The following is a 55,805-nucleotide window of genomic DNA, read 5'->3' as shown; positions in this document are numbered from 1 at the left end:
ACCACCACAATGCCAATCGGCACGTTGATAAAGAAGATCCAGCCCCAGTGATAGTTATCGCTGATCCAGCCGCCGAGGATCGGGCCACAGATTGGCGCGACGATCACCGTCATCGCCCACAGCGACAGCGCAATGCTGCGTTTGGCAGGCGGATAGTTACTCAGCAGCAGGCTTTGCGAGAGCGGGATCAGCGGGCCGGCCACAATGCCCTGCAGAATACGGAAAAAGATCAGCATCTCCAGGCTTTCTGACATGCCACACGCCCAGGAGGCGAGCGCAAACAGGATTGTCGCCCAGGTAAAGAGCTTCACTTCACCGATGCGTTTTGCCAGCCAGCCGGTAATCGGAATCGAGATGGCGTTAGCCACCCCGAACGAGGTGATGACCCAGGTGCCCTGTGAGTTAGAGGCGCCCAGGTTACCGGCAATGGTCGGGATCGCCACGTTGGCGATGGTTGAGTCGAGCACCTGCATGAATGTCGCCAGCGACAGGGCGATAGTCATCAAAACAAGGGGCGCGCCCTCAAGCGGTTTTTGTGCCATAACAGTCTCCGGCGGATCAGCCCGCGTTGGCACGAACGATAGCGGTAATCATCTGGTTGACCGGTGCGAGGTCGATAGCCAGCGCATTGCTCTCATACGCCGCCTGCGGACGTACGGCACCCGCCAGCACGGCGCCCTCTTTGTTCTGCGTATCAATTTTCACCAGGGTCGAAAGGCCGATGCGCAGCGGATGCGCCGCCACTTCATCCGGGTTCAGCTCAATACGCACCGGCAGGCGCTGTACGACTTTGATCCAGTTACCGGTGGCGTTTTGCGCGGGCAGCAGCGAGAAGGCGCTGCCGGTACCCATATCGAGACCCGCAACCCTGCCGTGATAAACCACGTCATCGCCATAGATATCGCTGACCACGGTTGCAGACTGACCGATACGTACGCCGGCAAGCTGCGTCTCTTTGAAGTTGGCATCTACCCACAGGTTGGTGGCGGGCACCACCGCCAGAAGCGGGGTGGTAGTGGAGATTTGCGAGCCGACCTGCACGCTGCGGCGTGAAACATAGCCATCAATCGGGCTGCGAATATCGGTACGCTGCAGATTAAGCCAGGCATCGCGCAGGGCAGCAGCGCTTTGCTGTACCGCAGGCTGATTTTCCAGACCGGTATTCAGGATCATCGCCTGGTTGGCATTATATTGCTGCACAGCCACGTCAAGCTGCGCTTTGGCGGTCGCCACGGCGTCGCGCGCGTGCTGCAGCTCTTCGCGGCCAATCAGATTAGAGGCACCCAGCGGTTCGCGGCGCTTCAGGTCGGCTTCTGCCTGCTCCAGTGCCGTCTGCTGCAGCTTGATCGTGGCCTGATACTGCCTGCCGTTGATCATCAGCTGGTGCGTCTGGCGGACGCTGGTGGCCAGCGCAGTTTGCGCTTTTTCAAAAGCCTGCTGCGCATCGGTTTTGTCCAGTGAGACCAGCACGTCACCTTTTTTGACGCGATCGGTATCATCAAACCACACTTTATTAACGCTGCCGGAAACCTGCGCCATCACCTGCACCTGATTGCCAGCCACATAGGCATCATCAGTCTCCTGAAAATGCCGCAGTACCAGATACCAGTAAGTCAGATAGCCAATGCCGGCCACAATAAACACGACAGCCAGCAGGATCAGCGCAAGTTTACGCTTCTTCTTCTTGTTTGCAGGCTGTTGCGGGCTTTGAGCTTCCGCTGTCGCACTCATGTCATTCTCCACGTTTGCCATAAGTCGGGATGTGCTGATCCATCAACACGGTAACCCGAATCGAAAAAGCCAGCGCAAAAGGCGCTGGCCAGATAAAGGAAAATTAAAATAGCGATTTCGGCAGGGGGTTGTGTCGCACTTCTTGCTATTAGCGAGAGAGTGAGGCGATAACCTGATCTTCGTCCATTTTATCAAGACGGTTAAGCAGCTTGCGCGTGATGGCTTCCAGCTGCTCCTGCTCGGTTGCGCTCAGTGACGACCAGAGATACTGCAGGCTCTGGTGCTGTGGCGGCAGCAGCTGACGCAGGAACTCGTTGCCTTTTTCAGTCAGGTGCAGATGCAGGCAGCGGCGATCGTTGTCGCTTTCACGGCGTTCGATCCAGCCGCGCTTTTCCAGTTCATCCGCAATGCGCGTGGCGTTGGTGCGTGAGGAACCCAGCGCCGAGCTCAGTTCTGATGGCTGAATGCTCTGGTTTTCCTGTGCATCCAGCGTGATCAGCGCCATAAATAAGGTTTCGTTAATTCCCTGCGCCTTGAGCATTTTGTTGCGATTATCCAGCAGCTTGCCCTGCATATGCATACACAGGCGGGTCAGGATAATTTCCTGCAGCGGAAAATCTTTATGGCGATTTGCCCGGACGTTCAGCATCTGCTCAATGGGAGTAAACGAACTTTCCATCTAAAAAAACCTCTTGATTGCAACGTAGAAATATCACATTCAGCGCGCTAACCGCTTCGCTGTGGAATAATTTCGAGAGTAAAAATAACTTCAGTGAATAAGTACACTGCTAACGATATCAAACTCACCTGTTAATGGACAGCGCAGCTTACCGATTTGCGCTGTTTTTCTTGCTCAGGCAGGCTCTGCGCGGGCATTACGCCACCAGATTGCCAGATTAAGCAGCGTTGCCAGGGCGCCAGCCGCACAGACGCCATACCAGCCAAACAGATGAAACGCATTTGCCGAGATAACCGAGCCCAGCGCACCCCCGGTAAAATAGCTGGTCATATAGCCGGAGGTCAGGCGATTGCGCGCTTCAGGCAGGGTGCGATAAATCACGCTTTGATTGGTGATGTGCACCCCCTGAACCGCCAGATCCAGCAGCACAATACCGGCAATCAGCGCCAGCAGGCTGCTGCTGCCCAGAGCGGTAACGCCCCAGGAGATCAGCATGATCACCAGCCCGGCGCTGGTGGTGAGTTTTGCTTTGCCGCGGTCGGCCAGTCCGCCTGCCTGACGCGCCGCCAGCGCGCCTGCGGCACCGGCCAGACCCAGCAGGCCAATCTCGCCCTCGCTGAAATTCCACGGCGGCGCGGCCAGCAAAAAAGCCATTGAAGTCCAGAGCATGCTGAAGTTTGCAAAACTCAGGCAGCCGGTAAGTGCCCGGGTACGTAATACCCGATCGGCGCTGAACAGGGAGAAAATAGAGCGCAACAGCTGCAGGTAGTTAAGCGGCACGCGCTGCTGGTAACGCGGCAAATAGCGCCACAGCGCCAGCGCCATCAGGATCATCAGCACGCTGGCGCACCAGTAAACGCTGCGCCATCCTGCAACCTGAGCCAGCGCGCCGGCCACGGTACGGGCCAGTAAAATGCCCAGCAGCAGACCACTCATGACCGTGCCTACCACTTTGCCACGCTTTTCCGGAGCAGCGAGCGTTGCGGCCAGCGGTACCAGCAGCTGTGCGACCACTGAGAAGAGACCGGTTATCACGGTACCCAGCAGCATCAGCGTCAGCGAAGAGGAGAGGGCGGTCAGCATCATGCCGCCCGCCGCCAGCAGGCTCATTGAGACAATCAGGGCACGGCGTTCCAGCATATCGCCCAGCGGCACCAGCAGCAGCAATCCACAGGCGTAGCCTAGCTGCGCCGTAGTCACGATAAAGCCTGCGACGCTGACTGAGAGGCCAAACTGATGCGCGATTGTGTTGAGCAGCGGCTGCACGTAGTAGTTACTGGCCACTGCCAGCCCTGTCGCCACTGACATCAGCGTTACTAATGGGGCACTGAGACGTGCCGGGGATGAACTCATGAGCTGACACACAAAGAAATAATCATATACGGGTAATAGTAACCGAAAAAATTATTTCATTGTTGTGATAATTGACAGGACATACCAGTCCCCTTCAGCGCACGCTGCGCTGACATTTAGCGTGCAGAAAGAGAAGGAGGGCAGCACCACGGGAGTTCTCCCGTGGCGTATAAAACTGGCAGTGCAGCGTACCGTTAAAAATTCCAGTCCTCATCTTCCGTTTCCACAGCTTTACCCATCACATAGGAGGAGCCGGAGCCGGAGAAGAAGTCGTGGTTTTCATCTGCATTGGGCGACAATGCCGCCAGTATCGCCGGGTTAACTGCGGCTATCTCTGCCGGAAACAGGGCTTCATAGCCCAGATTCATCAGCGCCTTGTTAGCGTTGTAGTGCAGAAAAGCTTTTACTTCATCAGCCCAGCCCGACTCCCTATACAGCGTATCGGTATAAGCCAGTTCATTTTCATACAGCTCCAGCAGCAGATCGACAGCGAACTGCTGTAGCGCCTCTCGCCGCGCGTCATCGGCGTGCTGCAGCGCCTGCTGATATTTATAGCCGATGTAGTAGCCATGAACCGCCTCATCGCGGATGATCAGGCGGATCAGATCGGCGGTGTTGGTCAGCTTGCCGCGGCTTGACCAGTACATCGGCAGCCAGAAGCCCGAGTAAAACAGAAACGACTCCAGAAAGACGCTGGCGATCTTTTTCTTCAGCGGATCGTCCGCCTGATAGTGCGCCAGAATGATCTGCGCCTTATTCTGCAGCGCGGCGTTCTCTTCACTCCAGCGGTAGGCAGCGTCCACGTCTGCCGTATTGCATAGCGTGGAGAAAACCGAGCTGTAGGAGCGGGCGTGTACCGCCTCCATAAAGCTGATATTTGACAGCACCGCTTCTTCATGCGGCGTGGCGGCATCCGGCATCAGGCCCGGTGCGCCCACCACATTCTGAATCGTATCGAGCAGCGTCAGCCCGGTAAACACGCGGATAGTCAGCTGCTGCTGCGCCGGTTCCAGCGCCTGCCACGCGGGCAGATCGTTTGACAGCGGTACTTTTTCCGGCAGCCAGAAGTTACTGGTCAAACGGTTCCAGACCTCAAGATCTTTATCATCCTGCAGGCGATTCCAGTTGATTGCCTGAATGGCATTACGTTTCATCATAATTTTACAGGGCGCAGGAGACGCAGCCCTCAACCTCCGTGCCTTGCAGCGCCATCTGACGCAGACGAATGTAATAGAGCGTTTTGATGCCTTTTTTCCAGGCGTAAATCTGCGCCCTGTTGATATCGCGCGTGGTGACGTCATCGCGGAAAAACAGCGTCAGTGACAATCCCTGATCGACATGCTGCGTCGCTTCGGCATAGGTATCAATAATCGCCTCAGGACCGATCTGGTAGGCATCCTGATAGAACGCCTGGTTTTCATTGGTCATAAACGGTGCCGGATAATAGACGCGCCCGGTCTTGCCCTCTTTACGGATCTCAATGCGCGACACAATCGGATGAATACTCGAGGTGGCGTGATTGATGTAGGAGATAGAACCGGTTGGCGGGATCGCCTGCAGATTCTGGTTAAACAGCCCGTGCTGCATTATCGCCGACCGCAGCGCCTGCCAGTCAGCCTGCGTCGGCAGGACAAGTCCGGCATCGTGGAACAGCTGCGCAATACGGGCGGTGCGCGGCTGCCAGCTGTGCGTAATATATTTATCGAAGTAGCGCCCGCTGGCGTAGTGCGACTGTTCAAATCCGTCAAAGCTGCGCTGCCGCTCGCGGGCCAGCTGGTTTGAGGTACGCAGTGCGTGGAACGTGACGCAGTAAAAGTAGAGGTTGGTGAAATCAAGCGCCTCGTCTGAACCGTAGGCGATGCCTTCCCGCGCCAGGTAGCCGTGCAGATTCATCTGCCCGAGACCAATGGCGTGTGAACGGCGGTTACCTTCGGCGACGGACGGCACCGAGCCGATCTCGCTCATCTCTGACACCGCGGTAAGCGCCCGCACGGCCACCGCTACGGTGCGGGGAAGGTCGCGGGAGTCCATGGCGTGCGCGATATTCAGCGATCCGAGATTACAGGAGATATCTTTGCCCGTGCGCCGGTAGCTGAGATCCTCATTCAGTTCGCTGGCGCTGTTCACCTGCAAAATCTCCGAGCAGAGGTTACTCATGTTAATGCGGCCGGCAATCGGATTACTGCGGTTAACGCTATCTTCATACATGATGTAGGGATAGCCCGATTCAAACTGGATCTCTGCCAGCGTCTGGAAAAAGTCGCGCGGTTTGATATAGGTTTTGCGGATACGATCGTCAGCCAGCATCGCATCATAGTGCTCGCTGATGCTGATATCGCTGAACGCTTTGCCATAGATGCGCTCAACGTCATACGGCGAAAACAGCGCCATCTCCCGGTTCTCTTTTGCCAGCTGAAAGGTGATATCCGGGATCACCACGCCCAGCGAAAGCGTTTTAATGCGGATTTTTTCATCCGCGTTTTCACGTTTGGTATCAAGGAAGCGCAGAATATCGGGATGATGCGCATTCAGCCAGACAGCACCGGCACCCTGGCGGGCGCCCAGCTGGTTAGCGTAGGAGAACGCATCCTCCAGCATCTTCATGACGGGGATCACGCCGGATGACTGGTTTTCAATGCGCTTGATGGGGGCTCCCGCTTCGCGCAGGTTAGAGAGCAGAAACGCCACGCCGCCCCCGCGTTTAGAGAGCTGCAGGGCAGAGTTCACCGCCCGGCCAATTGACTCCATGTTATCTTCGATACGCAGCAGGAAGCAGGAGACCAGCTCACCGCGCTGCTGTTTGCCGCAGTTCAGAAACGTGGGCGTGGCGGGCTGGAAACGGCCGCTCAGGATCTCCGTCAGCAGCGCCCGCGCCTGCTGCTCATCACCGCGTGCCAGCGTCAGTGCCACCATACAGGCGCGCTGGGTGAAGGTCTCCAGGTAGCGTTTGCCATCAAAGGTTTTCAGCGTATAGCTGGTGTAAAACTTCCAGGCGCCGAGGAAGGTGTGAAAGCGGTGCTTCTGCGCATCCGCGTCATCATGCAGCGCGCAGAGAAAGCGGAAATCATACTGATTCAGCACGCTGGCTTCGTAGTAGCCTTCATCCACCAGATAGCGCAGCCGCTCAGCGGCAGAGCTGAAGGTGAGCGTGTTGGGCTGAACATGCTGCAGGAAAAACTGCCGCACCGCTTCACGATCTTTCTCAAACTGAATATGGCCTGCTGCGTCATACAGATTCAGCATCGCGTTCAGCGCATGGTAATCGAGCTGCGTGCTGTTCAGGGTGTCTGCTGTTGCCAAAATTGGGTTACTCCTGCTTTAACCTGCGCAATGTCTTCCGGCGTCCCCATCATTTCAAAGCGATAGAGGCAGGGCACCTGACATTTACGCGCAATGATGTCGCCCGCCAGGCAGAAACCGCTGCCGAAATTGCGGTTGCCGGCGGCAATAACGCCACGGATGCCGCGACGATTCGCGCTGTCGTTAAGAAACTGAATCACCTGGCGTGGTACGGCACCCTGCACACCGCCGCCGCCATAGCTTGGCACCACCAGAATATAGGGGTGGTCAACCTGCAGCCGCTGGTCAGCCTCTGCAGGAATGCGGCGCGCCGGCAGCGCCAGGCGGGTAATAAACCTGTGGGTGTTTTCAGATCGGCTGGAAAAATAGACCAGCGAATACACGGGGCTATTCACTTACCGCTGCTGGCTGGCGCAGCGCAGCAATTTTGTCCGGACGGAAGCCGCTCCAGCTGTCGTCCGGCGTTATCACAACCGGTACCTGGCGGTAGCCCAGCGTTCTGAGCTCTCCAGTCGCCTCCGGCTGTATATCAAGATTGATGAGCTGGTAAGCGATACCACGACGATCCAGCGCATGTTTAGTGGTGTCACACTGGACACAGTTGCTTTTAGTGTAAATAATAATGCTCATGATTCGCATTTCCTTTTAGTCACAGGAAGATAGCGGCTACTGCCAGACGCAACGGGTCATATTTCAATATGTAGTACCTTATTTGACTATCAAATACTAGATGTAGCGATTGCGGTGGTCAACCCGCTAACTGAAGGGGTATTGCTCCGATAGTGGCACAAACCAGGCAGGCAGCGCTTTTCGCAGCGGAAAAAATTTTTCGGGTAAAAAACGGCAAAAAAAAAGCCCTGCGTCAGCAGGGCCTTGTGAGATTTCATAGGTCAGATTAGCGGCGGGATACCAGCAGCGCACCCAGAACCAGACCAACGGCAGCGCCTACTCCGACACCGTGCCATGGCTTGTCGCGCACATAGGCATCAACCTGATAGCCTGCATCACGCGCCGCCTGGGAAACTGAATTGTTGCCGTTCATTTTCGCACGGGTCTGTTTCAGCAGTTTTTGCGCCTTATCGCGTGCGCTGTCGACTTCATCTTTGGCATCGCTGCCGTAAGATTTGAGCAACGCTTCCAGCGAATCAGCCAGATCGTTTACATCCTGATTGATATCAATGTCATCATTTTTAGTCGTTCGATTAAACATTTTTCGCTCCCTTTGATTTAAAACGTAATACTAAGTGTAGACGATACGTGATTAAACGCAGCGCTATGCCAGGCTTTAGGGAAAATCCGAATGTCTGTACCATAGGTCTGTTGTAAGGTTGCGGAGCTGTGAGAAGAGAGGAGCAAGCATGTATTTACGTCCGGATGAGGTTGCGCGCGTACTGGAGAAAGCAGGATTCGAAATGGATGTTCTGACGCCAAAAACCTATGGTTACCGCCGTGGTGAGAACTACGTCTATGTTAACCGTGAGGCGCGTCTGGGACGCACAGCGCTGGTGATACATCCTACGCTGAAAGAGAAAAGCCAGCACTTTGCTGAGCCCGCCTCAGAGATGAAAACCTGCGATCACTACACGCAATTCCCTCTCTACCTGATGGGTGATTCACAGGAGCATTACGGTATTCCCCACGGTTTCAGTTCCCGTGTTGCGCTGGAGCGCTATCTGCAGGGCGTGTTTGGCGCCTGATTTTTTGCCCCGTTAACGCGGGGCTCTCCCGATCTGTACGATTCCCTGTTTCCGCCACGTTGCAAAACGCAGCGCGGATGCGTATAACTCTGTATCCATATAGAAGTTTAGACGTCCATATGGATTATCAGCATGCAAAGCGCGAATACCCCTCCGCAGGAAAGTTTTAAACGCACGATGAAAGTGCGGCATCTGGTGATGCTGTCGCTGGGCGGCGTCATTGGCACCGGCCTGTTTTTTAACACCGGCTACATCATTTCAACAACCGGTGCCGCGGGCACACTGCTGGCCTATCTCATTGGCGCGCTGGTGGTCTGGCTGGTAATGGCCTGCCTGGGCGAGCTGGCGGTAGCGATGCCGGAAACCGGTGCGTTTCACGTTTACGCCGCGCGCTACCTGAGCCCGGCCACGGGCTACACCGTCGCCTGGCTCTACTGGCTCACCTGGACCGTGGCGCTGGGGTCCAGCCTGACCGCGGCCGGTTTCTGTATGCAGTACTGGTTCCCGGCCGTGCCGGTCTGGCTCTGGTGTCTGGTATTTTGTCTGGCCATCTATCTGCTGAATATTATCTCTACGCGCTTTTTTGCCGAAGGCGAGTTCTGGTTCTCGATCATTAAAGTGGTCACCATCATCGCTTTTATTGTGTTGGGCGGCGCCGCGATGTTTGGCTTTATCCCGCTGAAAGATGGCTCTGCCGCGCCGGGCCTGCATAACCTCACGGCGTCGGGCTGGCTGCCGCACGGCACGCTGCCTATTCTGATGACAATGGTGGCGGTAAACTTTGCGTTTTCCGGGACTGAACTGATCGGAATTGCAGCAGGTGAGACTGAGGAGCCGCAGAAAGCGCTGCCGCTGGCTATCCGTACAACCGTGGCCCGCCTGATTATCTTCTTTGTCGGCACGGTATTTGTGCTGGCGGCCCTGATCCCGATGGACCAGGCGGGCATAGTTAAAAGCCCGTTTGTGCTGGTGTTTGAAAAAATCGGTATTCCCTGGTCAGCTGACATCTTCAACTTCGTGATTCTTACGGCGATCCTCTCTGCTGCTAACTCCGGCCTCTATGCCTCCGGACGCATGCTCTGGTCGCTGGCAAATGAAAACACGCTGCCGCGCTGTTTTGCGCGCGTGAACCGGCGTGGTATTCCGGTTCTGGCGATCACCATCAGCATGCTGGGCGGCCTGCTGGCGCTCTTTTCCAGCGTAATCGCGCCGGATACGGTATTTGTGGCGCTGTCGGCCATCTCCGGTTTTGCCGTGGTGGCCGTCTGGCTCAGCATCTGCGCCTCACACTACGTTTTCCGCCGGCGCTACGTGCAGGCCGGAAACGATATCAGGCAGCTCGCGTACCGCGCGCCGTTCTACCCGGTGGTGCCGGTACTGGGATTTGTGCTCTGTCTGGTAGCGTGCGTGGGTCTGGCGTTTGATCCGTCACAGCGCATCGCGCTCTGGTGCGGTATTCCGTTTGTACTGCTCTGTTATGCTGCTTACTATGTTACCCGGCGACGTAAACCCCTTAAGACGCAGGAGAGCAACCATGCCGCGTAACCCGATTGCTGAAGCACTCACTCAAACCCGTCCGCTGATCCTGGATGGCGCGCTGGCCACCGAGCTGGAGGCACGCGGCTGCGATCTTGCAGACTCCCTCTGGTCAGCAAAAGTGCTGATGGAGCAGCCGGAACTGATTTATGCCGTGCACCGCGACTACTTTGCTGCCGGCGCACAGGTGGCGATCACCGCCAGCTATCAGGCAACGCCGCGCGGTTTTGCCGCACGCGGCCTGGATAGCGGCAAGGCGGGTGAGCTGATCCGCCTGAGCGTGACGCTGGCGCAGCGTGCACGCGATGATTACCGTGCTGCTTCCGGCACCACGGCTCCGCTGCTGATCGCCGGTTCAGTAGGGCCCTGGGGCGCCTACCTGGCAAACGGTGCCGAGTATCGCGGCGACTACGCGCTGCCGCCGGAAGAGATGAAAGATTTCCACCGGCCGCGCGTGGCGGCGCTGCTGGAGGCGGGCGTCGACCTGCTGGCATGCGAAACGCTGCCGTCGTTTGGCGAAGCGCAGGCGCTGATCGCGCTGCTGGCTGAATTCCCGCAAAGCAGCGCATGGTTTTCGTTTACGCTGCGTGACGCAGAGCATATCAGCGACGGCACGCCGCTTGAGAGCGTAATGAAGGTGATTGACGCAGCACCGCAGGTTGTTGCGGTGGGCATTAACTGTGTGGCGCTGGAGAGCGTTACGCCGGCGCTGCGGACCCTGCAGGCGCTGACGCAGAAGCCGCTGCTGGTCTACCCCAACTCAGGCGAACAGTATGATGCAGACAGCAAAAGCTGGCACTCCGCCCCGTCTGGCTGCACGCTGCAGGAGAAGTTCAGCGAATGGCAGCAAGCGGGTGCGCAACTGATTGGCGGCTGCTGCCGGACGTCGCCTGAGGATATCCGGGCAATTGCTGCCTGTTGTCAACGCTGAATAAGCACAAAAAAAGCACACTGATAGCGCGATTGTCGTCAGTGAAAAGCCAGAGAGCACGGTTTACACTGTGCTCTCTGACTCTGATGCGGATCTGCTATGAACCTGCGACACACTCTTCCCGCCTGCGCGCTGCTGCTAAGCGGCTGCGCCACTATCGTCGGTACAGACACGCAGCCGGTAAAAATTGACTCTATCCCGCAAGGCGCCCGCTTTACGGTACAGGATGAGACCGGACGCGCGGTAGCGCAGGGCTACACGCCCCAGACCGTAGACCTGGCAAAATCAAACGGCAGCTACTTTGGTAAAAAACATTATCAGGTCATGCTGGAGAGCCCCGGCTATGTCCCGCTGACGCTGCCGATTGAGGCAAGTGCCAATCTCTGGTACGTGCTGGGAAATATTCCGCTGCTCGGCTTCCCGGGCTGGCTGGTGGTCGATCCGTTCTATGGCGGGATGTATACCCTGAAACCGGATCATCCGCAGCCGGTACTGAACGTGGTAGGCGCGCGCGGCCGCTGATCTCTGCGTAATCATTCCCCTGCGAAGGTGCAGGTGCCGGAGGGGGCGCATTCATGCGCCCCTGGCCAGTTCCCGGCAACGCCGGCCAGGGCGCCATTAATGGCGCCCCTACGAAGGGTTCAGATGCCGTAGGGGGCGCATTAATGGCGCCCCTACGAAGGGTTCAGATGCCGTAGGGGGCGCATTAATGGCGCCCCTACAGAATGTTCAGGTGCCTCAGGATTACCGTAGAGGGCGCATTCATGCGCCCCTGGCCAGTTCCCGGCAACGCCGGCCAGGGCGCCATTAATGGCGCCCCTGCGAAGGGTTCAGATGCCGTAGGGGGCGCATTCATGCGCCCCTGGCCAGTTCCTGGCAACGTCAGCCAGGGCGCCATTAATGGCGCCCCTGCGAAGGGTTCAGATGCCGTAGGGGGGCGCATTCATGCGCCCCTGGCCAATTCCTGGCAACGTCAGCCAGGGCGTTATTAATGGCGCCCCTGCAAAATGTTCAGATGCCTGCGGTTCGCTGCTTACTGGGCGGTGGGCTTGACCATGGCGTTGCCGGGCTTATGCTGCGCCAGATACTGCTGCTGAAAAATGCACATGCGGATGGTGTTACGGTATTCACCATTGATAAAAAATTCATGCTTCAGCACGCCTTCAACTTCAAAGCCGAGCTTACTGTAGATATGAATCGCCTTCTCATTCTCCTGATCAACAATCAGATAGAGCTTGTAGAGATTCAGCACGGAAAAACCGTAATCCATGGCCAGCCGGGCCGCCTTGCTGGCTAAACCCTTGCCCTGATGGCCTGGCGCGATGATGATCTGAAACTCAGCGCGACGGTGCACATGGTTAATCTCCACCAGCTCAACCAGTCCCGCTTTTTCCTCTTCATATTCGACCACAAAGCGCCGCTCGGTCTGATCGTGAATATGCTTGTCATAGAGATCGGAAAGCTCAACAAACGCCTCATAAGGCTCTTCAAACCAGTAGCGCATCACGCTGGCATTATTATCCAGCTGATGAACAAAATGCAGATCTTCCCGCTCCAGAGGGCGTAATTTCACCGTCACAGGCTGCTCCTTGCGTTAAGAGATTCAGAAAGCGGCCGCCGGATACCGGAGGCCGCATAAGCGAAAGGCTAACTGACAATGCGTCCCTGCGCCATATGCGCCGCGCGATCGCACATATGATCGATAACATCCGGATCGTGGCTGACCAGCACCATGGTCAGTCCGTCGTTCTGCTTGAGATCGTTCAGCAGGTTGAGGATCTCCGCCTGCACCGACATATCCAGCGCTGATGTTGGTTCATCCAGCAGCAGAATTTTAGGTTCCAGCAGCAGTGCGCGTACAATCGCCACGCGCTGGCGCTGTCCGCCCGAAAGCTGATGCGGATAGCGATCCGCCAGCGCCGGATCGAGACCGACATGACGAAAACCTGCGTCGATGCGCTCATTGATATTGTCGCGCTTCAGCAGCTTCAGGGGCTCCGCCAGCGTGCGGCGCAGACGATGACGCGGATGCAGCGAGGCATAGGGGTCCTGAAACACCATCTGCACATCGCGCCGCAGCTGGCCGGTAAAGGCTTTACCGGGCTGCACCGCCGTCTGCGCCAGCGTCATCTCGCCCTGCCAGTGCGGGTTCAGCCCGGCCAGCACCCACAGCAGCGAGGATTTACCGCAGCCGGAGGGACCGACCAGGCCAAAACATTCACCGGCAGCGACCTGCAGCGAGACGTCATGCACTACGGTACGCAGCTCATAGCCGTGCTTATGGGCAACGCTCAGGTTTGATAACTCAATCATTCTCTCTCTCCAGCGCAGCGCGATCCAGCACCGGCAGACGTTCGCCGTGCGTCGCCTTACCGGGACGACAGGCCCACAGCGTGCGGGTATAAGGGTGAGTGGCATGAGAGAGCTGTGAGGCCGGCAGCGTATCAAGCAGCCGGCCCTTATACATCACCATTACCCGTTCACAATGTTCTGAGACCTGCTGCAGATCGTGACTGATCAGCAGCAGCCCCATATTACGCTGCTCAACCAGACGGCGGATCAGCGCCAGCACCTGGTCGCGCATGGCGTGATCGAGCGCGGAGGTCGGCTCGTCGGCAATCAGCAGTTCCGGATCGGTGATCAGCGCAATCGCCAGCATCACGCGCTGGCCCATGCCGCCGGAGAGCTGATGCGGGTAGCGCTTTATCAGCTGACGCGGTTCGGGCAGGCCAACGGCTGCCAGCATCTCATACACTTTCTCGCGGCGTTCAGCGCGGCTCAGCTTACGATGCAAAATCAGCGGCTCTTCTACCTGCCAGCCAATAGTACGCGTCGGGTTAAGCGCATATTTCGGGTCCTGCATCACCATCGCCACTTTGCCGCCGCGCAGCGTGATCCAGTCACGCTCCTGCAGACGCTGAGCATCAGCGCCGGCAATCTGCAGACGTTCAGCCTGCAGCTGCAGGGAAGGGGAGAGCAGGCCCATCAGCGAGCGTGCGGTGAGTGATTTGCCGGAGCCGGATTCACCGACCAGCGCCACGCGTTCGCGGCCAATCTGAAAGCTGATGTTATCCACCAGCAGTGCTTCGCCGCTGCGGATGCTCAGCCCGCGGGCATCAATCAATAACTCATTTTGCATGGCGGGTATCCAGTCGATCGCGCAGGCCGTCGCCTGTCAGGTTAAACGCCAGGCTGGCGAACAAAATCGCAGCGCCGGGCGCCGCAGCTACCCACCACTGATCGAAAATCACTTTACTGCCTTCGGCAACCATTGAGCCCCATTCGGCGGTAGGAGGCTGTACGCCCATACCGAGGAAACCGAGACCCGCAGCAGAAAGAATAATACCGCCGAGGCTGAGTGCAGCACGCACGACGGCAGTTGGCAGGCAGAGCGGCAGAATATGGCCGAACATCAGCCGCAGGCCGGTGATCCCCTGCATGCGCGCGGCGGCAAGATAGTCGCTGCGGCGCAGCGCCAGCGTCTCTGCACGCGCCTGGCGGGCAAACGGCGGCCAGCTGGTCAGCGCCAGCGCCAGCGCGCCATTCATCAGGCCCGGACCGAGCATGGCGACCAGCGCCAGCGCAATCACCAGATTCGGTAACGACAGGAAGATATCCGTAATGCGCATCAGCACGCGCTCGGTCCAGCCGCCGACATAACCGGCGGTAATACCAATCAGTAATCCCACCGGGATCGTCAGTACCAGAATCAGCGACACCAGCAGCAGCGTCGGGCGCGCACCGTAAATCACGCGCGACAGCAGGTCGCGGCCAAAGCCGTCGGTGCCAAACCAGTGCAGGGCGGAGGGCGGCAGCAGGCGCTGGTTAATGGTCTGCACATTCGGATCGAACGGGGCCAGCCACGGTGCCAGCAGCGCCATCGCAATCAGAATCACCACCAGCGTCAGGCCGATGGAGAGGGAAGTCACGCGCGCCCGACGACGACGCGGACGCACGCTTTCCAGTTCGTGAAGTTGTTGAGTCATCGGGTTCTCGGATCGGTTAACCAGGTCAGGGCATCAGCCACGGCGTTGAGCAGAATAAAGCAGCCGCCAATCAGCAGCGTGGCGCCGAGGATAGCCGGCACATCCGCTGAAAACAGGGCATTGGTCATGTAACGGCCTACGCCCGGCCAGGCGAAGACGGTTTCTGTCAGCACCGAGCCTTCCAGCAGCGTGGCATACGAGAGCGCAATCACGGTGATCAGCGTACCGGTGACGTTGGGCAGAATATGACGCAGCAGGATGCGCGTACGGCCTGCGCCTTTTGCACGTGCCAGCACCACATACTCTTTGCTGCTCTCTTCAAGCAGCGCCGCACGCAGCAGGCGGGTGATGCCCGCCATCGCCAGCAGGCCGAGAATTACCACCGGCAGCCAGAGATGCGCAATCGCATTACGGAACATCTCCGGATCGCCGGAGAGCCAGCTGTCGATCAGCACAAAGCCGGTTTTGGGCTCCAGCGTGTAGACCCAGATATCATCCAGCTGACCCGGTCCGGCGGACCAGTGCAGCACCGCGTAGAACAGCAGCAGACCCAGCAGCCCGAGCCAGAACACCGGCACCGAATAACCCAGCAGCGAAATAAAGCGCGCCACGTTGTCGATAACACTGCCTGGCTTCCACGCGGCCAGCAGCGCCAGCGCCACGCCAAACACGGCGGCAAAGATCATTGCGCAGGTGGCCAGCTCAATCGTAGCCGGAAAGGTACGCAGCAGATCGGCGCTCACCGGCTGATTCGTCAGATGAGAAAGACCTAAATCGCCGCGCGCCAGATGACTGATATAGCGCCAGAACTGCACCAGCACCGGCTGGTCAAGTCCGAGATCGTGCCGCACCTGCGCATAGGTTGCTTCGCTGGCGTGATCGCCGGCAATCTGCTGCACCGGATCAACCGGCGAAAGGTGCGACAGCATAAAGGTAAACGCCAGCAGCCCGAGCAGCGTCACCAGCAGCGAAAGCAGGCTGGTGACAAGGCGGCTGCCGCGCTGCCAGAGTGACCGGGCGAACCCGGTCTGTGAAGCAGATACGGACATTATTTAGAGACCTGCGCGTAATACACCATATCGGGGTTGATGCCCTGCACATAGCCTTTCAGATTGTCGCGCAGCGCAACCAGATTACGCGCCTGCAGGCCAATCACGTACGGGGAGTTTTTCAGCACTTCGCGCTGCATCGCCTGGTACAGCTCTGCGCGTTTGTTGCTGTCCGCTTCCGCCGTGGCAGCCAGCGTCTGCTTGCTCAGCTCCGGAATGTGCCAGTCAGAGCGGTAGGCGATGGTTTTGCTGCCATCTTCCGGATTATAGGCAAAGGAGGCGGCGTTGGTGTTGGGATCGAAATAATCGGCACCCCAGGCGTTCAGCGTCGCCTCAAACTGATGCGCTTTAACCCGCGTTGAGACTTCAGAGCTGAGGCCCGGCTGAACCTCAACTTTTACCCCGCCCTTCGCAAAGCTGCCCTGCAGCGCCTGAGCGATATCAAGATAAGGCGGCTGATTGCTGGTGGAGAGCGTAAAGCTCACATTCGTCAGGCCCGCTTTCTTCAGAATCGCTTTGGCTTTTTCCGGATCGTAGCTGTATGGCGTTTCATTCAGGGCGCCTAAAAAGCCTTTAGGCAGGAAGGTCTGGTGCACTTCAAACTGACCTTTCAGCAGGTTGTCGGCAATGCCTTTATAATCGAACAGATAGCGCGCCGCTTCCCACAGCGCCGGGTTTTTCAGCACCGGATCTTTGCCGACGTTAAACTGAATGTAATAGAGCGACGCCATCGGGATCGCATCGGTTTTGACCCCCGCTTTGCCTTTCAGCGCGGCAATCTGGTCGGCGCCCAGGTTACGTGCGATATCCACATCGCCCTGTTCCAGCAGCAGACGGCGCGCCGCAGGTTCCGGTACGTTTTTGATCAGAATATTTTTCAGCTTCGGCGCACCGGCGGGTGAAGAGGGGTTTGCCGACAGCAGAACCGCTTCATGCAGTACTACCTTGCGGATCTGATACGGGCCGCTGCCGGCAGAGTGGGTTCCCAGCCATGCATGACCGAAATCGCCGTTTTTCGCATTAGCCTGCGCTGTTTTTTCATCAATGATTGAAGAGACCGGCGCCGAGAGCAGGCTCAGCACATAGGCCGGGCTGACGTTAGCGTTCCAGCTGATCTGAACGTGCTGGTCATCCACCTTTTTCAGGAAGCTATCAACGTTATCTTTATTCCAGCCGAGCTGCGTCAGAATAAAAGAGGGGTCGAGATTCAGTTTAACCACGCGACCCAGTGAGAAGATCACATCTTCCGGGCGCAGTGGATTGCCGCTGGCAAAGGTCGCATCTTTACGCAGCTCAAACGTCAGGCTGCGGTTATCGCTGCCTGGCTGCCATGAGGTCGCCAGCGTCGGTTTCAGGTCGGTCGGGTTTTGCGGATCGGACTGGACCAGGCGCTGATAGATATTGGTGAATGACTGTACCGTGGTGAGTTCAAAACCCTGCGCCGGATCGAAGCTGTCAGCATCATCGGTAGACTGTGCAATTACCAGCGTATCTTTGGGTGTGGCAGCGTGCGCAGAGAAGGCGGCCGCCAGCGACAGCGCCAGCAGTGAGGGAATAATTGTTTTCATGTTGTTTCCTTGCCTTAAAAAAGTAACGCGAGTTTACGAGAGCGTACCAGTGAAGAATAGTCTATTTATGGCTATGCATATGCTTTTAGGTTCTAAGACCGGCGGTTCTGTTATAAGGGTTATGGCCGATAATAACCAGCATAGTACGCATCAGATACGCTTTTTCAGAAATGTTTCAGCCCCGGATTTTGTGCGGACTTACCGGGTCACAACCGCAAACCATTAATAACGTGCTCAACCAAACGGCAACAGAATTTAGATAAACCGCTCATGCGTTATATTCAGCTTTACTTCACTTGTTGCACAAATATAATAACGGCAACTAACTATCTGGAGGATCTTGTTGAACAGTCAACCTTATCGATGGCGATACAGGGCAAGCTGACGCACCGATCCTTTTGCTGCTGCTTGCCTCTCAGGCGGGCGGCACGTTCTGTTCTCTGCAGAATGCTCCCGAAAACGCAATGCTGATGGCGAACATAGATTCGCGGGAGTAATTTATGCCTCTGATTTACAAAGCGCTATTTCCACCACCCCGATGCGCACGCTGATCCTCAGCGTGCACCCGTCTGCTGTGCGTTAACCCTGACTTCGCATTCTCAGTCAGGCGTTGCGCCATACACATTTAATCACTCACTTTTATTCGGTGCAGGATCGTGACGTCTTTTATTAATTAAAGACGCGTAATATTTTCGCCCGATAATAGCGGGTTCAGCGTGCTGATTATTTATCAGGCTCTCTCTGTTTATATGCGCCAGGCGCAGGATAGCGCTTGCCTGAATAACACCATCGGGGTGTCACATGAACAATATGAAATATAAGCTGCAACGGGATAACCGGAAAAAGGATCTGCGGTCGCCGTTTTACCGCATTGAGCAGGAAACCGGCTTTACTGCAGATGAAACGCTGGTACGGCTGTGCAGTCAGGCTTCGGGCCTGACCGAAGAAGAAGCTGCGGCACGCCTGCGCCGCTATGGCCCTAACGATGCCCGGCATATTGACGCGCCACCGGCGCTGCTGCAGCTGCTGCAGGCGTTCAGTAATCCATTTATCTATGTGCTGATGGCGCTGGCCGCGGTGAGTTTTTTTACTGATTACTGGATCCCGCGGCGGCAGGGCGGGGAGACCGACCTGACCGGGATCGCGATTATCATCACTATGGTAACGCTGAGCGGATTACTGCGTTTCTGGCAGGAGTTTCGCACCAGTAAAGCAGCCCAGGCGCTGAAATCGATGGTGCGCACGACCGCAACGGTGATACGGCGTACGTCGCTGCAGGCGTCGCCGGTACGCAGGGAAGTGGATATCGCGGATCTGGTACCGGGGGACATCATCTGCCTTTCCGCGGGCGATCTGGTGCCGGCCGATCTCCGCCTGCTGGAGTCGCGCGATCTGTTTATCAGTCAGGCGATCCTGACCGGCGAGTCGCTGCCGGTAGAAAAATATGACGTCACCGGCCATGTCACCAGTAAAGCGGCGGGCGGATGCGAACAGAGCGCGTCGCTGCTTGAGTCAGGCAGCATCTGCCTGATGGGCACCAGCGTGGCCAGCGGCTGCGCAAAAGGGGTGGTGGTCGCCGCCGGCAGCGATACCTATTTCGGCAGTCTGGCAAAATCGCTTACCGGTAAACGCAGCCAGACGGCGTTTGATCGCGGGGTAAACAGCGTCAGCTGGCGGCTAATCCGCTTTATGCTGGTTATGGTGCCGGTGGTACTGCTGCTTAACGGCCTGACCAAAGGCGACTGGCTGGAAGCCTCGTTGTTCGCACTGGCGGTCGCAGTGGGCCTGACGCCGGAGATGCTGCCGATGATCGTCAGCTCGAACCTGGCAAAAGGGGCTATCGCCATGTCGCGTCGCAAGGTGATTGTGAAACGCCTGAACGCGATTCAGAACCTTGGCGCGATGGATGTGCTGTGCACGGATAAAACCGGCACGCTGACGCAGGATAACATTACCCTGGCACAGCACGTGGACTGTGCCGGCGTGGAGAACAGTCGCGTGCTGATGCTGAGCTGGCTTAACAGCTTTTACCAGAGCAGCACCGCTAACCCGATGGATCGCGCCATTCTGAACTATGGCGGCGCGCGTATGGGCGGCGCTATTAATGATGCATGGAGCAAGATTGATGAGCTGCCGTTTGATTTTGTCCGGCGGCGCGTGTCGGTCGTGGTACACAATCGCCGGCTTAACCAGCAGCTGCTGATCTGCAAAGGGGCCGTTGAAGAGATGCTCAGCATCGCGGTCGCAGAGCGTGAAGGCAGGCTAATACAGCCGCTGAATGACACCCGTCGCGCGGAACTGCTGGCGCTGGCGCAGGGGTATAATCAGCAGGGGTTTCGCGTGCTGCTGGTGGCGAGCCGCGTACTGGATGAGCCGGGTCTGCAGCAGGCGCTGAACGTTGCAGATGAGCAGAACCTCACCATAGAAGGGATGCTGACGTTTCTTGATCCGCCTAAAGCCAGCGCGGCTCCGGCGGTCAGCGCGCTGCGTGATAATGGTGTCGCGATAAAAGTCCTGACCGGTGACAACCCGGTGGTGACCGCGCGCATCTGTGCAGAGGTGGGTATCGACAGCGGCGCGATGGTAACCGGTGAACAGCTGGCGCGGATGAGCGATGAGCAGCTGGCGCAGACTGTGCAACAGAGTGCGGTGTTTGCCAGACTCACGCCGCTGCAGAAGTCGCGTATTGTGACGGCGCTGCAGCAGCAGGGGCATACCGTGGGTTTTCTGGGTGATGGCATCAATGACGCCCCGGCGCTGCGCGCGGCCGATGTCGGGATCTCCGTGGACAGCGCGGCGGATATCGCTAAAGAGTCCTCCGATATTATCCTGCTGGAGAAAGATCTGCGGGTGCTGGAGGAGGGGATCATCAAAGGACGTGAGACCTTTGGCAACATCATCAAGTACCTGAACATGACCGCCAGCTCTAACTTTGGCAACGTCTTTTCGGTGCTGGTCGCCAGCGCATTTATTCCGTTTCTGCCGATGCTGGCGATTCATCTGCTGATTCAGAACCTGATGTATGACATCTCGCAGCTGGCGATGCCGTGGGACAAACTGGATAAAGAGTTTCTGCAAAAACCGCGTAAGTGGGACGCGCGCAATATCAGACGGTTTATGCTGTGGATCGGGCCGACCTCCTCTCTGTTCGACATCACCACTTTTGCGCTGATGTGGTATGTGTTTGCCGCAAATACGCCAGAGATGCAGTCGCTGTTTCAGTCGGGCTGGTTCGTTGAAGGGCTGCTGTCGCAGACGCTGGTGGTGCATATGCTGCGCACCCGCAAAATCCCGTTTATTCAGAGCCGCGCCGCACTGCCGGTATTGCTGACCACCGCCTGCGTCATGGTCGCCGGGAGCCTGCTGCCGTTCTCATCGCTGGGAGCCAGCGTCGGCCTGACGCCGCTGCCGTGGTCCTATTTTCCGTGGCTGGTGGCGACCCTGACCGGCTACTGCCTGGTGGCGCAGGGTATGAAAACCCTCTACATCAAACGTTTTGGTCAGTGGTTCTGATCCGCAGGAGGTGCGATGAAAAAGCCGGAACTGACAAAGGTGGTCTGCCACCTGGTGTTAATGATGACGGTGATTACCGTGCTAACGTTAGTGTTACGTTAGTTCATCGCGGGCAGCATACGCTGCCCGTTTCGCTATCTGTCCGGGAGAAAAATATGAGCCAGTCACAACGCGCGTTGGTTATCGGTGCTTCAAAAGGGATCGGGCTTGCGGTGGTACAGCAGTTTTTGCAGGCGGGCTGGGACGTGACCGCCACCTTCCGCCGCACGGCGATCTCATACCAGCACGAGCGGCTGCGCTGGCTGGCGCTGGATATCACCGACGGCGCGGCGCGTGCGGCGCTGCTGCAGCAGTTACAGGGTGAGCAGTTTGATGCGGTGCTGATCAACGCCGGCATCTTTGGCCCGGATGCGCAGCAGCTGCAGCAGGCAGAGGATGCGGAGCTGAGCGAGCTGTTTCTCACTAATGCGGTGGCCCCGGTGCGGCTGGCGGAGAGCCTGCTGCCGCTGCTGCGTGATAAGCAGAGCGTAGTCGGGATCACTACGTCACAGCTGGCGAGCCTGAATGAAAACCGCGTCGCCGCGATGCCGCTCTACTCGGCCAGCAAGGCGGCGCTTAATATGCTGAGCCGCGCGCTGGCAAAAGAGATGCGGCCGCAGGGGGCGACGCTGCTGTCGCTGCATCCGGGCTGGGTAAAAACCGATATGGGTGGCGAGAACGCCGATATCACAGCGGAAGAGAGCGCAGCAGGGCTGGTTGCGCAGCTGCAGCGCTATCGCGGCGAGGGCGGTCATCACTACCTTGATTATAAAGGCGACGCGCTTGCCTGGTGATGTTTCAGGCCGGTTTACGCGTCGTCAGGCGCGTAATACTGCACCCCAATCTCAATGCGCTCCCGACCACCGGCCACGCGGTGCCGGTTGGTATCACGCAGTGAGTAGATGCAGCCGCAGTACTCCTGCTGATAGAAGCGCTCGCGTTTGCTGATCTCAATCATGCGCGATGAGCCGCCGCCTTTACGCCAGTTAAACTCCCAGTAGAGCATATCCGGATAGTGCGCCGCCGCCCGCACGCCGCAGTCGTTGATCTGCTTCATATCCTTCCAGCGTGAAATTCCGAGCGAACTGGTGATCACCGGAAAGCCGTGCTCGTGCGCGTAAAGCGCGGTGCGTTCAAAGCGCATATCGAAACACATGGTGCAGCGTACGCCGCGTTCCGGCTCCCACTCCATGCCGCGCGCGCGCTCAAACCAGTTATCTTTGTCGTAGTCAGCATCCACGAACGGCACGCCAGACTGCTCAGCAAAGCGGATATTCTCCTCTTTACGCAGCTCATACTCTTTCAGCGGATGAATATTCGGATTGTAGAAGAAAATGGTGTAGTCGATGCCGGAAGCGAGCATCGCTTCCATCACTTCGCCGGAGCAGGGCGCGCAGCAGGAGTGCAGCAGCACTTTATTGTGTCCGCCGGGCAGCGGCAGCGGCTGACGTGTGAAGGTTTCAGACATAAGTAACCGTTAAGCTTGCAGAGGATAGGCGTAGTGTAGGGAGTTACGGCACCGGATGCAAAATGCGGCAGTAGAAAAACAAAAAGGCCGCAGGGCGGCCTTTTCATCACAGCAGTGCAGCTTACTCGCTGACTTTCTGTTTCAGATCGCTGGCACCTTCTTTGGTTTTGTTCCAGCCTTTCTGTGCGCCTTCTTTGGTCGCATCCCAGCCTTTCTCAGTGCCTTCTTTGGTCTTGTTCCAGGTTTTCTGGGTGCCTTCGCTGGCTTTGCTGGTCATGCTGTCGCTTTCGCCTTTCGCCGCGTGCTTCGCTTTAAGACGCTGCTCTTCGCCCTGATGCTGCGCCTGATGCAGTTTCTCTTTCGCTGTGTTAGCGCCAGCCTGAGCGTTAGCGACCGTATCGTCAGTTGCGTGTGTGGTAGCCGCAAACGCGGAAGAAGCCAGCAGGAAAGCAGATACAGCAATAATGGTCTTTTTCATCATAGTCCCTCATTTAACGTATTTGGTGATATGAGCGTAGTTAAGAGTGGCACACTGAGCAACGTTGCGCTCCAGGATAAAACTGTAAGTGAATGAAAACGTGCTGAGGGGTTGGGTTAGCTGTGAAAGTGGCTGCAGGGTATTACTGCTCAGTGGCGGATTTTGAAATGGTGAATGCAGGTTTTGGGGTGATTTATGGTTTGGATGGGTGGGGGAGTTGTATGGGCGGAGAGGGAGCAAAGGAGAAATGAAAGTGCTGCACGGTAAGCCTGGGTTAATAAGCAGGAGGTGCAAAACCCTGTGGGGATTATGTTATGGAGGTTTTAAAGGGCTGGCGGAGTCTGAATAAGTTTCGCAAGTTCATGAAATTAAGAGTTTTTCGTCAATTCAACTTTGTTCCGTGTACCTAAACGTGTACCAATTATTGGATCTCATACCCCGGAACGGCTGCGCTAGGATACCGAATGCTCGGCGCTAAATCCAAAATAAAATGATTTAAGGGAAAAGTGTTCACACTGTTCACTTTTGTTTTTTATTCATCAAATTCATTTGGTTAGGTGGTGAAGGGTTTGCGGCAGGATGTACACGAGTGTGCACTAGGGGTGATCACCTTGACCGAGATGATAAAAACCGAGCTGCTCCGGTTTTTGAGAGGCAGATACTGCTAATTGACAGTCAATCTGCCTCGGTGTCATCGTATGTGGGTATTAAATTATGGCTAATTAATAATTGTAAATCTTAGCTGTTTCAATCAATGAATCTAAAATTAGTTTTTTAACTTTAAATTCATTTACTTTCTGCTCGGCAGTTAAGTTTTTGAGGTTTCTTTTAGGCTCTAAAAGTAGTTCGATTTGTAAATCAATAATAGGTTGAACGACTTTTATTTTACCTAGATTAACTTTTGCATCAGGCATCGCAAAGTTTAATGTGTCATCACGCTCGACGGTTTTAATTTTACCTCCTTTTCCCATGAATAACTTACCCACGCCATTTTCATGATCATAAGAATTATCTTTCACGTAGTCATCATCATAGAAACTTGGTTGAAATTCTTTGTAAATTTTGAAAATTGGTTGAGCTATAAAAATGCAAGGAGTGTATAATTTAGAATCAAATATTTTTGGCGACATCTTCTTTGTTGCTCTACCAAGAATAACATCTACTGTTTCAGAATCTGGAGTTGGGATTTCGAGTTTTCTATATGGAAATCCTAGTTTTCTAGAGACTATAAGATCTGAAGAGCAATTTACAAAAATTAAATTATTAACTCTAAGAGTTAGCGCTGTAGGACTAAGCATAAAACCAATTGTATTAATTCCTGAAATGTTGAGCGTTTTACCTTCTTGGTAAGTGTTGGTAATTGAAAGATATCTATCTTTTATTCCTTTTCGCTGATTGATATAATACTTTGGAGTCATTCTGAAAAAGTCTTTGTTAAGGTACTTTACCCCTAGCCAAGCACTTATGCGAATTTTATCAAACCAATCAAGTAATAATTCAATGTCCAAGCCAGTTACATCTTGGTCAAGTAGTAGTTTTTCCATGATGGGTTTAACTTTCCCCTCAATTACCGCAAAGGCATCATTGCATGATTTACATGCTGGGAAAGTGTATGAAAGTGAGTTAAATACTATCTCTTTTTTTGTATCCCAGTTTGACCCTACTGACATTTCTTTTTTATCAAACCCGGTCATTTTTAATAACCACTTTGGGAATACATGTTCTTTATTTTTATCGTTAGGTTGGTTGCCACAAAAAACGCACGCTGGTTTCATCCCTTTGTTCCTTGATGTTTAATTGTTTTATTTATTATCCTTCTTAATGTTTTTTTGTCAATGAAAAAGGTTGGTATTTATAAATGAACGTGTGAAGGGGTGTAGTGATGATATTAATTAATCCTGTATTTGCTAATTATAACTCAACTGTTTAGGTGTTTTATTAGTGCTGAGATTTATTGTTATTTCTAATGTAAAGGTTGAAGTTTCTAAACTTTATTTCTCTGAAGTGATTCTTATCTTGTCGCTCAATGCTTAATTCTTGATATTAAGATTGCTATCAAATTTCTTCGGTAAGAAATAAAAAACCGGCCTAAACCGGTTTATATCAAATGACATTATCAGGCGCTACATGCTGGCAGCCAATCTGCCTCGCTGTCTTCGTGCAGCGTAAGATTGGTCTGTATGCCATTATTCGTCCGGCGCTTGAGCAATACTCGCTCATACTCCTTCAGCGTCTGCGGCACAGCTTGGCCGAAAGCTGTCAAGCTGAGCGGGTGCTGATGGCCACGCGATTCCATAAACGATAAATAAGCATGGTAGAGATAGCGCTTCGGGTTTATCGGGCGAATGTTGGCGTTACCGATAAACAGCCCATTCGGCGTGCTTAGTGGCATCAGGTAGCCACAGAAATCGACCAGCGGATCAGCCTGTCGCTTTATCTCCAGCGCTTCGCCGGATGACTGTTGCGCCTGCAACAGCTCGCGCGCTTCGTTCGGTGAAGTAAAGCGCTGCATCAGGTGACGAACAATCACGGCCAGCTCGGCACTGATTTTGTCGAGTAGCTGCGGGTCGCGCTCTTTCGCCGGTATTACTTCCGGGAACGTCAGGATTACCCGGCGACGCGACACGCCACCGCTGCGATCGCTGAAACGCATTGGATTGTTGTTCACCGCTAGAATCACCGCTGGGATATGGGTTGAATAGGCATCGCGATACTTTGGATCGATAGCTACCGCATCGCCGCCGGTAATCGCCTTAATGCCAGCTCCGTCGCCGCTCCACTTTTCCTGATCAGGCAGAATAATAAGCGAGAATCCCACCACGCTGGCACGCTCGCGTGATGATTCCAGTGTGTCGATAGTGGCGGACGTGGTGTTATCCCGGCCAGCAAGCAACGTGGCGATCGAGGCTAATACGCTTTTCCCGCTTCCGCCTGGACCGGTCACTTCCAGGAACATCTGCCAGTCATAGCGGTTTGCCAGCACCATAAATAACGCCGCGAGGATGCGCTCCTGCTTATCGTGATTATGCGCGGCCGCCCGTGTTAACCAGCGGTAAAAGTTAGGGGCATGGTCTGCAAGATTTTCGCCGGAACGCGGCGCGGAGTAGTCAACGCTGTTGACCGTGCGCAGCCAGTTCTCACGGCGGTGCGGGCTGAACGTGCTGTTCGTGGTATCAAAAACGCCGTTGCGAAAACCAATCAGGCGGCGCGGCGGTTCACCCATCTGCGGCACCATAAGCTTGAGCGTGTCGAGCACGCTGCCAATTCCGGCTGCTGAAAACGGTGCGCGCACCTTCTGGAACAGCGCGGCGATTTCGCGGCGCAGCATCTGCACCGGCATCACCTGCCACGCGCCGTTCTCATACCGGCAGATTTCCTCCCCAACAGGCGGCACGGCCAGCGCCTGCCCGTAGTGCTCGACCAGTAGTTCTGCCTTTTCGCTGGCGCTCATGGCTTTAAGATCGGCTTCGCTGACGGACTCAAACGGGCTTGGCTTATGGGGCTGAGTGAAGGCGGTGAGAAGTGCCTGCGTTGTGATGTCGCCCTGTGCCTGCCAGACGTCATTCCAGTCGCCGGTTTCTGGCGGCAAAGCGGCCTTACCGTTGCAGGCTTTTGCTGCTTCTTCGGCTTTGAGCTGGCCTGTGCCGTTGTCGTCACGATCGGCGGCAATCAGCATCAACGCATCAGGATTGATTTTGCGTAACTGCGCGGCCAGCGATGGCAGGTTATTCGCGCTAAGCGCCACGTAAACCGGCTGCCCCGTCAGGCGCTGCACCGTCAGGCCTGTTGCGTAGCCTTCGGTAAGCCACAGCGTTTTGCCGTCAGGCTCGCCTGCAAGGTGATAAGCGCCTTTGACCTGTCCGCCGGGCAGGGTGCGCTTGTCGCCAGCGGCATTAATCAACTGAACATTGACGGCGTTGCCAGTTTCATCGGTCAGCGGGACTAGCAGATCACCGGCTACAAAACTGACACCGCCACAGCGCAGCCCGGCGGCCAGCGTTAACGCTGGCGTGCTGTGCAGCCCTTTCGATAGAAGGTAGGCGTTATCCGTGCGGCTGACGGCTGCGGCGATCAGCTCGTACGCCCGAGCGGTTGCCTCGGATTGTACAGCAGCTTTATCCACTGTGTTCACCGGTGCTTTTGATGCCGGGGGCAGTGCGCCGAGCATGTCAGCGATTTTGAGCGCCGCCTCTTTGGCATTTACGTCTAGCGCCTTCTCAACCAGATTCAGGCCGTCACCGGCTCCGCACTGATTACAGTGCCACGTCCCGCGCCCGTCCTGATTATCAAAGCGGAAACGATCTTTGCCGCCGCAAACCGGGCATGCGCCGTGTCTGCCGCTGGCGTGAATGCTGATGCCGAGCGCGGGCAGCAGTTGCGGCCAGAATCCGGCGGCCGCTTTTACCGTGTCAGAGACAATGTGTTTCATCTGCTCGATCTCCCTTAATGCAACGTGGCGCGGCGGGTTGCGGCAAGCTGGCTGCAGAACAACTCATCCATCATGGTTGCACCAAGACGCGTCAGGCGCGGCGGTGCTGTCAGCAGGTCAGGTTCAACCATATCGCCGAGCATTGTGCAGGCCATTTCCATTCCGGCTTCCGCGCCGTGGCGGCGCACATAAAACCCTTCCAGCTCAAGCGCGATGGTCATCTGCAGCTCGTCGAGTGTTGCTGTAACGGTGATGCCCAGCGTTTTGCAGGCATTGAGATAACCCTGTGCCAGCGCACGACGGTAAACGGCAATACGGACTTCAACGGGTAAGCAGGAATTATTAGCGGTCATCATGGCGAGCCTCCGTGGCAAGAATCAGGGAATCACAGGTTTCAACGACTTTACCGAGCTGATCGGTGAGAAGGGCAACGACAGAGGCCAACGCGGCGCTGTCCGGTACGCAACTTGGGGCGCTGAGGCAATTAACCGAATCGAACATATCGAGTACGGTCACGCCAACCGAGTGAGCGTGCAGCAGGCGCAGATAGTCTGCGTGCGGGATTGAATAGGTGCTGCGGCTGTTAGTGAGTTCGGCAAGCCTATTCATGCGGTCACCGCCTTTACCGGTACATGACCGGCAAAGCACAGGACATAGTCGCGAATGAAATTGGCGCGGGCTGTGCGCTCGTCTTTTGCGGCAAAGCGAAGCATGCAGGGACGGGCAGCGCGATCGGTGCGGCGCACAGCGGCGAAAATAAAGGTGAATTCGAGATGAGCGGTGTTAGTAACCGTAGCCAAGATGGCAGTCTCCTTGAAGTAGCTGTAATAACTACCACCGGAGTTCCTACGCTCATTGGTGGTAGCCCAGACGGGGGTAGGAATACCGGCCTTCAAGGACACCGGCCAGCCCGAAGGCTGCCCCGCCTGAGCCACCATTATTTTGACGGCACAACGGCATAAGAACCGCTGCGCTAAAAAATGGCGCACTAAGGCAACGACATAAAAAAACACGCATGGCGCGTGTATTGTCGCCTTGAAGTAACTCGGGTTCCTACGCCCGGCTGCCGATTTTGCGGCAGCGCGAAAACTGTATAACGACCGCTCGCCAGAGAAAAGGCTTTTTTCGTTCATTGCAGCGATTTCCTTAGCAATCGGTCAGGACTTGATCGGACTGCTGCGGATTTGATCGGAGTGTGCTGTTAGTTCTGCTTCTCTTCCGTTTAGCCGAGTCAGCTTTATTACCCAGCACCGAAATATGGCCGTGCATTCCGCTGTTAAAGGCCGGTGAGGCTGCAGGCTTATTACTGACCGCGCTTATGAGGCTTTCGGCGATGTAGACCGCTTCATCTTTGGTTAGTGGAAATGAGTCAATGCCAAAGTTTAAGGTGATCATGCAGCACCTCCGGCGCGTTGTGCGATGCGCGACTGCATCCAGCCATCAATTTCAGATGCCAGCCAGGCAACGTTTTTACCACCGAGGGAAATCTGCGACGGAAACTGCTCACGGCTGATAAAGTCATAAATCGTAGAGCGTGACAGACCGCAGGTGTTGATAACTTCGGGCAGGCGCATAAAGCGATCACGGGGATAGGAAACTTCACCAGTTAAAGGCGTCATTGGGTTTGTAGAAGATGAAACAGAGTGCATGGCGTTACCTTTTTTTAGTCCGACCGGAGCTGTCCGGTTACGGGTGTGTCTTTGGGTAACTCCCTATTTTGAGCATATTTTTTCTATTGTAAACAAGCCCTAAAGGCTACTAAATGAGCAATTTTGAATTCTGTTATACCCTGTTATCTCCTGTAAGTATCTATAGGTATTTTTGACAAAAAAACTTCAAAATTATTTTAATTGATAGGTAAAGACAATCATTAGAAGCTAGCCAGGAAAAGAGTCAATTTTTTGAGCCGTGAACACTAGTGAATACCGGGTGAATACTTTGCGGCTAACTGTTCACTACTTTAATTACTGTATTTACTATATTTTTTATCTTAGTGAACAGTAGTGAATAGTTTAATCAGAACTAAAATTCGTTAAAGCATGAATTAGGCAAGATTTCGGGTTTGCTTGCTGAGCGACAGGCAGAAAGCAATGAAATGATTCGTCCGTTGGTACACGACAGAATGTGCTCATCCTTTACAGACGATGCGAGACAACGATGAGCACTACAGAAAATAAACCTGCGTCACTGATTCGATTTGAAAAAGCGCGCGCCGAGCACACGGCAAAAATGACGGCGTTTAACGCTGTCGCTGCTGACATCACCCGTTGTGAGAAAGAACGTCAGGAAGCTATTGAGGCGGGTAAAGAAGCAGAGAGCTACTGGCGCACTAGTTTTCGAAAACTACGTGGCAACCTCACGGCCGAACTTCGTGCCGAACATTCGCAGCGCATCGCCAGCCGCGAGCTGGCCGATGAATTTGCGGGATTGCTGAAAGAACTGGAGCTGGATAAGCAATTTGCCATGCTGCGCTGCTGTGCCAGCGGCAAAGAATACGTTGAAGCACACCAGACAGCCTTTACTGAGTTTGCTGACGCGCATTGGGAATCGGCATTGCGTAACGTAAGCCCTTCGCTGCTATGGGCAATCAAATTGCGCCTCCAGCGCGAAAGTATCGCATCCACTTTCGTCGGTGAAGATCGCGACACAACGCGCGACATAGCATGGCTTGTGGGGAATGCTTTGACTCGCGCGGCGATCGCGCTGCCTGAAAGTATTTTGAAAGAAGCTCCATTACTGGAAAATATCGGTCTGTATCGCCCTGCGCTGACCGGCGTCGATATGGAACTATATAATTCGCCGGTACGCCGCACCAAAATGGCTATATCAGTTCAGGCACAGCTCGATGAATTGAAGGGAGGCGACCAAAAATGATGCATTGTCCGTACTGCAAAAGCCCGGCGCATGCGAAATCCAGCCGCTATATGTCCGAGCAGGTAAAAGAGCGTTATCACCAGTGCACAAATCTGGATTGCTCCTGCACATTCAAAACGAACGAGAGCATTACTAAAGTCATCACCGCGCCACCGCCGGAACCCGTTGAGGAAGTCGTGTCGGTGCCGGTTAAGGAACGGCAGACGTTAGGCCGATATGGATCAGCATTCCGCAATACTCACTAACCTTACAGCCGCTGCCCCAATAGCGGCTTTTTTGTTTCTGCAGTTCGTCGTTTGAAAGCTTTTTTCTGGCAAGCCGGTTTGTAAAGAGCCATGCATGTATAGAGTGCATGGATTCGCATGCAAAAATATGCGTTTGTGGGATAGGTTCAGGCCATACAGGGCGCGGCTTAGATGGCTTTATGCACCTGCATGATAAGCGGTACATAAAGCGGGCAGGCGTGGCGGGGATAGCATTGCGCGCGTCTATGACAGTCCCCATAAAGATTCAAGATTTAGAGTATCGCTCTGAGGAGCCATATCTTCAGTAAGCCGTTCCATCTGTACAATCAAAGGAGTATGGAAAGCAGTTCCTGAGACAATACAGGCTCCAGGGGGAAGGGTAGGAATTAATGACCTTGATGCAGAATCAAGAGTGCTTAACGTATTTTTTAAAAGAAAGAGATCATTTTCATTCACCAATCGATGTATGAAGTAATTATGTAGCTGTGAAATGATTGTGGGTGATATATCAAAAGGTCGCTGGCTTGATATAGTCACAAAATAACCAAATTTCCTACCCTCTTTAATTATTTCTTCAAATAATTCTAATCTATAGTCTTTCCAACTTTCAGCTTCTCTAGTTGAACTTTCTGATAATATATTGTGTGCTTCATCAATAATCAAATGGAAACTTTCGCAATCATTATCTGTCGATTTGTGGTCTAAGAATGAGCATTTTGCAATCATCATGGGAATGGTTTTTTTTATTGATTGATTGCAGTGTTTTAAAGATACAATAGTAATAGGTAATCGTTCTGATTTTAAATTCGACACTCCAATCACTTTCGATAATGAGGGGCCGGTTGCGGTTATCTTGTTGATTAGCGGCGATATGTGTTCATATTGGACGTAGTTTTTTGATACGGAATTAATTAACTGCAACGTTGAGCGTATGAAAATTTCATCGAAAACAGAATTGGCAATAAGTGAGCTGTTATATGTTGTTTTTAAATTATCTATGGCATCGTCAGGATGATTAATCCAGTTATTCGGATGGTCATATTTATTTTGAGTTGAGTGCCATGTGAAATGGGCTAATTCATCAGAGATTGACTTATGATCTCTCTCTGGGAAATATGGTATTAAGCCTTTGAGTAATGTTATCGTTTCTCTATGCTGGTTAGTTCCAAACATGATTGAAATTGATCTTTTAAGATATGTGTCGAGGTTGTTGTCATATTCATTTTTATTTCTTACTAAATGGGTTAGGAACGGTTTTTGGGTTTTTTCAGTTGCTGAGAATAGGACTGATAGTAGCTCATCATCCCAAAATTCACCCTCTGAGAAATGTAACTTATCTTGAGGGGTTTTCGTATTTAACTCTACGGTTTTGCTTATTTCAGGGAAGCTTTTAGCTAAGGTTCCATATTCGCCATTGAAATCTATCAGTGTAATTTTTGATTTCTGTTTGAAGTCGATGTTATCCATGACGAGAGTGAGAAGAGAATGGTATAGTTTTGCCAGAGTATTTGATTTTCCACTGCCAGTATTTCCAAAAATACCTATGTGCGAGTTAAATACACCATTAATAGGTATGCTGATTGGCAACTCTTCAAGGATTGACTTGCCGATGTCAATTAAAGGGGTATCATTTGATTTTCTGAAGTTGTAAATTTCAGAAATCTTCTCGTCTGATATTAAATAAAGCTGATCATTTATCATCGGAAGGAATTTAATTCCAGAGTGGAATCGTCCTTCAAAGAAGTAACCTAATATACTAAGTTCAATGAATCTATCATATTTTTTTTGCTCAATCTCATCCTGTCGAATATTGAAATTTTCAACAATTTCTTCGCCGATTATTTTTCCTACTATATCCTGATACCCCTTTCGAATTAGAACGAATTCATTAATAGCTATTCCTCTGAGGATTTTTCCATGATGAAAGTAAGTTGACTGATACAGAGCATGGTCAACTTTCGCTACTACCATTGTTCCTTTTACTTGAGTAACATAACCAACATTTAATCCGTCCATGAAATCCAATCTCCGTTATCAGATGTAAAAATCCTATCTATAAAAGTATCAAAAGAAATATTGTGGGCATCGATTTTGGGATATATGTACGTTATTCTTGAATCATTGATTGTTTCATTTATTGATCGCCGACTATCCTTGCTGTAGCAAAAAATAAAAACTTTCAATGTTGGATTGCTGAGAGAGCGCTTAATTATTTCTAAAATATGCTCATCTTGGAATGAGAAACCAAAGCATATTAAAACAGTTTGAGGTTTTTCAAGTTCATAGCTCAAGAGACGAAGGCTTTGGTAATAATGTTGCTGGAAAACAGTTTCAGAAAACTTTTCTTTTGTAGGGCTTACTATTGCCAATCTGTCATAGTCAACTCTAAAATCAGCAAGGCTATCAATATCTTTTTTACTAAGATCTAAGTAGTCAGAAAGGTCTTCATCTGTGTCATTAAAGTTCTTAGTAAAATCATTTATATCTATACTGCATTCTAACTTGGTTTTTTCTGGTGCAAACTTTGGGTAGTCAATGTTAATTTTTTGTTCATTATTTTTATTCCATGATACGGAACCATGCATCTTTATTATATTAACTGTTGGGATTTCTTGTTTATATAGATCGTGTGTTCCTTGATGCCAATGTGATAAATGGAAATTGCTGATGTTTAGGCTTCGCTCTCTAAATCCCAATGCTCCATCATTGAAATAAAAGCTTTTTTTGTTAAGGGCAATATCAGCTGCTGTTTCAAAAAAGAGATCATAGTTTGTAGTGAAAATATTCCCTCTTTTTATTTGGTTCGAGCCTTTTCTTTCCAATAGGGAAACCAGTTCATACAAAAATCTATTGTAATCTTGTAAGGTTTTAGAAAATTTCTTGGGTGTAGGTTTTGGTTCAATGCAAAAGGTTTTATGAATAATGTTGTTATAATAGGCGCTTAATATGTAGTTTTCTACATCTGTTTTACCTTTAATGTCACTATGTGAAAGTAAGGTTTCATATGTTGTATCTTTATCTAACCACAGAGTTGGTATGTATGTAGCAGAGGCTCCAGAACCGAACAGGAAATTTATATTCTTGTCATAAATATTTGATGCCCTGCAAGGGAATTCTTTATCCATTATTTAAACTCCTTATGCTTACTCACTTGTGTACCCCACCAATTCATCAACTCAATTCTCTGTTCTAAATAAATTGAGCGATTATAAGCTCTACGAACTTCATTTTTATCCGTATGAGCTAATGCTGACTCGATCACATCAGGATTTAACCCAGCTTCATTCATTGCTGTACTCGCGATTGAACGTAAGCCATGAGCGACGAGTTTACCTCCAAAACCAATTCGCTTTAATGCTGCGTTAGCCGTTTGACTATTCATTGCTTGCTTGGGATTATTTCTACTAGGAAAGACATGCTCTCTGTTGTTGCTTATTGATTGCATAACATCAAGTATATACATAGCTTGTGAAGAAAGTGGAACAATATGCAAGCGCTTGGCTTTCATACGCTCTGCTGGAATAGTCCATAGCTTAGCATCTAGATCGATTTCGTCCCAACGAGCCCCCGCAGCTTCAGAAGGTCGAACAAGAGTAAGAAGCTGCCACTCAATTAGACAGCGTGTTGGAATTGATAAGTTAGACATCATCAATGAGTTTATTAGTTTTGGTAGTTCCTCAGGTCTAAGCGTCGGCATGTTTTGTTTTTTTGGCTTTTCGAAAGCCATCCCAACGCCAGACGCTGGGTTTGCATCGATCAAACCGATATTAACCGCGTAAATCATAATCTCGTTAATGCGCTGCACTAACCGGCGAACTGTCTCAAGCGCCCCGCGAGCTTTAATCGGCTCCAATGCTTCAACGATCGTTCTGGCTTTGAGTGTTTGGACAGGAATCTCACCTATAGAAGGGAAGATGTCTTTCTCCAGCGATCGCCAAATATCCTTCGCGTAATCCTCAGTGACGCTTTTGCTTTTGAGCTGGAACCACCTCCCGGCCACAACTGAAAAAATGCTATCCAGTTCGATTTGACGTTGCTCTGACACTTCCTCTTGCTGCTTCTGCGGGTCAATCCCTTGCGCAAGCATCGAAAGATATTGGTCACGCATTTGGCGTGCGACAGCAAGCGTTAGGGCAGGGTAAGAGCCTAGGCTGAGATTTGTACGACTGCTGCTTTCTGGCCGCTGGTAGCGAAAACGCCACAGCTTCTTACCGGATGTTTTCACGAGCAGGAAAAGTCCGTCGCCATCGTGAAGCGTGAAGTCTTTCTCTTGAGGCTTAGCTTTGAGGATTTCGTTATTGGTGAGGGGGCGTGTCATCCGCGCCATGACTGGTTTCCGTCCATAATTGGTACACGTTTTTGGTACACATTATAACGTGTACCAATTCGTGTACCAATTATCTCTGGATTCAGGCGGATCGTCTCGGAAGGTTACAGACACAAAAAAGCCCGCAGGGCTTGTGCCATGCGGGCTTTCAGGACTTCTACGGATGACTCTGGAATCATCTTCGAAGGATTTTGGTGGAGCTGGCGGGAGTTGAACCCGCGTCCGAAATTACTACACCGTCGGTACTACATGCTTAGTCAGTCTTTACATTCGCCTGGCAGCTGCGGACAGACACGCCACTGACAGACTAGCCTGATTAGTTTTAACGCTTCAACCCCAGGCAGGGCATCCACGCGATCTCTTTTGGGTTTGACCTCTCTTGATCCCCGTCCTAAGAGCGGAGGCTAGGGAGAGAGGGCTCTAAGCAGGTTATTAAGCTGCTAGTGCGTAGTTTTCGTCGTTTGCGACTATTTTTTTGCGGCTTTTTACGAGGCAAACCGCCCCTCGGCATGCACCTTGGGTTTCGCGAATCCCGTCGAATCCAGAATCAGCCCCAAGTTGTTAAACTGTAGCGCAAATCTATAAAAGAATCCAGTGCTTAACGGCTGGCGCTCTTCATAATTCGTGCTTTGTCCATCTTCCACTCGCGATCTTTAATATCAGAGCGCTTGTCATGCTCTTTCTTACCGCGTGCAACGCCGATTTTGAGCTTGGCCCAGGCGTTTTTCCAGTAGAGCGAAAGCGGTATGATGGTATAACCGTCGCGATTAACGCTGCCAAACAGTGAAGCGAGCTCGCGCTCTTTCAGCAGCAGTTTGCGGGTGCGCGTAGGGTCGCATACCACGTGCGTTGAAGCACCGATCAGCGGCTGGAACGTGGCGCCGAACAGAAACGCCTCGCCGTCGCGCAGCATGATATAGCTTTCGCTGATATTGGCTTTACCGGCGCGCAGTGCTTTGACTTCCCATCCCTGTAACGACAGACCCGCTTCGAACTCCTCTTCGACGAAGTATTCGTGGCGCGCGCGTTTGTTGAGGGCAATGGTGGCTGAACCGGGTTTGTGAGCTTTTTTCTTTGTCATAGTGCGGCGTAGTCTACATTACTCAGTTTGTGGGCGCATCCCCATGTCCTGCGGGGCGGTAAAAAACATCCTATTTTAGCACAGCTGGCAAAAGCATGAATTTTTGTTTAATGGCTTAAAATGGTATAATTCAACGGTTTTGTGACCAACAGGAACCCTTATGGCCCAGATTAGTCGTTCAGCGCTGGTCCCCTATAGCGCTGAGCAGATGTACCAGCTTGTGAATGACGTGGATGCCTATCCTGAATTTCTTCCCGGCTGCACCGGCAGTCGCGTGCTGGATAACAGCGGTCATCAGATGACTGCTGCGGTTGATGTCTCAAAAGCGGGCATCAGTAAAACCTTTACCACGCGTAACACGCTAACGGATAACCAGAGCATTCATATGCAGCTGGTTGATGGCCCGTTCCGTAAGCTCACCGGCGGCTGGAAATTTATCTCGCTGGGTGATGACGCCTGCAAAGTTGAGTTAAGTCTCGACTTTGAGTTCACGAATATGCTGGTTGAGATGGCATTCGGGCGCGTGTTTAAAGAGCTGGCAAACAGTATGGTGCAGGCGTTTACCCAGCGCGCCAAAGAGGTCTATCGTGACTAAAATCCGCGTGGAAGTGGTGTATGCGCTTCCGGATAAGCAGTATCTGCGTGAGGTCACGCTGGAGCAGGGCGCCACGGTAGAGCAGGCGATAGAGGCATCAGGCCTGCTGCAGCTGCGCCGCGATATCGATCTGGCAAAGAATAAAACCGGGATCTTCAGCCGGCCGGTGAAGCTTGGTGATACGGTTGAAGAGGGCGATCGGGTTGAGATCTACCGGCCGCTGATTGCCGATCCGAAAGAGCTGCGCCGCCAGCGCGCTGAGCGTGCCGCGGTGAAAAAGTAGCTGACGTTAAGCATTAAAAAAGGCGCCCCGGGCGCCTTTTTTATTGTCATCAGCTTAATTATCTTTCTGGCCAGCGAGCCGCGGCTTGTTATCAATGTTCGTCAGAACACCGCTGCGATCAAAGGTCAGCGTCAGCGTCTGCTGCTTCACGTGCTCATGACCGGGTTCCTGACGGAAAATGTAATACCAGACGTTGCTGCCAAAGGGATCGTGCATCATCGGGGTGCCCAGCGTGTAGGCTACCTGCTGCTGCGTCATGCCGGTGTGGATCTTGGCGACATCGTTGGCGGCCAGGTAATTCCCCTGATTGATATCCGGACGATAGACAACGCGCTCCAGCGTGGAACATCCGGCGGTTGTCATCAACATTACCACTGCCGCAGCAGTCAGCGTCTTAAAGCGCATCTGTACATTCCTTTTTTCGGGCCAAACGCCTTTCAGCAGGCAGTTTTGTTGCCATTACATTCTGAACTCTGCACGCGGCAGGCTTTTATTATGGCGATATCACTGCCGATGATAATAGACCTTTTCCCGGTTGGGAACCTCTACAGAGCATGCATATGACCACCAGGCCGGAAAAAAGTGCGGTCTCAGGCTGCTAAAAGTTCTTTGGCGTTCGCCAGCGTGTTACGCGTGACTTCGCTGCCGCCCAGCAGACGAGCCAGCTCCTGCAGACGCGCCCGCTTATCCAGCGGCTGCATATGCGTTTCCGTCATCGCGCCGTCGGTCTCTTTGCTGACAAAGAAGTGCTGATGACCGCAGCCCGCAACCTGTGGCAGGTGCGTGACACACATAACCTGCGTCGACTCGCCCAGCTGACGCAGCATCTTGCCCACTACAGCAGCCGTCGGGCCGCTGATGCCGACATCCACTTCATCGAAAATCATGGCCGGGGTTTCCATCTTCTGCGCGGTGATCACCTGAATAGCGAGCGCAATACGCGAGAGCTCACCGCCAGAGGCGACTTTACCCAGCGGCTGCAGCGGCTGGCCGGGGTTGGTTGTCACCCGGAAATCGATGCGGCTGGCACCCTCGGCGGTGAGCTGATCGGGATTAAACTCCAGCACAATCGCAAACTGCCCGTGCGGCATCGCCAGGGTACGCATGCTTTTCGTAATGAGATCGCACAGCTCCTGAGCGGATTTTTCACGCTGATGATGCAGCGCTTCGGCGCAGGTGATAGCGGCTTTGTGATGCATTACAACATCATGCTGCAGACTTTCCTGATCGCTCTCCTGCTGCGACAGCAGCTCCGCTTCTTCCAGCAGCTGCTGATGCAGGGCCGGCAGCGCTTCAGGCGCAACGTGATGCTTGCGCGCCAGTGCAATCTGCCGCGACAGGCGCTGCTCCAGCTCGTAAAGACGGTTAGGATCAAGATCGAGACGTTCGCAGTAGTGACGCAGCTCGTCGCTGGCTTCACTCAGCTGAATCGCCGCTTCTTCCAGCAGATTAAACACGCCGCTGACTTTATCATCCAGCGAGACCAGCTCGCTGAGCATGTTGCGGGCGCTGTAAAGCAGGCTCTGCAGGTTAGTATCGTCGCCATCAGCAAGGATATGCAGCGCCTGCTGGCTGGTAGAGAGCAGCTGTCCGCTGTTGGCCAGACGCTTGTACTCTTCATCAATCTGCTCATATTCACCCGCCTGCGGGGCAAACTCGTTCAGCTCTTTCAGCTGATACTGCAGCAGCTCGCGGCGCGCTTCACGCTCCTGTGACTGCTGCTGATGCTGCGCCAGCACACGGCAGCTGTGATGCCAGCGCTGGTAGTGCTGACGCATCTCTGTCAGCAGCCCGTCATGCGCCGCGTAAGCATCCAGCAGATGCTTCTGGTGATCAGTTTTCAGCAGCAGCTGATGGGCGTGCTGACCATGGATCTGAATCAGCAGCTGGCCCAGCTCCCGCAGCTGGGAGAGGGGTACGGCCGTGCCGTTAATAAAGCCGCGTGAGCGCCCATCGGCGCTGATAACGCGGCGCAGCAGACACTCATTACCGTCATCCAGCTGATTATCAACCAGCCAGCGCTGCGCTGACGGCGAGGATTTCAGCTGAAAGCGGGCGCAGATATCAGCCCGGCTCGCCCCCTGACGCACCATATCCGCTTCCGCCCGTCCGCCAAGGCAGAGGCCCAGCGCATCAATGGCAATAGATTTACCTGCGCCGGTCTCACCGGTGATCGCTGTCATACCGCGATGAAAGTCGATCTCGAGTTCACGAACGATTGCGAAGTTACTGATGGTCAGTTGTGCCAGCATACAATCACCTGTATGGAAAAACAGATATGGTTTTTCGTACAGTATAAACTGGTTTTTTAACCAGTAAAGTAGCCAGCGCTGATTTCTAAAACAATTTTTTTGACCAGCCGAGTTTTGAGCTTAATGTATTGAAGTAGTTGTAATTTTTAGGATGAATCAGATTAAGATGGCTGCTGCTGCGCCGGATCAGCACATCTTCACCTTCCTGAATCGGCAGGGCAATCTGGCTGTCACAGCTGATCTCCAGATCGCTGCGCAGCGAGGAGAAACGCAGGCGAATGGTACTGTTGCTGTTGATAACCAGCGGGCGCGACGACAGCGTGTGCGGGAACATCGGCACCAGCACAATCGCATCAAGCGAAGGGGTAAGAATAGGTCCGCCCGCGGAGAGCGAGTAGGCGGTGGAGCCGGTAGGGGTGGAGATAATCAGGCCATCGGAACGCTGAGAAAAGGCGAAGACTTCGTCAATATAGACCTCAAACTCAATCATATGCGCTACTTTGCCAGGATGGAGCACCACTTCATTGATGGCGCTGCCAATGCGCGGTGAGCAGGTATCGCGGCAGACCTGCGCCTCAAGCAGAAAGCGACTCTCCACAAAGTAGTCGCCCTGAAGAACATCATCCAGCTGCTGCTGCGCGTTATCCGGATCGAGGTCGGTCAGGAAGCCCAGATTGCCACGGTTGATGCCAATCACTTTAATGTCATAGCGTGCCAGCACCCTGGCCGCGCCCAGCATATTGCCATCGCCGCCAACCACCACGGCCAGATCGGCCTGCTGGCCTATTTCCGCCAGCGTGCCGGTCTTTACATCGGTTAAGCTCAGCTCGCGCGCAATCTGCTGTTCGACAATCACCTCATATCCCTTATCGGTCAGCCAGCGCCAGAGCATCTCATGGGTGGTTAACGCGGTAGGATGGCGCGGATGACCCACGATTCCGATGCAGCTAAAGTGTGTGTTCATGTGGCGGGTATTCCTCATAAGCCAAAACGGCCTGGCAATGTGATGGGTTCACTTGAAACCGTCAAACTGATCCCCATAATAAGCCAACCAGCGAAATGAATGTGCAAAACGCGGAGAAATTCATGAGTAGTAAAGAACAGAACACCCCAAACGAGCAAGTCTCAGACGAAATTCAACAGGATCAACAGCCGGCGGACGCGGAGACAGCAACTGAGGTGGATCCGCGTGATGAGCGCATTGCGCAACTGGAAGCGGAGCTGACCCAGGCGCAGGGCGGCGTACGCGAAGCGCAGCTGCGTGCGCAGGCGGAGATTGAAAACATCCGTCGCCGTGCGGAAATGGACGTTGAAAAAGCGCATAAATTTGCGCTGGAAAAGTTTGCCAACGAACTGCTGCCCGTGATCGATAGCCTGGAGCGTGCGCTGGAAGTCACAGACAAAGAGAACACCGAGCTCGCTTCGATGATTGAAGGCATCGAGCTGACGCTGAAGTCGCTGCTGGGCGCCGTGCGCAAGTTTGGCGTTGAAGTGGTGGGCGACACCCACGTGCCGTTCAACCCGGATCTGCATCAGGCGATGTCGATGATGGAATCGGATGAGGTTGAGCCGAACCATGTGCTGATGGTGATGCAGCGTGGCTATACCCTGAATGGGCGCCTGCTGCGTCCGGCGATGGTGGCGGTTTCTAAAGCCAAAGCCTGAGCAGAGTAGTGCATCGCAACGGCCGCCTGACGCGGCCGTTGTTGTTTCAGGGGAGGACTGGCGTCCAGTCGATCGGCGTTTCTCCCGCCTGGCTGAGCAGTGCGTTGGTCTGCGAAAAGTGCCGGCAGCCAAAAAAGCCGCGGTGCGCTGAGAGCGGAGAAGGGTGGGGGGCTTTCAGCACGTGATGACGCTGCGCATCAATGATGCTGCCTTTCTTCTGCGCGTGCGATCCCCACAGCAGAAAAACCACGCCCTCACGGTGCGTATTGATGGCATCAATCACCGTATCAGTAAACGTCTCCCAGCCAAGCCGCGCGTGCGAATGCGCTTTTCCCGCCTCGACGGTCAGTACCGTATTCAGCAGCAGCACACCCTGGGTGGCCCAGCTCTCCAGAAAACCGTGCTGCGGCCGCTGAAAACCCTCAATATCCTGTTCCAGCTCTTTGTACATGTTAAGCAGAGAAGGCGGGATGGCTACGCCGGGCAGCACTGAAAAAGCCAGGCCGTGAGCCTGATTCGGCCCGTGATAAGGGTCCTGACCAAGGATCACCACTTTGATATCGCCCAGTTCGGTCAGTTTAAACGCATTAAACACATCTTTCTGCGGCGGATAAACGGTCACGCCCGCCGCCCGCTGCTGCGCAACCGCCTGCAGCGTCTCTTTGAAATAGGGTTTCTCTTTCTCATCTGCCAGCACGTCGTGCCAGGTCAGCTTGTCACTCATGGTTAACTCCTGCAGCTGGTTTTCCTTAGCTTAGCTGCTTCAGAGCGCGAGCAGAAGAATTAACCCCGCCGTTTCAGCTTGATGCAGGTCAAGGCACCGGCGGCGTCCCGGTGATATACCAGCCTGTCTATCTGTCAACGGCGTTCAGAGACAGAACGCCTCTTTCTGGAGATCGCTATGATTACCGGCATTCAAATTACTCAAACCCATAACCCGCTATTGCTGAACTCATTCTGGCTGCTGGATGAGGAGGCCGGACAGGCGCGCTGTCTGTGCGCCAGAGGTATCTATGAGGCGGATCAGGTTGTTGCCCTGAGTGAACTGGGCGAGATGGCCTACCGCGAAATCCCCCTGGAGCAGAAACCGCAGGTGCGCGTTGAGGGCGGACAACATCTTAACGTCAACGTACTGCAGCGGGAGACGCTGGAAGATGCGGTTAAGCATCCCGAAAAGTATCCGCAGCTGACCATTCGCGTATCCGGTTATGCCGTACGGTTTAATGCCCTGACGCCAGAGCAGCAGCGCGATGTGATCACCCGTACCTTTACAGAGAGCCTGTAACTGAAGTAGCGATGAAAAGTTGCTCATGCTGCAGGCCAGTGCGGAAGCGGTCCGGAACGCATGCGTTGATTAAAATGCGACATTTACCGGCGTTCGCGCTGACCCGCCTGTCAGTGGCCCTTAAGGCCTGCTGAACGTAAAAAAAAAGCGCCGGTTCAGGCGCTTTTTTTACTGCAGTGACGTTTTATTCCGCACCTGACTCCGGCGTAGTTGATCCGCTTGGCTTGCGGCGTTTACCCACGTTTTTGGTGTCACGATGGCGTTTTTTCACGCGCGGTTTTTCGTCTTCTTTCTCTTTCTTCTCTTTGCGTTTGGCAAGCGCCTTTTTCGACGGCTTTCCGGTGACTTTAGCACTCGGCGCACGCGACTCAGGGCGCAGCTCATCAATCACGCGTGATTTCAGCGGCTCATTGACGTAGCGGCTGATTTTACCCAGCAGAACGTGATCGTGCGCCTCAACCAGCGAGATAGCGATCCCTTTGCGTCCGGCGCGGCCGGTACGGCCAATACGGTGCAGATAGGTATCTGCCGTACGCGGCAGGTCAAAGTTGATCACGTGGGTCACGTCATCAATATCAATACCGCGCGCCGCGACGTCAGTGGCAACCAGCACGTTCACGCGACCGTCGTTGATGCGTTTAATCGCTTCATTACGGTTAGCCTGAACCATCTCCCCTTCGAGGTAGCTGCTGCGCAGGCCCGCTTCATGCATCCAGGTCACCAGCTCGTGCAGACGTTCACGCTTGCGCACAAACACAATCGCACGCTTCACTTCCGGCTGCTTTAACAGGTGCACCAGCAATTTGGTCTTGTGCTCAAGGTTATCAGCACGGTAGTACCACTGCTGAATGCGTTTGCGTTCGCTTTTGCTCGGGTCGGCTTCAATCGCGACCGGATCGTTGAGCAGGCGTTCAGCAAAATCTTTGATGTGCTCGCCTTCCAGCGTGGCAGAGAAGAGCAGCGTCTGTTTGCGCCAGCGCGTCTCACCGGCGATGGTCTCGATATCCTGGGCAAAGCCCATATCGACCATGCGGTCCGCTTCATCCAGGATCAGCGTTTCTACCGCGCGGCAGTCAAAATTCTCTTCTTTGATGTACTGCAGCAGGCGGCCGGTGGTCGCCACTACAATATCCTGGTTTTCGCTGAAGACTTCAGCGTGGTTCATATAGGCAACACCGCCGGTAATAGTGGCAATGTCGAGATGGGTGTGCTTCGCCAGCTCACGCGCCTGGTCGGCCACCTGCATCGCCAGTTCGCGTGTAGGGGTGAGGATCAGGATACGCGGCGGACCCGACTTCTTACGCGGGAAGTCCAGCAGATGCTGTAATGCGGGCAGCAGATAGGCGGCGGTTTTCCCCGTTCCGGTGGGTGCCGAACCTAACACGTCACGGCCTTCCAGCGCGGCAGGAATGGCTTCAGCCTGAATGGCCGTCGGGCGCGTGAAGCCTTTTTCCTGCAGGGCATCCAGCAGGCTTTCGTCGAGTTCGAGTTCGGAGAATGTGGTTACTGTCATGTTCTACCTCAGTTTGGGGCGCTGATTATAGACAGATCAGCCGCAATCTTCATCTGTTTGTGTTCATCAGACGCAGATGAATTCATCATGCGACCACGTTACACTCTCGCCAGATAACAATTCAATGGCCGAAAGCATGTCTCAGTACCAGCCGCCAGCACGGGCGACATTAAGAAAAGATGGGTTTACGTTTAAGCAATTTTTTGTCGCACACGATCGCTGTGCAATGAAAGTCGGCACGGATGGCGTGCTGCTGGGGGCATGGGCGCCGGTGGCTGGCGTCAGGCGTATTCTGGATATTGGCTGCGGTAGCGGGCTGATCGCCCTGATGCTGGCGCAGCGCACGCCGGAACAGGTCACGCTGGATGCGGTCGAACTTGATAGCGATGCCGCCGCGCAGGCGCAGGAAAACGTGCAGGCCTCGCCGTGGGGCGCCCGTATCACCGTGCACCAGGCGGATATCCTTAACTGGAGCAGCCGGTGTGAAAAACGCTATTCGCTGGTCGTCAGCAATCCACCTTTCTTTGTGCCCGGTATGGCCTCATCCAGCGTCGCGCGAGACACGGCGCGCAGCACCGCCACGCTCGATCACGCCGCGCTGCTGCAGTGCGCGGCACAGTTGATCGAAGAAGACGGGCTGTTTTGCGTGGTGCTGCCGGTGGAGAGCGGCGAGGCGCTGGTTCAGCTTGCCCGCGACGATGGCTGGCATCTGCGGCTGCGCTACGACGTTGCGCCTTATGCACAGCGGCCACCCAACCGGCTGGTACTGGGCTTTTCACCCGCTGCCGGTGATCTGATTCAGGAGCGGCTGGCGATCCGCAATGAAGACAAAAGCTACTCCGCTGATTGGCTGAGCCTGGTGACTGACTTCTATCTTTTCCGCTGAGTATTGGCTGTCACCGTACTGCAGCAGCGGTCGCGATCTGCCATGACGATCGCAGGTTTCATGCTATATCGTGTCGCAACTTAGCGAATTTTGCGCGCTGCCATCCGCTATGCTGAAAAGAAGAGTAATAAAGATGAAAAAGAGGCTGCCTTACGCTACTCTGCCAGCACTGATTGGCAGCGCATAAGCCATTGAAAGCGGGTGAACTGCTGCCGGCAAAACCGGTAAGTCGCAAATGGCTGCGCTGCCGGTACGAAAAAACAGGTCGTGGTGAACTTCAGGCCAGAACAGAACTCAAAGCGCATGCTTGCTCACGGGTATGAGATGTGCTGGCAGTCCACTTACGCATAAAAGAGTTTTGGGGAGACATTACCTCGGATGAGCGAGCAGTTAACGGATCAGGTTCTCGTTGAGCGGGTTCAGAAAGGAGATCAAAAGTCCTTTAACTTACTGGTAGTCCGATACCAGCATAAAGTGGCGAGCCTGGTTTCACGCTATGTCCCTTCGGGTGACGTGCCCGATGTGGTACAGGAATCATTTATCAAAGCCTATCGCGCGCTGGAGTCGTTCCGCGGGGATAGCGCTTTTTACACGTGGCTTTACCGCATTGCGGTAAACACGGCGAAAAATTATCTGGTGGCTCAGGGCCGCCGTCCGCCTTCCAGCGACGTTGATGCAATTGATGCGGAAAACTTCGAAAGTGCGGGCGCGTTGAAAGAAATATCGAACCCTGAGAACTTAATGTTGTCTGACGAACTGAAACAAATTGTTTTTCGGACAATTGAGTCACTTCCTGAAGATCTCCGGATGGCTATCACGCTCAGAGAGCTGGATGGCCTGAGCTATGAAGAGATCGCTGCCATTATGGATTGCCCGGTTGGTACTGTCCGATCGCGCATATTTCGTGCCCGGGAAGCCATTGATAACAAAGTTCAACCGCTTATCCAACGTTAGTGATAACGGCTACTGAAAGGGTACCAAGGCATGCAGAAAGAAAAACTTTCCGCTTTAATGGATGGTGAAACGTTAGACAGCGAGCTGCTGTCCTCGCTGTCAAAGGATGTCGAACTTCAGAAAAGCTGGGAGAGCTACCATCTTATTCGCGATACGCTGCGCGGCGATGTTGGCGAAGTGCTGCATTTTGATATCTCCGCCCGTGTGGCCGCAGCCATTGAAAATGAGCCGCTGCGCACTGCGGCAACGCCGCTGATCCCGGAAGCGCAGCCGGAACCGGCACGCTGGCAAAAAATGCCGTTCTGGCGTCGCGGTGGCAACTGGGTAGCGTCAGTCACGCAAATTGGCGTCGCCGCCTGCGTATCACTGGCGGTAATTGTTGGCGTGCAGCACTACAACGGCTCTTCTGCCGGTGGGGCAGCAGAATCATCGGATGCACCGGCGTTTAATACGCTGCCGATGATGGGTAAAGCGTCACCGGTAAGCCTGGGCGTACCGTCTGATGCCTTTGATACCAATAGCTCAAACCAGCAGGTTCAGGATCAGCGGCGTCGCGTCAATGCCATGCTGCAGGATTACGAACTACAGCGCCGGTTGCATGCCGATCAGGTGCAGTTTGAAAACACGGTACCGCAGCAGGCGCAGGCCACCGTTCCCGGAACCCAGTCGTTAGGAACTCAACAGCAGTAATGAAGCAGCTCTGGTGCGCCGTTAGCCTCATGGCAGGCAGCCTGCTCTGGACATCTACCGCCCCGGCACAGACTTCGTCTTCCGGGGCGTTGTTACAGCAGATGGAGCAGGCGACTCAAAATCTCAATTATGAATTCGCATATATTAATGTCTCCCGACTGGGCATTGAGTCACTGCGCTATCGGCACGCCGTGGTGGATAAGCGCGTCTTTGCACAGCTGTTGCAGATGGATGGCCCACGTCGTGAGGTGATCCAGCGCGGCAGTGACATCAGCTATTTTGAACCTGGCCTGGACCCGTTTTCACTGCCGGGTGACCATATCATTGACGCACTGCCCTCATTAATGTTCGCTAATTTTGCCCGGCTCGGTCAGGCGTATGATTTTGTGCCGGTAGGGCGATCGCGTATGGCTGACCAGATGTGCGAAGTTGTGCGTATTGTCTCCCGTGACGGTACGCGCTACAGCTATGTGGTCTGGCTGGACGTGGATACCAAACTGCCATTACGCATCGATTTGCTGGATCGTGACGGCGAAACGCTGGAGCAGTTTCGTGTTATCAGCTTTGCGGTGGATGAGGGCGTACGTAATCTGATGCAGGGACTGGAGAAGGCAAACCTGCCGCCATCGCTCTCTGTGCCGGCGGGCGACAAGGTTGAACTTAGCTGGCAGCCAGGCTGGATACCGGCGGGCATGAAGCTGATTTCACAAAGCCGTCGCGCGATACCCGCCATGAATAAAACCGTCGAATCACGTCTCTACAGCGACGGGCTGTTCAGTTTTGCCATCAATATAGCGCCTGCCGATAAAAACAGCGTGCCCCAGCAATTGCGCACGGGACGTCGTACGGTGCAGACCGTTGTGCGCGATAATCAGGAGATCACCGTGGTGGGCGAGTTACCGCCTGCAACCGCGAAACGTATCGCCAGCGCTATTGATACAGGGGCAAAAAAATGATGAGAGAGTGGGCCACGGTTGTGGCATGGCAGGACGGCATTGCCACGCTGCATTCTGAAGCGAAAACCTCCTGCAACAGCTGTTCAGCACGCAAAGGGTGCGGCAGCCATGCGCTCAACAAGCTGGGGCCGAAGAACGCACACGTCATGACGATTCCCAGCGCTGAGCCGCTTCAGCCGGGTCAGCGCATTGAATTAGGCATCCGTGAGAGCAGTCTGCTGGGCTCAGCGCTGCTGGTTTATATGACCCCGCTGTTTGGCCTGTTTGCTGTGGCTGGCGTATTCCAGATGCTGTTTCACAGCGATCTGGCTGCTGCCTGCGGGGCACTGCTTGGTGGCGTAGGGGGCTTTATCATTGCCAAAGGCGTTTCATCCCGCTATGCCGGGCGCGAAGCCTTTCAGCCGGTGATCCTTAGCGTGGCGCTTCCGCCTGATGCGCTGCGGGTCGAAGATGTCAGCTGATGCCGCCAGGGCCGCCAGATGTGCGGCCTTTTCATTTCCGCTTACCCGCTGAATTCTGTTGCAAATCCCACAGGTTCCATTCTTTAACGCACGGCGTTAACAGTGTAATATGCGACGTCATTAATGAGGCCGACAGGGTTCCGGGTAAAGATTGCTTGCCTGAATGTGTCTGTGCTCACGTTTTCAACTGATTCTCTACGTGAAGATATTCATATAAATGAAGCACATACGAAATTTCTCTATTATTGCTCACATTGACCACGGCAAATCAACGCTCTCCGATCGTCTGATTCAGATTTGTGGTGGCCTGAGCGATCGTGAGATGGCAGCGCAGGTTCTTGACTCCATGGATCTGGAGCGCGAGCGCGGCATTACGATTAAAGCGCAGAGCGTTACGCTCGATTACACAGCGCCAGACGGTGAAACTTACCAGCTCAATTTTATCGACACCCCGGGCCACGTAGACTTCTCGTATGAAGTTTCCCGCTCGCTGGCGGCCTGCGAAGGGGCGCTGCTGGTGGTCGATGCAGGACAGGGCGTTGAAGCACAGACGCTGGCGAACTGCTATACCGCCATGGAAATGGATCTGGAAGTGGTACCGGTACTGAATAAGATCGATCTGCCTGCTGCCGATCCTGAGCGCGTAGCTGAAGAGATTGAAGATATCGTGGGTATTGATGCCGTAGACGCCGTGCGCTGCTCGGCGAAAACCGGCATCGGTGTACCTGATGTGCTGGAGCGCCTGGTGCGCGATATCCCGGCGCCGGAAGGCGATCCGGATGGCCCGCTGCAGGCACTGATCATCGACTCGTGGTTTGATAACTACCTCGGCGTTGTTTCCCTGATCCGTATCAAAAACGGTACGCTGCGTAAGGGCGAGAAGGTCAAAGTCATGAGTACCGGTCAGGTATATAACGCTGACCGTCTGGGTATTTTCACACCCAAACAGGTTGACCGCACCGAACTGAAATGCGGTGAAGTTGGCTGGCTGGTGTGCGCAATCAAAGATATTCTCGGCGCGCCAGTGGGCGATACGCTGACGCTGCAGCGCAATCCGGCAGAGAAGGCGCTGCCAGGCTTTAAAAAAGTTAAACCCCAGGTCTATGCCGGTCTCTTCCCGGTAAGCTCGGATGATTATGAATCATTCCGTGACGCGCTGGGCAAGCTGAGTCTGAACGACGCCTCCCTGTTCTATGAGCCAGAGAGTTCAACCGCGCTGGGCTTTGGTTTCCGCTGCGGCTTCCTGGGTCTGCTGCACATGGAGATCATTCAGGAGCGTCTGGAGCGCGAGTATGACCTCGACCTGATCACCACAGCACCAACGGTAGTGTATGAAGTGGAAACCACCGATGGCGAAGTGGTGTATGTCGACAGTCCATCCAAGCTGCCGCCGCTGAACAACATCGAAGAGCTGCGTGAGCCGATTGCAGAGTGTCACATGCTGCTGCCACAGGAATATCTGGGTAACGTGATTACCCTGTGTGTGGAGAAGCGTGGCGTTCAGACCAATATGGTTTACCACGGCAACCAGGTTGCGCTCACCTACGAAATTCCGATGGCTGAAGTGGTGCTCGACTTCTTTGACCGCCTGAAATCGACGTCGCGCGGCTATGCGTCGCTGGACTATAACTTCAAGCGCTTCCAGGCGTCAGACATGGTGCGCGTGGACGTATTAATTAACGCAGAGCGTGTTGATGCCCTGGCGCTGATCACCCACCGCGATAACTCGCAGTACCGCGGTCGCGAGCTGGTGGAGAAGATGAAAGATCTGATCCCGCGCCAGCAGTTTGATATCGCGATTCAGGCGGCGATTGGCAACCACATCATTGCGCGTTCCACCGTGAAGCAGCTGCGTAAAAACGTCCTGGCAAAATGCTACGGCGGTGACGTCAGCCGTAAGAAAAAACTGTTGCAGAAACAGAAAGATGGTAAGAAACGCATGAAGCAGGTCGGCAACGTTGAGCTGCCGCAGGAAGCTTTCCTCGCCATTCTGCATGTCGGTAAAGACAGCAAATAAGGAACCACAATGGCTAACATGTTCGCCCTGATTCTGGTTATCGCTACGCTGCTGACCGGTATCATCTGGTGTATCGATCGCGTGAAGTGGGCACCTGAGCGTCGTGCAAAGCAGGCCGCTGCGCAGGCGCAGGCGGGTAACGCGCTCGACAGCAAAACGCTGGCGAAGGTTGCAGCACAGCCAGGCTGGATTGAAACGGCGGCATCAGTATTTCCGGTGCTGGCGGTGGTACTGATTGTACGTTCATTTATTTTTGAACCCTTTCAGATCCCCTCCGGCTCAATGATGCCCACGCTGCTGATTGGCGACTTTATTCTGGTAGAGAAGTTTGCGTATGGCATTAAAGATCCCATCACGCAAACCACGCTGATCCCGACCGGACATCCAAAACGCGGTGACGTTGCCGTGTTTAAATATCCGAAAGATCCCAGCGTTGACTACATCAAACGCGTGATTGGTCTGCCGGGCGACAAAGTGGTGTTTGATCCGTTCAGCAAAACGCTGACCATCAATCCTGGCTGCGGTAACGGCAAATGTGATACGGCGCTGCCGGTCACCTATACCAATATTGAGCCAAGCGACTTTATCCAGACCTTCAGCGGCTTTGATGGCAATGAAACCGGCAACGGCTTCTTCCGGAAACCGCAGGGTGAAACGCTGCGCGGCGGCCTGCGTCTCGGTACACGTAAAGAGACGCTGGGCGATGTGACGCACAATATCCTGCTGGTGAATGAGGCGCAGAGCCAGGCGAACATGTACTATCAGCAGCCGGGCCAGCCGCAGGCGACCTGGGTCGTGCCGCAGGGGCAATATTTCATGATGGGCGATAACCGTGACAACAGCGCCGACAGTCGCTACTGGGGCTTTGTGCCTGAGAAGAATCTGGTCGGTAAAGCGGTCGCTATCTGGATGAGCTTTGAAAAACAGGAAGGTGAATGGCCGACAGGTGTACGCCTGAGCCGTATCGGCGGCATTCACTAAATACGGGTGGCTTCCTGTCTGACAGGAAGCCACTGCACACGAAACAGAACGCGCTGCTCTCAGCCCTGTTTCGTATGCAGAGTTACAGACGCACAGAACAACTGGAATCGCATGAACCCCATTCTCATTACTAAGCTGCAGCGCAAACTGGGCTACACTTTTACTCATCCGGAACTTTTGCAGCAGGCCCTGACACACCGCAGCGCCAGCAGCAAACATAACGAACGGCTTGAATTTCTTGGCGATTCAATTCTCAGCTATGTGATTGCCAACGCGCTCTATCACCGCTTCCCGCGCGTGGACGAAGGTGATATGAGCCGCATGCGTGCCACGCTGGTGCGTGGCAATACGCTGGCAGAAATGGCGCGTGAATTTGAACTGGGTGAGTGCCTGCGTCTCGGGCCAGGCGAACTGAAAAGCGGCGGCTTCCGTCGTGAGTCGATCCTTGCGGATACGGTAGAGGCGCTGATTGGCGGCATCTTCCTCGACAGCAATATACAGACCGTTGAGAAGCTGATTCTCGACTGGTATCTGAATCGTCTGGAGCAGATCAGCCCGGGCGATAAACAGAAAGACCCTAAAACGCGCCTGCAGGAGTATCTGCAGGGTCGCCATCTGCCGCTGCCCTCCTATCTGGTGGTGCAGGTACGTGGCGAAGCGCACGATCAGGAGTTCACCATTCACTGTCAGGTGAGTGGCATGGCCGACCCGGTAGTGGGCGTAGGCTCCAGCCGCCGTAAAGCGGAACAGGCTGCCGCCGAACAGGCTTTAATCAAGCTTGGACTCGAATAAATTGTTTTACGACAGCGCCATCCCGGCGCTGACTAAGTCAGGACCCGAATGAGCGAACACGAAACTTATTGCGGCTTTGTCGCGATTGTAGGCCGGCCTAACGTCGGTAAATCAACCTTACTGAACCAACTGCTGGGGCAGAAGGTCTCGATCACCTCACGCAAGCCGCAAACCACGCGCCACCGCATTATGGGCATTCACACTGAAGGCGCTTATCAGGCGATCTACGTGGATACGCCCGGGCTGCATATGGAAGAGAAGCGGGCGATCAACCGCCTGATGAACCGTGCTGCCAGCAGCTCAATTGGCGATGTGGAGCTGGTGATTTTCGTCGTGGAAGGCACGCGCTGGACACCGGATGATGAGATGGTGCTCAACAAACTGCGCGATGGCAAAGTGCCGGTGGTGCTGGCGGTGAACAAGGTGGATAACATTCAGGATAAAAGTATCCTGCTGCCGCACCTGCAGTTCCTGAGTCAGCAGATGAATTTCCTCGATATCGTGCCGATCTCTGCTGAGAATGGCAAAAATGTCGATACCATCGCAGCGATTGCCCGCAAGCGCCTGCCGCTGGCAGAGCATCACTTTCCGGAAGACTACATTACCGACCGCTCACAGCGCTTTATGGCTTCAGAGATCATCCGCGAAAAGCTGATGCGTTTCCTGGGCGCCGAGCTGCCTTACTCCGTCACCGTGGAGATTGAACAGTTTGTCGCTAACGATCGCGGCGGCTATGACATCAACGGCCTGATCCTGGTGGAGCGCGAAGGCCAGAAGAAAATGGTGATTGGCAACAAAGGGTCAAAGATCAAAACCATCGGTATCGAAGCGCGGCGTGACATGGAAGAGATGTTTGAAGCCAAAGTGCACCTCGAACTTTGGGTGAAAGTAAAATCGGGCTGGGCAGATGACGAACGTGCGCTGCGCAGCCTGGGCTACACAGACGATCTGTAACTGATGGAAGGCTGGCAACGCGCGTTTGTGCTGCATAGTCGCCCTTACAGCGAAACCAGCCTGCTGCTCGATCTCTTCACGGAAAGTCAGGGACGCGTCCGCGTGCTGGCTAAAGGCGCGCGCTCGCGCCGTTCTCAGCTGAAAGGCACCCTGCAGCCTTTTACGCCGCTGCTGGTGCGCTGGGGCGGACGCGGCGAAGTGAAAACGCTGCGTAACGCCGAAGCGGTGTCACTGGCGCTGCCGCTCAGCGGTATCACGCTCTACTGCGGTCTCTATGTCAATGAACTGCTGTCGCGCGTGCTGGAGCAGGAGATCCCCTTTTCTGAGCTCTTCTTCGATTATCTGAACTGTATCCAGGAACTGGCTGCCGGCACGGCCTCGCCGGAACCGGCGCTGCGCCGGTTTGAGCTGGCGCTGCTCGGGCATCTTGGCTACGGCGTCGATTTTCTGCACTGCGCCGGCAGCGGCGAAGCGATTGATGACGCCATGACCTACAGCTACCGCGAAGAGAAGGGCTTTATCGCCAGCCTGGTGCTGAACCAGCGCAGTTTTACCGGTCACCAGCTGCGCGCCATTGAAGCGCGCAGTTTCCCCGATGCCGACAGCCTGCGGGCAGCCAAGCGCTTTACGCGCATGGCGCTGAAGCCCTATCTCGGCGGCAAACCGCTGAAGAGCCAGGAGCTGTTTCGCCAGTTTATTCCAAAGAAGAAACCCGATGCGCCGCAGGCGTAGCGGCGGTCATACCACCTGAACGTATCATCGCGATACACTGCACTGACATTGGACAAAGAGAAGCGTAGTTATGGCTGAGTTGCTGTTAGGCGTCAATATTGATCATATCGCTACCGTACGTAACGCGCGTGGCACCCACTATCCCGATCCGGTACAGGCGGCTTTTGTGGCCGAACAGGCGGGTGCTGACGGTATCACCGTGCATCTGCGCGAAGACCGCCGTCATATCACCGATCGCGATGTGCGTATCCTGCGCGATACCATTCAGACGCGGATGAACCTGGAGATGGCGGTCACGGATGAGATGATCGCCATCGCCTGTGACATCCGGCCGCACTTTGTCTGTCTGGTGCCGGAGAAGCGTCAGGAGGTGACAACGGAAGGTGGACTGGACGTCGCGGGCCAGCAGGCGGGCGTCAGCGCAGCGGTACAGCAGCTGTCTGAAGCGGGCATACTGGTGTCACTGTTTATCGATGCCGATCGCCGGCAGATTGATGCGGCCGTTGCCAGCGGCGCCCCCTATATCGAAATTCATACCGGCGCGTACGCCGAGGCACCGGAAGGGCCGGTGCGTGACGCTGAGCTGCTGCGCATTCGTGAAGCGGCGCACTACGCGGCTTCCCTGGGACTGAAAGTCAACGCCGGCCACGGACTGACCTATCACAACGTACAGCCGATTGCGGCGCTGCCGGAGATGCATGAGCTGAATATCGGCCATGCCATTATCGGGCGGGCGCTCTTCAGCGGGCTGGCAGAAGCGGTGAGCGAAATGAAACAGCTGATGCGGGAAGCGCGGCGCTGATGGCGATCCTCGGTCTTGGCAGCGATATCGTGGAAATTGAGCGCATCGCCGGCGTCATCGAACGATCCGGCGATCGCCTCGCGCGCCGCGTACTGAGCGACGCAGAGTGGCAGCAGTATCAGGCGCATCAGCAGCCGGTGCGTTTTCTGGCCAAGCGTTTTGCCGTTAAAGAGGCGGCGGCCAAAGCGTTTGGCACCGGGATCCGGGGCGGGCTGGCGTTTAATCAGTTTGAGGTATTCAACGATGCGCTGGGGAAACCGGGTCTGCGCTTTTTTGAGCAGGCGAGCATCATTGCAGAGCGGCTTGGCGTGCAGCGCGTGCACGTGACGCTGGCTGATGAGCGCCACTACGCCTGCGCCACGGTGATTATTGAGGACTGATGTTCGTCCTCAGTACGGATGCAGCTGCACAAATTTTTCCCACAGCGCGTCGCGGCTTTCGGCGCGCTGTGGGTCACTGATAATTGCGTTGTCGATAGGGCAGACGCTCTGACAGGTTGGGGTTTCATAGTGCCCCACGCACTCGGTGCAGCGCGCCGGATCGATTTCATATATCGCCTCACCCAGCGCGATAGCCTGATTGGGACACTCCGGCTCACACATGTCGCAGTTAATACATTTCGCCGTAATCAGTAACGCCATTCTTTATGTCCGTTAATCCTTAATAAATGCGCGGTCATTATAGGCCGGTTTAACGCTTATATCAGCTTTTTCACCAGTGCTTCACTGTGGCGGATGTGGCTTGATGCCCGCTCCGGATCGTGCTGCACCAGCGCCATAAACAGTAAATCCGTCAGGGCCAGCTGTGCGCTGGTTGAGGAGATGGCCGCGCTGCGCGTGCTCTGCTCCTCTGCAACGGTATAGAGACAGATGGAGGCGCACTGCTGCAGCGCGTTCGGCGTAAAACCGGTAAACGCCACCACATCAGCCCCGATAGCGGCCGCTTCCTGTGCCGCCAGATTAATTTCACGCCGTTCGCCGGTGTAGGAGATGGCCAGCAGGACATCGCCAGGCGCCATCGCCTGTACGCTGGCGAGCAGGGCGTGCATATCCTGCTCAGCCACCGCATTAATGCCGATTTTCATCAGTTTCCAGGAGAAATCTTTCGCCACCAGGCCAGACGCGCCGATGCCCACCAGCAGAATGCGGTTGGCATTCTTCAGCAGATGCAACGTCTCCATCAGTTTCTCTTCGCTGTTGATATCCAGCGTAGCGCGGATCGCGGAGATCTTTTCAGTCAGCAGCTTCTCACCTACGGTTTTCAGTGGATCGTCACTGAGAATATGGTTATGCACGGTGATCGCATCGCGATCCGCCAGCGATTCACTCAGCGCCAGCTTCAGGGCCGGAAATCCTTTATAACCCAGCTTCTGCGCAAACTTCACCACGCTCGACTGGCTGACGCCCGCTTCTTCAGCCAGCTTTTGTGAGCTGAGATGGCGCGCCCGATCGGGCTGTGACAGTAAAAAGTCAGCCAGCCGGCGCTCATTCAGCGCCAGCCGGGGATAGAGCTGGCGGATTCGCAGCAGTGAACTCATGTTCGATCCTTACTCCCGGTTTCATAGCATGCCGCAGGTTACCTCTCTGCCGCACGCGCAGTAATAGTGAATACTCCGTGCCACCAAGAATAAACTATTCAGTGGGCTTTGTAGCTAGCGGAATTAAAAATCACAGCTTCGCTAAGCGCGGTTGCTGGCTACACTG

General features: G+C 54.3%; 59 protein-coding genes and 1 other RNA gene (1 of these 60 only partly in view). 24 read left to right on the top strand and 36 right to left on the bottom strand.

Features of this window, described 5'->3' with window-relative positions:
• From emrB to SB719_RS15305, 9 genes are all read right to left on the bottom strand, one after another.
• Positions 1-542: the 5' end (the start) of a multidrug efflux MFS transporter permease subunit EmrB gene (gene emrB, locus SB719_RS15345; protein ID WP_314688182.1), read on the bottom strand. 1,003 nt of this gene lie to the left of the window's left edge; 542 of the gene's 1,545 nt are visible here — the first part of the coding sequence; its start codon is at positions 540-542; its stop codon lies beyond the left edge, outside the window.
• 16 nt (positions 543-558) lie between these two features.
• On the bottom strand, positions 559-1,731 hold the full coding sequence (gene emrA / locus SB719_RS15340) for a multidrug efflux MFS transporter periplasmic adaptor subunit EmrA (protein WP_292970038.1): 1,173 nt from the start codon (positions 1,729-1,731) through the stop codon (positions 559-561).
• A gap of 148 nt (positions 1,732-1,879) precedes the next feature.
• On the bottom strand, positions 1,880-2,410 hold the full coding sequence (gene mprA / locus SB719_RS15335) for a transcriptional repressor MprA (RefSeq protein ID WP_065648622.1): 531 nt from the start codon (positions 2,408-2,410) through the stop codon (positions 1,880-1,882).
• Between the two features lie 174 nt (positions 2,411-2,584).
• The gene (locus SB719_RS15330) at positions 2,585-3,763 is read right to left on the bottom strand and encodes an MFS transporter (protein ID WP_293004945.1); all 1,179 of its coding nucleotides are present in this window, start codon (positions 3,761-3,763) and stop codon (positions 2,585-2,587) included.
• A 194-nt stretch (positions 3,764-3,957) separates the two neighbouring features.
• Positions 3,958-4,917, bottom strand: coding sequence for a class 1b ribonucleoside-diphosphate reductase subunit beta (gene nrdF / locus SB719_RS15325; protein ID WP_412159389.1), 960 nt, complete (start codon positions 4,915-4,917; stop codon positions 3,958-3,960).
• 7 nt (positions 4,918-4,924) lie between these two features.
• Positions 4,925-7,063, bottom strand: a complete 2,139-nt coding sequence (gene nrdE / locus SB719_RS15320; RefSeq protein ID WP_314688167.1) for a class 1b ribonucleoside-diphosphate reductase subunit alpha — start codon at positions 7,061-7,063, stop codon at positions 4,925-4,927.
• Positions 7,042-7,446: a class Ib ribonucleoside-diphosphate reductase assembly flavoprotein NrdI gene (gene nrdI / locus SB719_RS15315; protein ID WP_412159388.1), complete on the bottom strand. Its 405-nt coding sequence runs from the start codon at positions 7,444-7,446 to the stop codon at positions 7,042-7,044. The genes nrdE and nrdI overlap by 22 nt, the downstream gene beginning before the upstream one ends.
• A 4-nt stretch (positions 7,447-7,450) precedes the next feature.
• Positions 7,451-7,693: a glutaredoxin-like protein NrdH gene (gene nrdH, locus SB719_RS15310; RefSeq protein WP_065648625.1), complete on the bottom strand. Its 243-nt coding sequence runs from the start codon at positions 7,691-7,693 to the stop codon at positions 7,451-7,453.
• Positions 7,694-7,958: 265 nt separating this feature from the next.
• Positions 7,959-8,273: a DUF883 family protein gene (locus SB719_RS15305; protein ID WP_065648626.1), complete on the bottom strand. Its 315-nt coding sequence runs from the start codon at positions 8,271-8,273 to the stop codon at positions 7,959-7,961.
• 148 nt (positions 8,274-8,421) lie between these two features.
• On the opposite strand from SB719_RS15305, the gene SB719_RS15300 reads away from it, so the two are divergent.
• The 4 genes from SB719_RS15300 to SB719_RS15285 all read left to right on the top strand — a co-directional run bounded on the left by SB719_RS15300 (position 8,422) and on the right by SB719_RS15285 (position 11,749).
• Positions 8,422-8,760 carry a DUF2002 family protein gene (locus SB719_RS15300; RefSeq protein ID WP_039379762.1) on the top strand — a complete coding sequence of 113 codons (339 nt, stop codon included), beginning with the start codon at positions 8,422-8,424 and terminating at the stop codon, positions 8,758-8,760.
• A gap of 132 nt (positions 8,761-8,892) precedes the next feature.
• Positions 8,893-10,305 carry an S-methylmethionine permease gene (gene mmuP / locus SB719_RS15295; protein ID WP_065648628.1) on the top strand — a complete coding sequence of 471 codons (1,413 nt, stop codon included), beginning with the start codon at positions 8,893-8,895 and terminating at the stop codon, positions 10,303-10,305.
• A complete protein-coding gene (mmuM, locus tag SB719_RS15290; protein WP_304235920.1) occupies positions 10,295-11,227 on the top strand; it encodes a homocysteine S-methyltransferase in 933 nt (310 codons plus the stop codon). Before mmuP ends, mmuM begins: the two co-directional genes overlap by 11 nt.
• A gap of 99 nt (positions 11,228-11,326) precedes the next feature.
• Positions 11,327-11,749: a hypothetical protein gene (locus SB719_RS15285; RefSeq protein ID WP_292970026.1), complete on the top strand. Its 423-nt coding sequence runs from the start codon at positions 11,327-11,329 to the stop codon at positions 11,747-11,749.
• 511 nt (positions 11,750-12,260) lie between these two features.
• On the opposite strand, the gene speG is transcribed toward SB719_RS15285, so the two are convergent.
• The 6 genes from speG to SB719_RS15255 all read right to left on the bottom strand — a co-directional run bounded on the left by speG (position 12,261) and on the right by SB719_RS15255 (position 17,830).
• A complete protein-coding gene (gene speG, locus SB719_RS15280; RefSeq protein WP_039379754.1) occupies positions 12,261-12,806 on the bottom strand; it encodes a spermidine N1-acetyltransferase in 546 nt (181 codons plus the stop codon).
• Positions 12,807-12,874: 68 nt separating this feature from the next.
• Positions 12,875-13,540 (bottom strand): ABC transporter ATP-binding protein, encoded by a 666-nt coding sequence (locus SB719_RS15275; RefSeq protein WP_065648632.1) that lies wholly within the window; start codon positions 13,538-13,540, stop codon positions 12,875-12,877.
• Positions 13,533-14,366: an ABC transporter ATP-binding protein gene (locus SB719_RS15270; protein WP_314688156.1), complete on the bottom strand. Its 834-nt coding sequence runs from the start codon at positions 14,364-14,366 to the stop codon at positions 13,533-13,535. Before SB719_RS15270 ends, SB719_RS15275 begins: the two co-directional genes overlap by 8 nt.
• A complete protein-coding gene (locus SB719_RS15265; protein WP_065648634.1) occupies positions 14,356-15,213 on the bottom strand; it encodes an ABC transporter permease in 858 nt (285 codons plus the stop codon). The genes SB719_RS15270 and SB719_RS15265 overlap by 11 nt, the downstream gene beginning before the upstream one ends.
• Positions 15,210-16,262: an ABC transporter permease gene (locus tag SB719_RS15260; RefSeq protein ID WP_065648635.1), complete on the bottom strand. Its 1,053-nt coding sequence runs from the start codon at positions 16,260-16,262 to the stop codon at positions 15,210-15,212. Before SB719_RS15260 ends, SB719_RS15265 begins: the two co-directional genes overlap by 4 nt.
• On the bottom strand, positions 16,262-17,830 hold the full coding sequence (locus SB719_RS15255; RefSeq protein ID WP_292970020.1) for an ABC transporter substrate-binding protein: 1,569 nt from the start codon (positions 17,828-17,830) through the stop codon (positions 16,262-16,264). Before SB719_RS15255 ends, SB719_RS15260 begins: the two co-directional genes overlap by 1 nt.
• Before the next feature lie 801 nt (positions 17,831-18,631).
• Between SB719_RS15255 and mgtA the strand changes: the two genes are divergently transcribed.
• Together mgtA and SB719_RS15245 are read left to right on the top strand one after the other, a co-directional pair.
• Positions 18,632-21,343 (top strand): magnesium-translocating P-type ATPase, encoded by a 2,712-nt coding sequence (gene mgtA, locus SB719_RS15250; protein ID WP_412159385.1) that lies wholly within the window; start codon positions 18,632-18,634, stop codon positions 21,341-21,343.
• Between the two features lie 155 nt (positions 21,344-21,498).
• Positions 21,499-22,176 carry an SDR family oxidoreductase gene (locus SB719_RS15245; RefSeq protein ID WP_412159384.1) on the top strand — a complete coding sequence of 226 codons (678 nt, stop codon included), beginning with the start codon at positions 21,499-21,501 and terminating at the stop codon, positions 22,174-22,176.
• A 14-nt stretch (positions 22,177-22,190) separates the two neighbouring features.
• On the opposite strand, the gene SB719_RS15240 is transcribed toward SB719_RS15245, so the two are convergent.
• The 9 genes from SB719_RS15240 to SB719_RS15200 all read right to left on the bottom strand — a co-directional run bounded on the left by SB719_RS15240 (position 22,191) and on the right by SB719_RS15200 (position 29,406).
• Positions 22,191-22,850, bottom strand: a complete 660-nt coding sequence (locus tag SB719_RS15240; protein WP_304235905.1) for an epoxyqueuosine reductase QueH — start codon at positions 22,848-22,850, stop codon at positions 22,191-22,193.
• Positions 22,851-22,971: 121 nt separating this feature from the next.
• Complete coding sequence (locus tag SB719_RS15235) at positions 22,972-23,328, bottom strand: hypothetical protein (RefSeq protein ID WP_065650428.1); 357 nt, start codon at positions 23,326-23,328, stop codon at positions 22,972-22,974.
• A gap of 722 nt (positions 23,329-24,050) precedes the next feature.
• Positions 24,051-25,103, bottom strand: a complete 1,053-nt coding sequence (locus tag SB719_RS15230) for a hypothetical protein (protein WP_412159383.1) — start codon at positions 25,101-25,103, stop codon at positions 24,051-24,053.
• Between the two features lie 341 nt (positions 25,104-25,444).
• A complete protein-coding gene (locus SB719_RS15225; protein ID WP_412159382.1) occupies positions 25,445-27,757 on the bottom strand; it encodes a primase-like DNA-binding domain-containing protein in 2,313 nt (770 codons plus the stop codon).
• 14 nt (positions 27,758-27,771) lie between these two features.
• Positions 27,772-28,113 carry a DUF5375 family protein gene (locus tag SB719_RS15220; RefSeq protein WP_412159381.1) on the bottom strand — a complete coding sequence of 114 codons (342 nt, stop codon included), beginning with the start codon at positions 28,111-28,113 and terminating at the stop codon, positions 27,772-27,774.
• Positions 28,100-28,366: a hypothetical protein gene (locus tag SB719_RS15215; RefSeq protein ID WP_412159380.1), complete on the bottom strand. Its 267-nt coding sequence runs from the start codon at positions 28,364-28,366 to the stop codon at positions 28,100-28,102. The genes SB719_RS15220 and SB719_RS15215 overlap by 14 nt, the downstream gene beginning before the upstream one ends.
• Complete coding sequence (locus SB719_RS15210; protein ID WP_412159379.1) at positions 28,363-28,890, bottom strand: host cell division inhibitor Icd-like protein; 528 nt, start codon at positions 28,888-28,890, stop codon at positions 28,363-28,365. The genes SB719_RS15215 and SB719_RS15210 overlap by 4 nt, the downstream gene beginning before the upstream one ends.
• 13 nt (positions 28,891-28,903) lie before the next feature.
• Positions 28,904-29,152 (bottom strand): hypothetical protein, encoded by a 249-nt coding sequence (locus SB719_RS15205; RefSeq protein WP_412159378.1) that lies wholly within the window; start codon positions 29,150-29,152, stop codon positions 28,904-28,906.
• Positions 29,149-29,406: a helix-turn-helix transcriptional regulator gene (locus SB719_RS15200; RefSeq protein ID WP_412159377.1), complete on the bottom strand. Its 258-nt coding sequence runs from the start codon at positions 29,404-29,406 to the stop codon at positions 29,149-29,151. The genes SB719_RS15205 and SB719_RS15200 overlap by 4 nt, the downstream gene beginning before the upstream one ends.
• A 508-nt stretch (positions 29,407-29,914) precedes the next feature.
• Between SB719_RS15200 and SB719_RS15195 the strand changes: the two genes are divergently transcribed.
• Both SB719_RS15195 and SB719_RS15190 read left to right on the top strand, forming a co-directional pair.
• A complete protein-coding gene (locus SB719_RS15195) occupies positions 29,915-30,631 on the top strand; it encodes a hypothetical protein (protein ID WP_412159376.1) in 717 nt (238 codons plus the stop codon).
• Positions 30,628-30,876, top strand: coding sequence for an ogr/Delta-like zinc finger family protein (locus tag SB719_RS15190; protein WP_412159375.1), 249 nt, complete (start codon positions 30,628-30,630; stop codon positions 30,874-30,876). Before SB719_RS15195 ends, SB719_RS15190 begins: the two co-directional genes overlap by 4 nt.
• Positions 30,877-31,119: 243 nt before the next feature.
• Here the strand turns inward: SB719_RS15190 and SB719_RS15185 are convergent, their stop codons facing one another.
• The 5 genes from SB719_RS15185 to smpB form a co-directional block, all read right to left on the bottom strand.
• A complete protein-coding gene (locus SB719_RS15185; RefSeq protein ID WP_412159374.1) occupies positions 31,120-32,892 on the bottom strand; it encodes an ATP-binding protein in 1,773 nt (590 codons plus the stop codon).
• Positions 32,880-34,001 carry an SIR2 family protein gene (locus SB719_RS15180; RefSeq protein ID WP_412159373.1) on the bottom strand — a complete coding sequence of 374 codons (1,122 nt, stop codon included), beginning with the start codon at positions 33,999-34,001 and terminating at the stop codon, positions 32,880-32,882. The genes SB719_RS15185 and SB719_RS15180 overlap by 13 nt, the downstream gene beginning before the upstream one ends.
• Positions 34,001-35,203 carry an integrase domain-containing protein gene (locus tag SB719_RS15175; protein WP_412159372.1) on the bottom strand — a complete coding sequence of 401 codons (1,203 nt, stop codon included), beginning with the start codon at positions 35,201-35,203 and terminating at the stop codon, positions 34,001-34,003. The genes SB719_RS15180 and SB719_RS15175 overlap by 1 nt, the downstream gene beginning before the upstream one ends.
• 192 nt (positions 35,204-35,395) lie before the next feature.
• Positions 35,396-35,758, bottom strand: a transfer-messenger RNA (tmRNA) gene (gene ssrA / locus SB719_RS15170).
• 43 nt (positions 35,759-35,801) lie between these two features.
• On the bottom strand, positions 35,802-36,284 hold the full coding sequence (gene smpB, locus SB719_RS15165) for an SsrA-binding protein SmpB (protein WP_065648644.1): 483 nt from the start codon (positions 36,282-36,284) through the stop codon (positions 35,802-35,804).
• A 160-nt stretch (positions 36,285-36,444) separates the two neighbouring features.
• On the opposite strand from smpB, the gene SB719_RS15160 reads away from it, so the two are divergent.
• Positions 36,445-36,879: a type II toxin-antitoxin system RatA family toxin gene (locus tag SB719_RS15160; RefSeq protein WP_065648645.1), complete on the top strand. Its 435-nt coding sequence runs from the start codon at positions 36,445-36,447 to the stop codon at positions 36,877-36,879.
• Positions 36,869-37,162 (top strand): RnfH family protein, encoded by a 294-nt coding sequence (locus tag SB719_RS15155; protein ID WP_199560443.1) that lies wholly within the window; start codon positions 36,869-36,871, stop codon positions 37,160-37,162. Before SB719_RS15160 ends, SB719_RS15155 begins: the two co-directional genes overlap by 11 nt.
• 54 nt (positions 37,163-37,216) lie before the next feature.
• On the opposite strand, the gene bamE is transcribed toward SB719_RS15155, so the two are convergent.
• The 3 genes from bamE to nadK form a co-directional block, all read right to left on the bottom strand.
• Positions 37,217-37,567: an outer membrane protein assembly factor BamE gene (gene bamE / locus SB719_RS15150; RefSeq protein WP_065648647.1), complete on the bottom strand. Its 351-nt coding sequence runs from the start codon at positions 37,565-37,567 to the stop codon at positions 37,217-37,219.
• Positions 37,568-37,752: 185 nt separating this feature from the next.
• Positions 37,753-39,414: a DNA repair protein RecN gene (gene recN / locus SB719_RS15145; protein ID WP_314685922.1), complete on the bottom strand. Its 1,662-nt coding sequence runs from the start codon at positions 39,412-39,414 to the stop codon at positions 37,753-37,755.
• 85 nt (positions 39,415-39,499) lie between these two features.
• Complete coding sequence (gene nadK, locus SB719_RS15140; RefSeq protein WP_065648649.1) at positions 39,500-40,378, bottom strand: NAD(+) kinase; 879 nt, start codon at positions 40,376-40,378, stop codon at positions 39,500-39,502.
• 122 nt (positions 40,379-40,500) lie between these two features.
• Between nadK and grpE the strand changes: the two genes are divergently transcribed.
• Positions 40,501-41,079, top strand: coding sequence for a nucleotide exchange factor GrpE (gene grpE / locus SB719_RS15135; protein ID WP_292969971.1), 579 nt, complete (start codon positions 40,501-40,503; stop codon positions 41,077-41,079).
• 46 nt (positions 41,080-41,125) lie between these two features.
• On the opposite strand, the gene ung is transcribed toward grpE, so the two are convergent.
• Positions 41,126-41,803 (bottom strand): uracil-DNA glycosylase, encoded by a 678-nt coding sequence (ung, locus tag SB719_RS15130; RefSeq protein ID WP_304234022.1) that lies wholly within the window; start codon positions 41,801-41,803, stop codon positions 41,126-41,128.
• 177 nt (positions 41,804-41,980) lie between these two features.
• Between ung and grcA the strand changes: the two genes are divergently transcribed.
• Positions 41,981-42,364, top strand: coding sequence for an autonomous glycyl radical cofactor GrcA (grcA, locus tag SB719_RS15125; protein ID WP_065648652.1), 384 nt, complete (start codon positions 41,981-41,983; stop codon positions 42,362-42,364).
• A 184-nt stretch (positions 42,365-42,548) separates the two neighbouring features.
• Here the strand turns inward: grcA and srmB are convergent, their stop codons facing one another.
• The gene (gene srmB / locus SB719_RS15120; RefSeq protein ID WP_039379716.1) at positions 42,549-43,877 is read right to left on the bottom strand and encodes an ATP-dependent RNA helicase SrmB; all 1,329 of its coding nucleotides are present in this window, start codon (positions 43,875-43,877) and stop codon (positions 42,549-42,551) included.
• A gap of 136 nt (positions 43,878-44,013) precedes the next feature.
• On the opposite strand from srmB, the gene trmN reads away from it, so the two are divergent.
• The 12 genes from trmN to acpS all read left to right on the top strand — a co-directional run bounded on the left by trmN (position 44,014) and on the right by acpS (position 54,482).
• Entirely contained in the window at positions 44,014-44,763 is a 750-nt protein-coding gene (gene trmN, locus SB719_RS15115) for a tRNA(1)(Val) (adenine(37)-N(6))-methyltransferase TrmN (RefSeq protein WP_412159371.1), read from the top strand.
• A 378-nt stretch (positions 44,764-45,141) separates the two neighbouring features.
• The gene (gene rpoE / locus SB719_RS15110) at positions 45,142-45,717 is read left to right on the top strand and encodes an RNA polymerase sigma factor RpoE (RefSeq protein WP_039379714.1); all 576 of its coding nucleotides are present in this window, start codon (positions 45,142-45,144) and stop codon (positions 45,715-45,717) included.
• A gap of 30 nt (positions 45,718-45,747) precedes the next feature.
• Complete coding sequence (gene rseA, locus SB719_RS15105; RefSeq protein WP_412159370.1) at positions 45,748-46,407, top strand: anti-sigma-E factor RseA; 660 nt, start codon at positions 45,748-45,750, stop codon at positions 46,405-46,407.
• A complete protein-coding gene (gene rseB / locus SB719_RS15100) occupies positions 46,407-47,363 on the top strand; it encodes a sigma-E factor regulatory protein RseB (RefSeq protein WP_412159369.1) in 957 nt (318 codons plus the stop codon). The genes rseA and rseB overlap by 1 nt, the downstream gene beginning before the upstream one ends.
• Positions 47,360-47,824 carry a SoxR-reducing system protein RseC gene (gene rseC / locus SB719_RS15095; RefSeq protein WP_065648655.1) on the top strand — a complete coding sequence of 155 codons (465 nt, stop codon included), beginning with the start codon at positions 47,360-47,362 and terminating at the stop codon, positions 47,822-47,824. The genes rseB and rseC overlap by 4 nt, the downstream gene beginning before the upstream one ends.
• Before the next feature lie 217 nt (positions 47,825-48,041).
• Positions 48,042-49,841 carry a translation elongation factor 4 gene (lepA, locus tag SB719_RS15090; protein ID WP_065648656.1) on the top strand — a complete coding sequence of 600 codons (1,800 nt, stop codon included), beginning with the start codon at positions 48,042-48,044 and terminating at the stop codon, positions 49,839-49,841.
• 9 nt (positions 49,842-49,850) lie between these two features.
• On the top strand, positions 49,851-50,822 hold the full coding sequence (lepB, locus tag SB719_RS15085) for a signal peptidase I (protein WP_065648657.1): 972 nt from the start codon (positions 49,851-49,853) through the stop codon (positions 50,820-50,822).
• A 111-nt stretch (positions 50,823-50,933) separates the two neighbouring features.
• On the top strand, positions 50,934-51,614 hold the full coding sequence (gene rnc / locus SB719_RS15080) for a ribonuclease III (protein WP_039379698.1): 681 nt from the start codon (positions 50,934-50,936) through the stop codon (positions 51,612-51,614).
• Positions 51,615-51,662: 48 nt separating this feature from the next.
• Positions 51,663-52,568, top strand: coding sequence for a GTPase Era (era, locus tag SB719_RS15075; RefSeq protein WP_304234006.1), 906 nt, complete (start codon positions 51,663-51,665; stop codon positions 52,566-52,568).
• 3 nt (positions 52,569-52,571) lie between these two features.
• Positions 52,572-53,300 (top strand): DNA repair protein RecO, encoded by a 729-nt coding sequence (recO, locus tag SB719_RS15070; RefSeq protein ID WP_065648658.1) that lies wholly within the window; start codon positions 52,572-52,574, stop codon positions 53,298-53,300.
• A 70-nt stretch (positions 53,301-53,370) separates the two neighbouring features.
• Entirely contained in the window at positions 53,371-54,102 is a 732-nt protein-coding gene (pdxJ, locus tag SB719_RS15065) for a pyridoxine 5'-phosphate synthase (RefSeq protein WP_065648659.1), read from the top strand.
• Positions 54,102-54,482, top strand: coding sequence for a holo-ACP synthase (gene acpS, locus SB719_RS15060; RefSeq protein WP_039379688.1), 381 nt, complete (start codon positions 54,102-54,104; stop codon positions 54,480-54,482). The genes pdxJ and acpS overlap by 1 nt, the downstream gene beginning before the upstream one ends.
• A gap of 9 nt (positions 54,483-54,491) precedes the next feature.
• On the opposite strand, the gene SB719_RS15055 is transcribed toward acpS, so the two are convergent.
• A complete protein-coding gene (locus SB719_RS15055; RefSeq protein WP_314685943.1) occupies positions 54,492-54,743 on the bottom strand; it encodes a YfhL family 4Fe-4S dicluster ferredoxin in 252 nt (83 codons plus the stop codon).
• 56 nt (positions 54,744-54,799) lie between these two features.
• The gene (locus SB719_RS15050; RefSeq protein ID WP_039379683.1) at positions 54,800-55,639 is read right to left on the bottom strand and encodes a MurR/RpiR family transcriptional regulator; all 840 of its coding nucleotides are present in this window, start codon (positions 55,637-55,639) and stop codon (positions 54,800-54,802) included.
• Positions 55,640-55,805: the final 166 nt, after the last annotated feature.

The sequence above is a fragment of the Pantoea sp. SIMBA_079 genome, from assembly GCF_046940275.1.
Taxonomy (GTDB): Bacteria; Pseudomonadota; Gammaproteobacteria; order Enterobacterales; family Enterobacteriaceae; genus Pantoea; species Pantoea borealis.
The sequence above is the reverse complement of the archived record's forward strand: the minus strand, read 5'-3'. Positions and strand labels throughout refer to the sequence as shown.

Bases quoted from the DNA above. Each gene is read 5' to 3' on its own strand.
- nadK (WP_065648649.1), bottom strand. From the start codon at position 40,378: ATGAACACACACTTTAGCTGCATCGGAATCGTGGGTCATCCGCGCCAT.
- SB719_RS15180 (WP_412159373.1), bottom strand. From the start codon at position 34,001: ATGGATAAAGAATTCCCTTGCAGGGCATCAAATATTTATGACAAGAAT.
- SB719_RS15055 (WP_314685943.1), bottom strand. From the start codon at position 54,743: ATGGCGTTACTGATTACGGCGAAATGTATTAACTGCGACATGTGTGAG.
- mprA (WP_065648622.1), bottom strand. From the start codon at position 2,410: ATGGAAAGTTCGTTTACTCCCATTGAGCAGATGCTGAACGTCCGGGCA.
- rseC (WP_065648655.1), top strand. From the start codon at position 47,360: ATGATGAGAGAGTGGGCCACGGTTGTGGCATGGCAGGACGGCATTGCC.
- grpE (WP_292969971.1), top strand. From the start codon at position 40,501: ATGAGTAGTAAAGAACAGAACACCCCAAACGAGCAAGTCTCAGACGAA.
- smpB (WP_065648644.1), bottom strand. From the start codon at position 36,284: ATGACAAAGAAAAAAGCTCACAAACCCGGTTCAGCCACCATTGCCCTC.
- SB719_RS15210 (WP_412159379.1), bottom strand. From the start codon at position 28,890: ATGAACGAAAAAAGCCTTTTCTCTGGCGAGCGGTCGTTATACAGTTTT.
- SB719_RS15175 (WP_412159372.1), bottom strand. From the start codon at position 35,203: ATGGCGCGGATGACACGCCCCCTCACCAATAACGAAATCCTCAAAGCT.
- SB719_RS15265 (WP_065648634.1), bottom strand. From the start codon at position 15,213: ATGACTCAACAACTTCACGAACTGGAAAGCGTGCGTCCGCGTCGTCGT.
- lepA (WP_065648656.1), top strand. From the start codon at position 48,042: ATGAAGCACATACGAAATTTCTCTATTATTGCTCACATTGACCACGGC.
- SB719_RS15205 (WP_412159378.1), bottom strand. From the start codon at position 29,152: ATGATCACCTTAAACTTTGGCATTGACTCATTTCCACTAACCAAAGAT.
- srmB (WP_039379716.1), bottom strand. From the start codon at position 43,877: ATGACAGTAACCACATTCTCCGAACTCGAACTCGACGAAAGCCTGCTG.
- SB719_RS15200 (WP_412159377.1), bottom strand. From the start codon at position 29,406: ATGCACTCTGTTTCATCTTCTACAAACCCAATGACGCCTTTAACTGGT.
- grcA (WP_065648652.1), top strand. From the start codon at position 41,981: ATGATTACCGGCATTCAAATTACTCAAACCCATAACCCGCTATTGCTG.
- SB719_RS15260 (WP_065648635.1), bottom strand. From the start codon at position 16,262: ATGTCCGTATCTGCTTCACAGACCGGGTTCGCCCGGTCACTCTGGCAG.
- SB719_RS15245 (WP_412159384.1), top strand. From the start codon at position 21,499: ATGAGCCAGTCACAACGCGCGTTGGTTATCGGTGCTTCAAAAGGGATC.
- era (WP_304234006.1), top strand. From the start codon at position 51,663: ATGAGCGAACACGAAACTTATTGCGGCTTTGTCGCGATTGTAGGCCGG.
- SB719_RS15270 (WP_314688156.1), bottom strand. From the start codon at position 14,366: ATGCAAAATGAGTTATTGATTGATGCCCGCGGGCTGAGCATCCGCAGC.
- SB719_RS15305 (WP_065648626.1), bottom strand. From the start codon at position 8,273: ATGTTTAATCGAACGACTAAAAATGATGACATTGATATCAATCAGGAT.
- rpoE (WP_039379714.1), top strand. From the start codon at position 45,142: ATGAGCGAGCAGTTAACGGATCAGGTTCTCGTTGAGCGGGTTCAGAAA.
- SB719_RS15330 (WP_293004945.1), bottom strand. From the start codon at position 3,763: ATGAGTTCATCCCCGGCACGTCTCAGTGCCCCATTAGTAACGCTGATG.
- nrdH (WP_065648625.1), bottom strand. From the start codon at position 7,693: ATGAGCATTATTATTTACACTAAAAGCAACTGTGTCCAGTGTGACACC.
- SB719_RS15240 (WP_304235905.1), bottom strand. From the start codon at position 22,850: ATGTCTGAAACCTTCACACGTCAGCCGCTGCCGCTGCCCGGCGGACAC.
- mmuP (WP_065648628.1), top strand. From the start codon at position 8,893: ATGCAAAGCGCGAATACCCCTCCGCAGGAAAGTTTTAAACGCACGATG.
- SB719_RS15300 (WP_039379762.1), top strand. From the start codon at position 8,422: ATGTATTTACGTCCGGATGAGGTTGCGCGCGTACTGGAGAAAGCAGGA.
- SB719_RS15190 (WP_412159375.1), top strand. From the start codon at position 30,628: ATGATGCATTGTCCGTACTGCAAAAGCCCGGCGCATGCGAAATCCAGC.
- SB719_RS15225 (WP_412159382.1), bottom strand. From the start codon at position 27,757: ATGAAACACATTGTCTCTGACACGGTAAAAGCGGCCGCCGGATTCTGG.
- SB719_RS15235 (WP_065650428.1), bottom strand. From the start codon at position 23,328: ATGAAAAAGACCATTATTGCTGTATCTGCTTTCCTGCTGGCTTCTTCC.
- SB719_RS15160 (WP_065648645.1), top strand. From the start codon at position 36,445: ATGGCCCAGATTAGTCGTTCAGCGCTGGTCCCCTATAGCGCTGAGCAG.
- pdxJ (WP_065648659.1), top strand. From the start codon at position 53,371: ATGGCTGAGTTGCTGTTAGGCGTCAATATTGATCATATCGCTACCGTA.
- trmN (WP_412159371.1), top strand. From the start codon at position 44,014: ATGTCTCAGTACCAGCCGCCAGCACGGGCGACATTAAGAAAAGATGGG.
- emrA (WP_292970038.1), bottom strand. From the start codon at position 1,731: ATGAGTGCGACAGCGGAAGCTCAAAGCCCGCAACAGCCTGCAAACAAG.
- mgtA (WP_412159385.1), top strand. From the start codon at position 18,632: ATGAACAATATGAAATATAAGCTGCAACGGGATAACCGGAAAAAGGAT.
- ung (WP_304234022.1), bottom strand. From the start codon at position 41,803: ATGAGTGACAAGCTGACCTGGCACGACGTGCTGGCAGATGAGAAAGAG.
- acpS (WP_039379688.1), top strand. From the start codon at position 54,102: ATGGCGATCCTCGGTCTTGGCAGCGATATCGTGGAAATTGAGCGCATC.
- rseA (WP_412159370.1), top strand. From the start codon at position 45,748: ATGCAGAAAGAAAAACTTTCCGCTTTAATGGATGGTGAAACGTTAGAC.
- SB719_RS15255 (WP_292970020.1), bottom strand. From the start codon at position 17,830: ATGAAAACAATTATTCCCTCACTGCTGGCGCTGTCGCTGGCGGCCGCC.
- SB719_RS15220 (WP_412159381.1), bottom strand. From the start codon at position 28,113: ATGATGACCGCTAATAATTCCTGCTTACCCGTTGAAGTCCGTATTGCC.
- bamE (WP_065648647.1), bottom strand. From the start codon at position 37,567: ATGCGCTTTAAGACGCTGACTGCTGCGGCAGTGGTAATGTTGATGACA.
- recO (WP_065648658.1), top strand. From the start codon at position 52,572: ATGGAAGGCTGGCAACGCGCGTTTGTGCTGCATAGTCGCCCTTACAGC.
- SB719_RS15185 (WP_412159374.1), bottom strand. From the start codon at position 32,892: ATGGACGGATTAAATGTTGGTTATGTTACTCAAGTAAAAGGAACAATG.
- recN (WP_314685922.1), bottom strand. From the start codon at position 39,414: ATGCTGGCACAACTGACCATCAGTAACTTCGCAATCGTTCGTGAACTC.
- nrdF (WP_412159389.1), bottom strand. From the start codon at position 4,917: ATGAAACGTAATGCCATTCAGGCAATCAACTGGAATCGCCTGCAGGAT.
- rnc (WP_039379698.1), top strand. From the start codon at position 50,934: ATGAACCCCATTCTCATTACTAAGCTGCAGCGCAAACTGGGCTACACT.
- SB719_RS15285 (WP_292970026.1), top strand. From the start codon at position 11,327: ATGAACCTGCGACACACTCTTCCCGCCTGCGCGCTGCTGCTAAGCGGC.
- SB719_RS15050 (WP_039379683.1), bottom strand. From the start codon at position 55,639: ATGAGTTCACTGCTGCGAATCCGCCAGCTCTATCCCCGGCTGGCGCTG.
- SB719_RS15275 (WP_065648632.1), bottom strand. From the start codon at position 13,540: ATGATTGAGTTATCAAACCTGAGCGTTGCCCATAAGCACGGCTATGAG.
- lepB (WP_065648657.1), top strand. From the start codon at position 49,851: ATGGCTAACATGTTCGCCCTGATTCTGGTTATCGCTACGCTGCTGACC.
- SB719_RS15215 (WP_412159380.1), bottom strand. From the start codon at position 28,366: ATGAATAGGCTTGCCGAACTCACTAACAGCCGCAGCACCTATTCAATC.
- SB719_RS15195 (WP_412159376.1), top strand. From the start codon at position 29,915: ATGAGCACTACAGAAAATAAACCTGCGTCACTGATTCGATTTGAAAAA.
- rseB (WP_412159369.1), top strand. From the start codon at position 46,407: ATGAAGCAGCTCTGGTGCGCCGTTAGCCTCATGGCAGGCAGCCTGCTC.
- mmuM (WP_304235920.1), top strand. From the start codon at position 10,295: ATGCCGCGTAACCCGATTGCTGAAGCACTCACTCAAACCCGTCCGCTG.
- SB719_RS15230 (WP_412159383.1), bottom strand. From the start codon at position 25,103: ATGAAACCAGCGTGCGTTTTTTGTGGCAACCAACCTAACGATAAAAAT.